This window comes from Gammaproteobacteria bacterium, assembly GCA_029881255.1.
Taxonomy (GTDB): Bacteria; Pseudomonadota; Gammaproteobacteria; order S012-40; family S012-40; genus JAOUMY01.
The window spans coordinates 230389-288059 of sequence record JAOUMY010000003.1 but is presented as its reverse complement, the minus strand read 5'-3'; the positions used below and the strand labels follow the sequence as shown (position 1 = coordinate 288059).

At 46.4% G+C, this 57671-nt stretch carries 54 protein-coding genes (2 of these 54 only partly in view); 40 read left to right on the top strand and 14 right to left on the bottom strand.

Going from position 1 to position 57671, the window contains the following annotated elements; genetic code table 11:
* A protein-coding gene (locus OEZ43_08675; protein MDH5545653.1) for a methyl-accepting chemotaxis protein crosses the window boundary here: on the bottom strand, positions 1 to 310 show its 5' end (the start). 755 nt of this gene lie to the left of the window's left edge; 310 of the gene's 1065 nt are visible here — the first part of the coding sequence; it begins with the start codon at positions 308 to 310; the stop codon falls past the left edge of the window.
* Between the two features lie 118 nt (positions 311 to 428).
* On the opposite strand from OEZ43_08675, the gene OEZ43_08670 reads away from it, so the two are divergent.
* On the top strand, positions 429 to 815 hold the full coding sequence (locus OEZ43_08670; GenBank protein MDH5545652.1) for a hypothetical protein: 387 nt from the start codon (positions 429 to 431) through the stop codon (positions 813 to 815).
* Here the strand turns inward: OEZ43_08670 and OEZ43_08665 are convergent.
* Positions 812 to 1807, bottom strand: coding sequence for a hypothetical protein (locus OEZ43_08665; GenBank protein ID MDH5545651.1), 996 nt, complete (start codon positions 1805 to 1807; stop codon positions 812 to 814). The two genes, OEZ43_08670 and OEZ43_08665, sit on opposite strands and share 4 nt — an antisense overlap.
* Positions 1808 to 2082: 275 nt before the next feature.
* Here OEZ43_08665 and OEZ43_08660 point away from each other — a divergent pair, with 275 nt between their 5' ends.
* A complete protein-coding gene (locus OEZ43_08660) occupies positions 2083 to 2634 on the top strand; it encodes a hypothetical protein (protein ID MDH5545650.1) in 552 nt (183 codons plus the stop codon).
* A gap of 36 nt (positions 2635 to 2670) precedes the next feature.
* Here the strand turns inward: OEZ43_08660 and OEZ43_08655 are convergent, their stop codons facing one another.
* Together OEZ43_08655 and OEZ43_08650 are read right to left on the bottom strand one after the other, a co-directional pair.
* Positions 2671 to 5358 (bottom strand): PAS domain-containing protein, encoded by a 2688-nt coding sequence (locus OEZ43_08655; GenBank protein ID MDH5545649.1) that lies wholly within the window; start codon positions 5356 to 5358, stop codon positions 2671 to 2673.
* A 106-nt stretch (positions 5359 to 5464) separates the two neighbouring features.
* A complete protein-coding gene (locus OEZ43_08650; GenBank protein MDH5545648.1) occupies positions 5465 to 5638 on the bottom strand; it encodes a hypothetical protein in 174 nt (57 codons plus the stop codon).
* A 226-nt stretch (positions 5639 to 5864) separates the two neighbouring features.
* On the opposite strand from OEZ43_08650, the gene OEZ43_08645 reads away from it, so the two are divergent.
* The 7 genes from OEZ43_08645 (at position 5865) to OEZ43_08615 (ending at position 10701) form a co-directional block, all read left to right on the top strand.
* Positions 5865 to 5987: a hypothetical protein gene (locus OEZ43_08645; protein MDH5545647.1), complete on the top strand. Its 123-nt coding sequence runs from the start codon at positions 5865 to 5867 to the stop codon at positions 5985 to 5987.
* 162 nt (positions 5988 to 6149) lie between these two features.
* Positions 6150 to 6683: a rhodanese-like domain-containing protein gene (locus tag OEZ43_08640; GenBank protein MDH5545646.1), complete on the top strand. Its 534-nt coding sequence runs from the start codon at positions 6150 to 6152 to the stop codon at positions 6681 to 6683.
* 116 nt (positions 6684 to 6799) lie between these two features.
* A complete protein-coding gene (locus OEZ43_08635; GenBank protein ID MDH5545645.1) occupies positions 6800 to 7228 on the top strand; it encodes a MarR family transcriptional regulator in 429 nt (142 codons plus the stop codon).
* A gap of 45 nt (positions 7229 to 7273) precedes the next feature.
* The gene (locus tag OEZ43_08630; GenBank protein MDH5545644.1) at positions 7274 to 7564 is read left to right on the top strand and encodes a rhodanese-like domain-containing protein; all 291 of its coding nucleotides are present in this window, start codon (positions 7274 to 7276) and stop codon (positions 7562 to 7564) included.
* 54 nt (positions 7565 to 7618) lie between these two features.
* Positions 7619 to 8320 carry an MBL fold metallo-hydrolase gene (locus OEZ43_08625; GenBank protein ID MDH5545643.1) on the top strand — a complete coding sequence of 234 codons (702 nt, stop codon included), beginning with the start codon at positions 7619 to 7621 and terminating at the stop codon, positions 8318 to 8320.
* A 163-nt stretch (positions 8321 to 8483) separates the two neighbouring features.
* A complete protein-coding gene (locus tag OEZ43_08620) occupies positions 8484 to 10127 on the top strand; it encodes a hypothetical protein (GenBank protein MDH5545642.1) in 1644 nt (547 codons plus the stop codon).
* Between the two features lie 181 nt (positions 10128 to 10308).
* Positions 10309 to 10701, top strand: coding sequence for a response regulator (locus OEZ43_08615; protein MDH5545641.1), 393 nt, complete (start codon positions 10309 to 10311; stop codon positions 10699 to 10701).
* A gap of 7 nt (positions 10702 to 10708) precedes the next feature.
* Here OEZ43_08615 and OEZ43_08610 read toward each other — a convergent pair whose 3' ends face one another.
* Entirely contained in the window at positions 10709 to 11026 is a 318-nt protein-coding gene (locus OEZ43_08610) for a hypothetical protein (GenBank protein MDH5545640.1), read from the bottom strand.
* Positions 11027 to 11221: 195 nt separating this feature from the next.
* On the opposite strand from OEZ43_08610, the gene OEZ43_08605 reads away from it, so the two are divergent.
* Positions 11222 to 12442, top strand: a complete 1221-nt coding sequence (locus OEZ43_08605; GenBank protein ID MDH5545639.1) for an acetoin utilization protein AcuC — start codon at positions 11222 to 11224, stop codon at positions 12440 to 12442.
* A gap of 12 nt (positions 12443 to 12454) precedes the next feature.
* Positions 12455 to 13597: an aldo/keto reductase gene (locus OEZ43_08600; GenBank protein MDH5545638.1), complete on the top strand. Its 1143-nt coding sequence runs from the start codon at positions 12455 to 12457 to the stop codon at positions 13595 to 13597.
* A 6-nt stretch (positions 13598 to 13603) separates the two neighbouring features.
* Here the strand turns inward: OEZ43_08600 and OEZ43_08595 are convergent, their stop codons facing one another.
* Positions 13604 to 14158, bottom strand: coding sequence for a TM2 domain-containing protein (locus OEZ43_08595; protein MDH5545637.1), 555 nt, complete (start codon positions 14156 to 14158; stop codon positions 13604 to 13606).
* Between the two features lie 92 nt (positions 14159 to 14250).
* Between OEZ43_08595 and OEZ43_08590 the strand changes: the two genes are divergently transcribed.
* From OEZ43_08590 to OEZ43_08575, 4 genes are all read left to right on the top strand, one after another.
* The gene (locus OEZ43_08590; GenBank protein MDH5545636.1) at positions 14251 to 15159 is read left to right on the top strand and encodes a selenium metabolism-associated LysR family transcriptional regulator; all 909 of its coding nucleotides are present in this window, start codon (positions 14251 to 14253) and stop codon (positions 15157 to 15159) included.
* Positions 15160 to 15242: 83 nt separating this feature from the next.
* The gene (locus tag OEZ43_08585) at positions 15243 to 15983 is read left to right on the top strand and encodes a GMP synthase (GenBank protein ID MDH5545635.1); all 741 of its coding nucleotides are present in this window, start codon (positions 15243 to 15245) and stop codon (positions 15981 to 15983) included.
* On the top strand, positions 15983 to 16330 hold the full coding sequence (locus OEZ43_08580; GenBank protein ID MDH5545634.1) for a Crp/Fnr family transcriptional regulator: 348 nt from the start codon (positions 15983 to 15985) through the stop codon (positions 16328 to 16330). Before OEZ43_08585 ends, OEZ43_08580 begins: the two co-directional genes overlap by 1 nt.
* A complete protein-coding gene (locus OEZ43_08575) occupies positions 16327 to 17403 on the top strand; it encodes an AI-2E family transporter (GenBank protein MDH5545633.1) in 1077 nt (358 codons plus the stop codon). Before OEZ43_08580 ends, OEZ43_08575 begins: the two co-directional genes overlap by 4 nt.
* 23 nt (positions 17404 to 17426) lie before the next feature.
* Here the strand turns inward: OEZ43_08575 and OEZ43_08570 are convergent, their stop codons facing one another.
* Together OEZ43_08570 and OEZ43_08565 are read right to left on the bottom strand one after the other, a co-directional pair.
* Complete coding sequence (locus tag OEZ43_08570; protein MDH5545632.1) at positions 17427 to 18815, bottom strand: PhoH family protein; 1389 nt, start codon at positions 18813 to 18815, stop codon at positions 17427 to 17429.
* An 11-nt stretch (positions 18816 to 18826) separates the two neighbouring features.
* Complete coding sequence (locus OEZ43_08565; GenBank protein ID MDH5545631.1) at positions 18827 to 19294, bottom strand: peroxiredoxin; 468 nt, start codon at positions 19292 to 19294, stop codon at positions 18827 to 18829.
* Between the two features lie 148 nt (positions 19295 to 19442).
* Between OEZ43_08565 and dapA the strand changes: the two genes are divergently transcribed.
* The 4 genes from dapA to OEZ43_08545 all read left to right on the top strand — a co-directional run bounded on the left by dapA (position 19443) and on the right by OEZ43_08545 (position 22906).
* Positions 19443 to 20318 carry a 4-hydroxy-tetrahydrodipicolinate synthase gene (gene dapA / locus OEZ43_08560; protein ID MDH5545630.1) on the top strand — a complete coding sequence of 292 codons (876 nt, stop codon included), beginning with the start codon at positions 19443 to 19445 and terminating at the stop codon, positions 20316 to 20318.
* Between the two features lie 18 nt (positions 20319 to 20336).
* Complete coding sequence (gene bamC, locus OEZ43_08555; protein MDH5545629.1) at positions 20337 to 21287, top strand: outer membrane protein assembly factor BamC; 951 nt, start codon at positions 20337 to 20339, stop codon at positions 21285 to 21287.
* Positions 21288 to 21292: 5 nt separating this feature from the next.
* The gene (locus OEZ43_08550) at positions 21293 to 22015 is read left to right on the top strand and encodes a phosphoribosylaminoimidazolesuccinocarboxamide synthase (protein ID MDH5545628.1); all 723 of its coding nucleotides are present in this window, start codon (positions 21293 to 21295) and stop codon (positions 22013 to 22015) included.
* 240 nt (positions 22016 to 22255) lie between these two features.
* The gene (locus OEZ43_08545; GenBank protein MDH5545627.1) at positions 22256 to 22906 is read left to right on the top strand and encodes a hypothetical protein; all 651 of its coding nucleotides are present in this window, start codon (positions 22256 to 22258) and stop codon (positions 22904 to 22906) included.
* A gap of 52 nt (positions 22907 to 22958) precedes the next feature.
* Here OEZ43_08545 and OEZ43_08540 read toward each other — a convergent pair whose 3' ends face one another.
* The 3 genes from OEZ43_08540 to OEZ43_08530 are packed head-to-tail and all read right to left on the bottom strand — an operon-like array spanning position 22959 to position 26626.
* Positions 22959 to 23966, bottom strand: a complete 1008-nt coding sequence (locus OEZ43_08540; GenBank protein MDH5545626.1) for an NAD-dependent epimerase — start codon at positions 23964 to 23966, stop codon at positions 22959 to 22961.
* A gap of 9 nt (positions 23967 to 23975) precedes the next feature.
* The gene (gene tviB, locus OEZ43_08535; GenBank protein MDH5545625.1) at positions 23976 to 25253 is read right to left on the bottom strand and encodes a Vi polysaccharide biosynthesis UDP-N-acetylglucosamine C-6 dehydrogenase TviB; all 1278 of its coding nucleotides are present in this window, start codon (positions 25251 to 25253) and stop codon (positions 23976 to 23978) included.
* 32 nt (positions 25254 to 25285) lie between these two features.
* On the bottom strand, positions 25286 to 26626 hold the full coding sequence (locus OEZ43_08530) for a UDP-glucose/GDP-mannose dehydrogenase family protein (GenBank protein MDH5545624.1): 1341 nt from the start codon (positions 26624 to 26626) through the stop codon (positions 25286 to 25288).
* 151 nt (positions 26627 to 26777) lie between these two features.
* Between OEZ43_08530 and OEZ43_08525 the strand changes: the two genes are divergently transcribed.
* The 6 genes from OEZ43_08525 to prsT (OEZ43_08500) all read left to right on the top strand — a co-directional run bounded on the left by OEZ43_08525 (position 26778) and on the right by prsT (OEZ43_08500) (position 37814).
* Positions 26778 to 27257 carry a cyclic nucleotide-binding domain-containing protein gene (locus OEZ43_08525; GenBank protein MDH5545623.1) on the top strand — a complete coding sequence of 160 codons (480 nt, stop codon included), beginning with the start codon at positions 26778 to 26780 and terminating at the stop codon, positions 27255 to 27257.
* A 217-nt stretch (positions 27258 to 27474) separates the two neighbouring features.
* The gene (locus tag OEZ43_08520) at positions 27475 to 28860 is read left to right on the top strand and encodes a TIGR03013 family PEP-CTERM/XrtA system glycosyltransferase (GenBank protein MDH5545622.1); all 1386 of its coding nucleotides are present in this window, start codon (positions 27475 to 27477) and stop codon (positions 28858 to 28860) included.
* Positions 28861 to 28875: 15 nt separating this feature from the next.
* A complete protein-coding gene (gene prsK, locus OEZ43_08515; protein ID MDH5545621.1) occupies positions 28876 to 30924 on the top strand; it encodes a PEP-CTERM system histidine kinase PrsK in 2049 nt (682 codons plus the stop codon).
* A gap of 122 nt (positions 30925 to 31046) precedes the next feature.
* The gene (prsR, locus tag OEZ43_08510) at positions 31047 to 32396 is read left to right on the top strand and encodes a PEP-CTERM-box response regulator transcription factor (GenBank protein MDH5545620.1); all 1350 of its coding nucleotides are present in this window, start codon (positions 31047 to 31049) and stop codon (positions 32394 to 32396) included.
* 40 nt (positions 32397 to 32436) lie between these two features.
* Positions 32437 to 35208, top strand: coding sequence for a PEP-CTERM system TPR-repeat protein PrsT (gene prsT, locus OEZ43_08505; GenBank protein ID MDH5545619.1), 2772 nt, complete (start codon positions 32437 to 32439; stop codon positions 35206 to 35208).
* Entirely contained in the window at positions 35208 to 37814 is a 2607-nt protein-coding gene (prsT, locus tag OEZ43_08500; protein MDH5545618.1) for a PEP-CTERM system TPR-repeat protein PrsT, read from the top strand. The genes prsT (OEZ43_08505) and prsT (OEZ43_08500) overlap by 1 nt, the downstream gene beginning before the upstream one ends.
* A gap of 11 nt (positions 37815 to 37825) precedes the next feature.
* Here prsT (OEZ43_08500) and OEZ43_08495 read toward each other — a convergent pair whose 3' ends face one another.
* The 3 genes from OEZ43_08495 to OEZ43_08485 form a co-directional block, all read right to left on the bottom strand.
* Positions 37826 to 38416 (bottom strand): peptidoglycan-binding protein, encoded by a 591-nt coding sequence (locus tag OEZ43_08495; GenBank protein ID MDH5545617.1) that lies wholly within the window; start codon positions 38414 to 38416, stop codon positions 37826 to 37828.
* 85 nt (positions 38417 to 38501) lie between these two features.
* The gene (locus OEZ43_08490; GenBank protein ID MDH5545616.1) at positions 38502 to 39347 is read right to left on the bottom strand and encodes a PEP-CTERM sorting domain-containing protein; all 846 of its coding nucleotides are present in this window, start codon (positions 39345 to 39347) and stop codon (positions 38502 to 38504) included.
* Positions 39348 to 39645: 298 nt separating this feature from the next.
* Positions 39646 to 40698 (bottom strand): hypothetical protein, encoded by a 1053-nt coding sequence (locus tag OEZ43_08485; GenBank protein MDH5545615.1) that lies wholly within the window; start codon positions 40696 to 40698, stop codon positions 39646 to 39648.
* Positions 40699 to 40832: 134 nt separating this feature from the next.
* Between OEZ43_08485 and OEZ43_08480 the strand changes: the two genes are divergently transcribed.
* The 15 genes from OEZ43_08480 to OEZ43_08410 all read left to right on the top strand — a co-directional run.
* Positions 40833 to 42056, top strand: a complete 1224-nt coding sequence (locus OEZ43_08480; GenBank protein ID MDH5545614.1) for a cyclic nucleotide-binding domain-containing protein — start codon at positions 40833 to 40835, stop codon at positions 42054 to 42056.
* A gap of 256 nt (positions 42057 to 42312) precedes the next feature.
* The gene (locus tag OEZ43_08475; protein MDH5545613.1) at positions 42313 to 43032 is read left to right on the top strand and encodes a PEP-CTERM/exosortase system-associated acyltransferase; all 720 of its coding nucleotides are present in this window, start codon (positions 42313 to 42315) and stop codon (positions 43030 to 43032) included.
* Positions 43033 to 43143: 111 nt separating this feature from the next.
* Positions 43144 to 44043, top strand: coding sequence for a ThiF family adenylyltransferase (locus tag OEZ43_08470; protein MDH5545612.1), 900 nt, complete (start codon positions 43144 to 43146; stop codon positions 44041 to 44043).
* A 205-nt stretch (positions 44044 to 44248) separates the two neighbouring features.
* A complete protein-coding gene (locus OEZ43_08465) occupies positions 44249 to 44806 on the top strand; it encodes a polysaccharide export protein (GenBank protein ID MDH5545611.1) in 558 nt (185 codons plus the stop codon).
* A gap of 102 nt (positions 44807 to 44908) precedes the next feature.
* Entirely contained in the window at positions 44909 to 46489 is a 1581-nt protein-coding gene (locus tag OEZ43_08460; protein MDH5545610.1) for a chain-length determining protein, read from the top strand.
* 1 nt (position 46490) lies between these two features.
* Positions 46491 to 47375, top strand: a complete 885-nt coding sequence (locus OEZ43_08455) for an XrtA-associated tyrosine autokinase (protein ID MDH5545609.1) — start codon at positions 46491 to 46493, stop codon at positions 47373 to 47375.
* A gap of 86 nt (positions 47376 to 47461) precedes the next feature.
* Positions 47462 to 48910: a TIGR03016 family PEP-CTERM system-associated outer membrane protein gene (locus OEZ43_08450; protein MDH5545608.1), complete on the top strand. Its 1449-nt coding sequence runs from the start codon at positions 47462 to 47464 to the stop codon at positions 48908 to 48910.
* A 12-nt stretch (positions 48911 to 48922) separates the two neighbouring features.
* Complete coding sequence (gene wecB, locus OEZ43_08445) at positions 48923 to 50044, top strand: UDP-N-acetylglucosamine 2-epimerase (non-hydrolyzing) (GenBank protein ID MDH5545607.1); 1122 nt, start codon at positions 48923 to 48925, stop codon at positions 50042 to 50044.
* A gap of 32 nt (positions 50045 to 50076) precedes the next feature.
* Positions 50077 to 50922, top strand: coding sequence for a DUF3473 domain-containing protein (locus OEZ43_08440; protein MDH5545606.1), 846 nt, complete (start codon positions 50077 to 50079; stop codon positions 50920 to 50922).
* Position 50923: 1 nt separating this feature from the next.
* The gene (locus OEZ43_08435; GenBank protein ID MDH5545605.1) at positions 50924 to 51949 is read left to right on the top strand and encodes a FemAB family PEP-CTERM system-associated protein; all 1026 of its coding nucleotides are present in this window, start codon (positions 50924 to 50926) and stop codon (positions 51947 to 51949) included.
* A 4-nt stretch (positions 51950 to 51953) separates the two neighbouring features.
* Entirely contained in the window at positions 51954 to 53183 is a 1230-nt protein-coding gene (locus tag OEZ43_08430) for a TIGR03087 family PEP-CTERM/XrtA system glycosyltransferase (protein MDH5545604.1), read from the top strand.
* A complete protein-coding gene (gene xrtA / locus OEZ43_08425; GenBank protein ID MDH5545603.1) occupies positions 53180 to 54694 on the top strand; it encodes an exosortase A in 1515 nt (504 codons plus the stop codon). The genes OEZ43_08430 and xrtA overlap by 4 nt, the downstream gene beginning before the upstream one ends.
* Position 54695: 1 nt before the next feature.
* On the top strand, positions 54696 to 55826 hold the full coding sequence (locus OEZ43_08420) for a TIGR03088 family PEP-CTERM/XrtA system glycosyltransferase (GenBank protein ID MDH5545602.1): 1131 nt from the start codon (positions 54696 to 54698) through the stop codon (positions 55824 to 55826).
* Complete coding sequence (locus OEZ43_08415; GenBank protein ID MDH5545601.1) at positions 55826 to 57238, top strand: MBL fold metallo-hydrolase; 1413 nt, start codon at positions 55826 to 55828, stop codon at positions 57236 to 57238. The genes OEZ43_08420 and OEZ43_08415 overlap by 1 nt, the downstream gene beginning before the upstream one ends.
* Before the next feature lie 14 nt (positions 57239 to 57252).
* A protein-coding gene (locus OEZ43_08410; protein ID MDH5545600.1) for a DHH family phosphoesterase crosses the window boundary here: on the top strand, positions 57253 to 57671 show its 5' portion. The gene runs 544 nt beyond the window's last position; 419 of the gene's 963 nt are visible here — the first part of the coding sequence; it begins with the start codon at positions 57253 to 57255; the stop codon falls past the right edge of the window.

Below are 57671 nucleotides of genomic sequence, written 5' to 3'. Positions count from 1 at the left end.
TGCTGTCGGCTATCGAGCCTATGATGTCGTCACTCTCAATGACGCAACGCTGGCTTATATCTCGTTGGCTTATGGAATTGGCAACGCTAGCAATACGCGCCAATTTCTTTATCAGAACTTGTTGGGTTATGGCGTAGCTGAACAGGCCAATGCTGGAACCGGCTACCAGACAGCCAACAACAAACCAGATCAGCATACCTGGCTTCCATTCCACAAAGAAATTGGCATAGAACGGAAAAACAATGCCCATAAACATGCCAAATCCAACAAATGATAGAAATAGTTGACGTAAGATACTTTTTTTCTTCATATATTCAGCGAACTATTGTTTATACTCAGCCAATTACCTTAAGAAATATCGACAGCGCCAGAAATTTCTGAAGTTCCAGCGCCTTATGGTCAACATGCAGGGAGCATAGAGGTGGTAGATGGTTTACCCAACGATTGAAAAGCGAATGGAAAAACGGATTATCATCATGTCTAACGACATGTCTATGATTTCCAGGATAAAAAATAGTATTCCCGAGGACTGGGTTGCCTCTTCTGTGACAGATCTTGAGGATCTTGGAGACTGGGGTGATCTTCTATTGTTTCGATTCCTGCTTCTGGACCTTGATGAAGTGGACGTATTTGATCCTCTCGACGTAATCCGCGACATCCGTATGCAACATCAGATTATGTTGCCGGTTTTTTGTTTCGGCGGTAGCGAGGAGTTACAAAACGAAATGCGCATGTCGCGAGCAGATCGCTTTTTTAGCCGGGATGAAATCATAGCGATCTTACCGCTTTTCATTAAGCAATATGACTGGGGTTAATACCAGTAAAGGCCAAGATGAAGATTCAACACATGTCCAGATCTGGAATGGCTAAGGAAATAATTGTTCAAGTCCGAGCCGAACGTTAGATGCATATGTCGGCTTAGCCGGCTAGCATATCCAAGACCTATCAAGGCGTTCAAGCCTAGCGTGGAGTTGTTGTTATGACTCGCATGGTATGGGTCGTATAAATCATCTGTTTGAATGTATTCCGTCAGGCCGCCGCCCGCGCGCCAGAACAGACCGCGTTTCTTCGGAAATAATGTGGTTACAAACGTAAGGTCACTAAAGTCTTCGAAGGTACTGACTTGTTTTTCATAACGGGAGATTAACATACTTCCAAAACGGACTCCCATAAGGGTATGGGGATTCAATGTCATACCGAATTCTAAAACCGGGTAAACCGAACTGGACGACGCGAGCCGGGTTATGCTGGTAGAGAGGCCGGAGGCAGGAGATTTTGCCCAGATGGGGCCCGTTTCCACGCCGACATAAAACTTACTACGTTCCCAGGGTATTTGATCTTCGCGGCTGTTTTCGGATGAGGTCGGTTTGCTGCTCTGTAAAAAAATGGTTTCGTGATAACCACCAAGAAATCCTATACCACCTCCGACCAAACCTAAACTAATGGCCGCTGGAGGAAACACAGATGCGAATGCGGAGCTCGTTAAGGTGGCCGTCAGCCCAGCAGCGCCTAGCGCGGCGTAGCCAGCGCCTCTCAACATGCCTTTTTTTCGATCTGTGTTTTCAATTGCCAGCACGTCGTCCCGGTCCAGTTCCACTTGCTCCCCGGTATTCGTGACCGCGATGACTTTTTGGGGTGTGACGTCGATGTGCTGCGCCCGAAAGTATGTTCCTGAACGTTTATACAACAAACTTTTTATCTTGATAGAGATGTTTTCTTCCGTGGTAAGTACGCGTGTGCTTGAACAGGCGCTTCCAAAAATCAGCAGCAGGCTCAGGATGCTTAGTAATAGGAGACGTGTATACATAGGGTATTCTTGTCTTTGGATCTCAGGGCAGTCGTCTTTGCAGCGATACTGCCGTAAGTTACAAATTGTGTTTGCGCATGTCAAAGAACTGCGCTTTTTGTCTATTCGCCCATATAGCGCCTTCATCTTACTATTTAAAACAATCAAAGAAAACTTGGTTGTTGAATGTCAGCCCATTGATATAAGCTAGAGGTATATTCTTGCATATAGCAAATTTGGCATAACATCGCGCAGCAAATTGCTATGCGGGAAAATAAAAAACAGAGGATCTATTGATGAAAAAACATCTTGTATTGGCGATCTGTATCGCATTGTTACCTGGTTTGGTAAGCGCTTCGGGAAGTTCAGCCCCTACACCGGAAAATCGGGCATCTGATGCGCTGGGCGTGAGTGTTGGATGGATTACCGGGAAAGGTATGATGTATCGTCGCTACATGGGCGATAACTATTTTCAGGCCGGTATGATCGCCTATTACAACAAAGACCAGGGTGATAAATACGGCGACTTGGCGTTAATGGTTGGCAGGTATATACACTATACCAATTTTTCTGAGCAGTTTTTTCCAGTTGCGTTAAAGGTTTTAATGGGCGCGGAAGTTGAGATTGGCGCAGAATATGAAGATCCTTTAACTTATTTGCAGGAAAAGAGCGACTATTTTCATATTGGAGCCGGAATCGGAATGGATATCGGCAATCCAGCGCAAAGAGGATTTGCCTTGTCTTTGGACTTGACCTACATCGCAAGTTTTCGTGATCTGCAGTTGAATGAGAAAGGCTTAGTCTTCGTGGAGCCCAGACCTGGCGTGAGCTTCTTCTATAACTTCTAAATTTTCTATTATATCGCTGCTGGTCTGACCTCTTGGTCAGGCCAGCACACTCGCTTCAGACTTCGCGAATAATTCTTCCAGTTTTTTGATAAGCTGTTCGTTTTCAATCGGTTTGTTCAAATAACAATATGCACCTACTTCTAGTGCTTTGGATTCATCAATTTCCTCGCTATAGCCTGAGCATAAAATTATTTTTTGACCTGGATTGATGGCGAGTAGTCTTTGTATAAGTTGTTTGCCCGTTAAGCGAGGCATGGTCTGGTCAGTGATAACGACATCGAAATCGCGAGTGTGGCTTTCATAATAACTCAAGGCCTCGAGACTTGAGTTGAATGTAGTCACTTGGTAACCCTTTAAATTAAGCAACTCCTGCATGAAATGGGTAATCGATAACTCATCGTCGACCAGTAGAATATGTCGGTTTTTTCCAGATGACGTCACCTTTTCGTCTTTTGAATGAACGAGACGAATTTTCTTCGTGGAATGATTTTCTTCGTAGGGCAGTAAAATCTCGAATTGGGTACCTTCGCCGTCGCTAGTAAGCCTGATGTGGCCATTATGTTTATGAACAATGCCATGCACCATGGGGAGCCCCATTCCTGTTCCCTTGCCAAGAGGTTTGGTGGTGAAAAAAGGGTCAAATATCCGCTCGCTCAAACTGCGTGGAATACCACCGCCTGTATCAGCTACTGTAAGAGATATGTAATTGCCTTCAAACGACTCATGACAAGAGTTGCAAACTCCCTGCACGTTATTAGCAATATGAGTTTCAATATTGATCGTTCCCTGTTCTTCGATAGCGTCGCGTGCATTGATGACAAGATTTGTTATACATTGATGAAGTTGAACGGGATTTCCGTTCAGCAACTTTCCTTCGTCGTGAGTACGAACCCGTATATCGATGCTACTGGGTATGGTTGCTCTTATCATTCTTGTGAGTTCTTTTAATATAGGATCAATAGACAGGAGCTCGCGTTCCAGAGTATCTGTGCGTGAAAACGTAAGTAATTGGCTGACTAGATCTCTGGCGCGATAAGCGGCATGATATATTTCATCGAGATAGCTTCTCATGGGTGGTTTTATATTGTTGCCTTCATCCTGCATTAGGCCGATGTACCCTATTATGATTGTAAGAATATTATTGAAGTCGTGTGCAATACCCCCGGTAAGCTGACCAACGGCTTCCATTTTTTGGGCTTGTTGTAATTGGTGTTGTACTTGTTCATATTCGCGCTTGGCGCGAAGCTCGTCTCCCAGATATCTTGCAATACCCGTTGCGCCAACGACGTTGCCGTCTGCATCATGAAAAATTCGACTTCTAAAATGAAACGGCAGTTTTTCATTGTCAGTATTGACAATGTTGAAACGATCGTCGCTTTCACCAGATGTGAAAACCGCGTGCAGTCGTTGTTCCGCCCAGTTTTCTTCGTCGTTTTCCAAAATGTCGATGAGATTTTTCTGCGCCAGTTCTACGGGGCCATAGCCGGTTATCTCCTGCAATTTGCGGTTCCATGAAATCAATTTTCCATCTTTGTCAATTTGATAAAGTATGTCGGGAATGGTCTCTGTCAGATTAGTAATATGTTCCAAGGTTGCCGTTAATTGACGCTTTGTTTCGTTTAGAGCCGAACGGTATCGTAAGGAAGTGATGCCAAAAGATAAGTCATCAGCTAGGTTCTCGAGCATCAAGATTTCTTTTTCTGAAAAAGCGTTTAGTTTTGACGAATATAAATTCAGCGCGCCGATCACTACGCCATCAATACGCAATGGCAGAGATGCCGACGACGAGAGTTGGAATTGCAAGGCTTTGGCTCGCCATGGGGCGAACAAAACATTTTTTGTCGACGCTTGATTAATCTGTGTCTTTCCAGAGCGAATGGCATTGCCAGTTGGGCCCTGGCCTTGTTCATTGTCGCCCCAGCCGACCTGTATCTTGTTTAGATATTGTTGAGAGTCTCCGGCATAGGCATTGATGGAAACTGAACGATCGACGTCTTCACGTTTAAAACCAACCCATGCTAATTGATAACCGCCGGCATCGACGAGATTCTTGCAAACTTGTTGTAATAATTCTTGTTCCGACTCAGCGCGCACGATAGCGCGAGTGCTGCCTCCCATAGTCTCCAGAACACGGTTGGTAGATTGTAAGGATTCTGCAATCAGTTTTCTTTGCGTAATATCTTCAGTGAGTCCGGTTATTCGTTGAAGATTGCCCTGCTTATCGCGAACGGGGTAGCAGCGCATCATTATCCATCGTACGCCGCCATCAGGTCGTAGAATACGAAATTCGGGAATTTCCAATACTTCAGCGATGCCGCTTTGGGAGTCGTTGAGTGCTTTTGACACCGACGCTTTATCATCAGGATGTATGCTTTCAAGCCAGGATTGTGGGCGAGCAATAAGGCTCTCGCGCGTTTTACCCCAAATACGTTCGTATGCGGGGCTAATATAAAGAATTTGCGTAAAGTCTGGAGACAAAACCCAGAAGGTCTCCCGTATATTTTCCGCCAGTTGTTGGAATAGCGTCGAGTCTTCGGTTTTGTGATCCTTTTTTCTGAGACGCCAGATGTAGTAGGAGAGTACGACTATAACACCGACGAGAGTCGGCAGAATTATTGATGATGCAGGAAGGTGTGTACTTACATCGGTCGTTGTGATCTGTGCCCGAACAGCTCCCGACGCTACGAGTAGTAGTAAGCCTACAGGCAAGCGAGAGTGAACCATATGCGTTCCCTCTTGAATATGATGTCTATAAAACATCACAATCTAGCATGTTTGCGAGGGAAGCATCACGCCTTTTTTATATTGAAATTCTATTCAAATGATTGCTCTATGGCGTGATAACGCCATCACTGAAGATGTCATCCCAGTCGTCGTCATCAATAGGAAAAAAGGTATGCCATATATCGATGTGTTCTGAGGGGGTTGCCTGTGATGATAAGTGATAGTCATTATCGTCCTCAAAATAGTTATTTTCCTCTACAAGATAAAGCTGTGTTTTCATGATGGCTACTCTCGCTGCTGTGACTGTTTTGTTTGTCCTGACTATTCATTTAACGGCAAAAGTCCGGCGTACGGCTGTGAGAAACATCACAGTGAAATAAAAAGTTATAAACGGCATAGCCGAAATGGGTTATTGACCACGTCGCCAGATTTTTCTCAAATGGAGGCGCTGCTGTTTCGTTACTGAAACAAGGATATAAAGAATCAAAAAACATCATGGAGGTTTTATGAGTGGACTAACCGTATTACTGATTGGGCTGTTATCAGTAATTGTTGTCTGGTTTGTCAAGGTCTGGCGTGAGGAACGCCGCGCAGCAATAGTTCGGCAAGCGGACTCGTTCAATCGATGACCGGAAAATATCAATGTAGATAAGTCTGGCGCTTATTTTTGTCTAGTGGGCTTACAGGGGTTGAAACAAAGCCTTCATGTGAACCACGTACTTGAAATTCATTACCCTGATGTATATATTAGCGTTTCATTAATTAGTTATATTCTAAATATGAGGCCAACTATGACGAGGGTAATACTCGACGTGCGTGAGCGCGACGAATATGAGCAGGAGCATGTAAAACATTCGATTAATGTGCCGCTTTCGGTTTTCACAACCGTCGCACCTGGCATACTTAATCAATTGAAAGATAAAGAAATTGTGCTTATGTGCCGTAGCGGTGCCAGAGCTGCTCAGGCATTGGCGCAGGCGCAAGGGCTTGGATATAACGATGCACATTCCTATTCGGTCTTCCCCGGGGGCATCGTGGCTTGGAAGGAGCAAGGCATGGAAGTGCAGGCCGCTGCCAAGGCGCCGTTGCCACTCATGCGCCAAATGCAAATCATTGTAGGTTGCCTGCTTGTAGTTTTTGCGGCCCTTGGTGCATTTGTGAATCAATGGTTTTCTGTTGCCACTATCGTATTTGGCGGTGGCTTGCTGATGGCTGGTTTGACTGGGAATTGCGCTGTCGCATCATTGTTGGCAAAGGCGCCGTGGAATCGCACAGATCCGTCTTTGAGGAAAGCATATTGCCAGGCTGCGGGTAATTGCGAGTGACTATAAGATTTATAACACAATTGTGTAGCAATAAGATTCACCTGTTTTTCCGAGGTTGACTTCCGAGTAAAGTGCATATACATTAATGCATATACACGAAGCGCGAGAGCTAGCTCATGTCCACTTTGACGCCTGATTCTGAACAACTGAAGTGTATGAATCTTCAAATGCTTCGAGCCAGCCATGTGGTGTTAAAGACGTATGACGATGCCTATCGGCCATTCGGTATTCGGGCAACTCAGTTACCGGTACTGAATCTGATAGCACAGCAAGGCAAATGTACCATTCGGGACATTGCTGATGAGACAGAGAGTGAACGTAGCGTACTGAGTCGTAAGCTACAGGTCATGGAAAAAAACGGATGGATAGGACGTGAAAGTATCGCGGGTACTCGGGAGCAGGCCTATATTCTGACGGACACAGGCCGACAATTGTTAGACAAGGTGAAGCCAGTGAGACTGGAAGTTCAGCAACAGTTGTTAGGTCGTCTTGATGAAAATGAACGCCATCTCCTGATCGGGTTGTGCGATAAGCTCAAAGCATAGACCACAATATTTTTGTTTTTACTTTTAGCGAATTGGAGGCAGAAAATGATGCGGATTATTTCAGGTTCAGAAGCTCGTCGCCTGGTTCAGGAGCACGGTGCGCAGATCGTAGATGTACGCAATCCTCAGGAATATGGCATGGGCGCGGTCCCAGGCGCGGTAAATATTCCAGTGAATATGATTCCCCACCTGGCAAACAAACTTGATATCACTAAGCCAGTGGTTGTGTATTGTTTGAGTGGTGGTCGTAGCGCCCAGGCGCAGATGATACTCAACAGCATGGGCTTTAGCAGTGTTCACAACGTAGGTTCGTTACAAAACTACATGCAAGGGTAAAATTTTTTGCCCTTTTATATTAGTAATAGATAATATTCTAACTAAGGAGGCTGTATGAAGATCCGTCAACTGTTTGATCAAGATACCTGGACTTACACCTATCTGATATGGGATGAGACCACAAAGGAAGCCGCGATTATCGACTCTGTGAAAGAACGCGTGGGGCGCGACGCGAAGTATATCAAAGACCTGGGTCTTACCTTGAAGTACGCGCTTGAAACGCATGTGCACGCCGATCACGTGACCGGCGCGGGTGAGTTGCGCAAGCAGCTGGGATGTAAAGTTGGAGTGCATGCCGAAGGTGGCGCGAAGTGCGCGGATATACAAATAGTCGATGATCAGGTGTTTTCTTTGGGTGATCAGAAAGTTGTCGCAATGCACACCCCTGGCCACACCAATGGTGATATCAGTTACTTAATAGATGGTGCCGTCTTTTCTGGAGACGCGCTTTTGATCCGTGCTTGCGGCCGTACAGATTTTCAACAAGGTAATTCCTCGACTTTGTATGAGTCTATACACGCAAAGTTATTTAACCTGCCGGATGAGACCGCGGTTTACCCGGGCCACGACTATGAAGGTTTTACTCAGTCCACAATAGGCGAAGAAAAGGCACTAAACCCTAGATTGGGTAATCACAAGCCAAAAGCCGATTTTATGCACATCATGGACACCATGAACCTGCCCAAGCCTAAGCGCATTGATGTCGCGGTACCGGGAAATCTGGTGTGTGGATTAAATGACGCAAATGCTGCGTAATTTGTAACAATTGTAAATAGTTAGAACGGAAGGCTTAGCCTTCCGTTTTTTTTTGTGCCCGAATTCCCATTTTTTGAGACCCCTTGGTATTAGTGAGTCAAGTTCCTCCCCTGATAAGACGATAGGAAAAAGCCGAGAGTAATAGATAATTTCAGGAGAGAAAATGATGAAATCCAAATTTTTGATGGCAGGCGTGTTGGCCTTATCAACAACAGCCTGTTTACACGAAACCGGAGTACTTGATGAGCTGCTGGCTGGGAATGACGTTTCCTCTGGTAGCGACATCGTCGCCGTAGACGGCAGCAAGTTCACTGAAGCGACAACTGTTGTTGAAGTTGATTCCACTACAGCTATGACTAACGTGCGCTACAACCTGGTGAACAAATTGGCTCCAGCAGTTGGTCATCTGATCGGTGGTACAGATACTGTACTAACGGCTCTGGATGATGGCTCGAACCAAAGCGGCGACCAAACAATGGCAAAAATGCTTAAGGGCGCTTCTTCAATGATGGGCAAACTTAGTGGTCGCGTAACTGGTGATGACCCAATAGGGATGTTTTTTGACGAAATCGTTTCTCATCTGGAGAAAGAGAGCCATGTAGGCAATGTCATCACTTGGAAAGTGAAAACAGCTTCCATCAGCGTAATCTGCGTTCGTGATGAATACAATCCGACTACAGATATGTACGATACTGTTCCAGACAAACCTTGTGAGGCCTTGGCAACTAACGCACGTTTAGTACACACCCTGGCAGCTGATAACGCGGGTGTGTTCGTGCTTACATATAAAGACCTAAAGCCCATCGGATTCGGATATAGTCCGGACGAATGGTATCTCCAGGGTGAGCTTTCTGGTTTCAAGAGTATGGTCACCGATGTTGAGACGACCGCAGGTCTCACCGTAGAGCAAAGCATGAGACTGCCTGCCAATATGCACGGTGTGGTTCGTCTTGGTCTTAAAGACAATGCGGATGGTACTTATGGCGCAGGATTCGGTGTTATCGAAGACGTAATTGTGACAGACGCGACGACTGGAACTGATGTTCATATCGCAAAAGCGCCTTTGGTTAAAGTATTGCTCGATACCAATAACAGCACCATCAAAACAACATTGGGTGTAGCGGCTGTCAATTTCATGGGTACTGACCACTATATGGATGGCCACTATGACGATACAAGCGTGTGGCATGAAACTGAAATTGAGTCCACATTCAAGCTGGTTTTGGCTAAGTTGACGGGCGAAGTCGTTATCAATAGTACCCTAGGTAGCGAATCTATCAAGGTGACAGGTCTGAGTGTTGGTCCTACGGGCATAGCGGTAGACAGTACCTGGAAACAGACTTTTGTTGCTGATCCTACTAATGTTTCCAACAGTAGCGATTCCATCAAAATTAGTGCAGCTGATATCACGGGTCTTGCCCAAATCGGTACCAAAACCATTACTACCGATGTTGCTCTGGATGTGAAGGTAGATTTTGCGAACTCTGGTACCGATCACAATGGTCCATGGGATAACGCAGGTTCATTCCACGTGACTGCGGCGGCTGGTACAGCGGTTAGCATGGATAATAGCTATGATGAGTTGATAACAGAAACTGATGGTAGTACTTGGAATAAGCACCATGAGATCTTCGAAATCAAGGCTGCTGGTCCGCTAAATATCACCGCAGTTGAAATTGGTGCGGCAGCTGATGGCACAGACATAACTCACGAAGTGTCACTGGCAGCGCCTAACTGCTATGACATGGACGGTACAGATGGTCCAGTACAAGTTGACTGTGCTAATCCAGCAGTACTAGTTCCATAGTCAATATTTGGTTTGTAACGTGAAGGCCGACACTCTGTGTCGGCCTTTTTTATTTTCTTCTTGTGGTTCTACCGTTACACTTTGCGCTTGAAGAAATGAATGTTAATGTGCTCAAAGTCATCGGCACGGTGCGTGCTGGGAATAATATTTGGTTGTTTGTAAGGGCTCAGGATTTGACAGAATGACGGAATCCATCAAAAAAAAGAGTGTTATCTATATTGAGGACAATCTTGCCAACCTGAAACTGGTCGAGCAGATTCTGGCTAAACTCGATAATGTGGAATTTCATTCCGCGCCAAACGGTGTTTTGGGAATTAATCTCGCTCAAACCTATAAACCCAGCCTGTTGATTGTGGATATCAACCTTCCGGGTATGAGCGGTTTGGAAATTGTAAAAGCGATTAAAGAGTCGCCTGAATTGCGTCATATCCCATGCGTGGCCTTGAGCGCGAACGTGATGCCGACGGATATGGAAAAGGGGCGCGAAGCGGGATTCGATGACTACCTGACTAAGCCTGTGGACGTCATAAGACTATTGGAGGTCGTGCAGCGTTACACGACCATGAGCGAATAGGAATCCGCTAAACCCGCCAATGCTCTTCCAAGGTATCGAGTCTCAATGTGTATTCCAGTTTTTCGTTATCTTTTTGGATCTGAACGATTCCCGTCCGGCTTCCCTCGCTGCCAAAGCTGAAACGATAGTCAAATTTTCCCGGAAGCTGAAATTTTTGCTGTTCGTTCTTGCCGTCCACAAAAAAACTCACTTGCGCCTCACCACTCCCGTCTAACATCACCGTGAGCCGAAATTCCTGATTGATCAATCGGCGATAGATCTGAGGATCTCTATTGACGTTGTATTCAAGGTTGTTGAGTCGAATACTGCGTACCAGCTTAGACATGATGATCTCCTGGAAGTGGTTTGTATCTGTTTCGGAATAGTAGCAGAAAAATAAAGAGGGGAATCTCGATAGGCGATTTGAATTTACGTTTCTTAATTGTTGCTATTAAGGCTGATGACATGGATTATCTTGAATTCGCCAAGTCGATTAGAATGAGATTGTTTTCAGTTGGGTAGGGGAAACCGGGAGAAAGTAATGGCATTTCTTTTGGAAAAGAAACCGCAAAAAAACCTCAGTCATGGATCTAAAGGAGCAATGTCGGTGGCAAGCCGGCGTGCCGTGTTTATCGCCGCAGAGCGCTACCGTAAGCATAGTTATGGGGCAAATCACCCTCTGGGTATTCCACGAGTCTCCTTGACCTATGACTTGATTAAGGCGCTTAACGCGATTGGCTCAGATGAGTTTGTACCATCGCGTATGGCTAGCGAAGATGAGTTATTGATGTTCCACACGGCGCCTTATCTTCAGGCAATGCGACTAAGTGAAGAGCAGGGGAGGGTGAGTCGAGAATACCGCCAACGGTTTAATATCGGGACTGCGGAGAATCCCTGGTTTCCGGGATTTTATACCACGCCGGCTACGGCCACTGGTGGTAGCATTCAGGCGGCAGAATATGCGCTTCGAGGAATACCGGCTTTCAGTCCTGCTGGAGGTATGCATCACGCCTTGCCTGACAAAGCCTGCGGCTTCTGTTTTTTTAATGACCCAGCGTTGGCGATTTTAAGGCTGCGCGGGGAGGGCTTGCGTGTGTTGTACCTCGATATCGACGCACATCATGGTGATGGTGTCGAATATGCGTTTTGGAATGATGATTCAGTGCTGACGTTTTCGATTCATATGGATACGGGTAAGGCCTATCCGTTTAGCGGTGGTCATTGGGATCAATGGGGAGAGAACGGCTTGGCGCTCAATGTTCCTCTTCCCGAAAAGACCAATGATAGTGAATACCGCTATGTGTTTACTCAGCTTTGGCAGCCAATGTTACAAAGTTTTAAACCGCAGGCGATAGTGTTGCAGGCCGGAACAGATATTCTGATGCCAGACCCATTAGGAAAATTTTCCATATCGACACAGTTATTTCTCGAGGTGCTTGAGCAGGTTTTGAAAACGGCGCCGCTAGCCGAGTCCGGCGGGCCGCGCTTAGCAGTGCTTGGCGGTGGAGGTTATCATCCTCTTGCTTTGGCGCGTTGCTGGGCAGGTGTGTGGGCGGTGCTGAGCGGACGAGAGTTGAGTGATGAGCTACCCTCGCAAGCAGGAGATTTACTGCGCGCGGTCGAATGGGATCTGGATGAGGATGAAGACTATTTTTCGACATTTTTCCAGCGGCGATTTGATGCTGCGCAGGAAGGCGAAATTCGATCTGAGATTCGGGAGTTAATACAGCGGATAGGGGAACACCATCCACTATTTCGATAGCGAGGCGGGACATTGTTGATTGAAGGTTTTGCCACAGCACAGGGCACGAAACACTATGCGGAGTTGTGTGCAGGGTTTACTGCCGTAGGACATTTTAGTGAATTTCTCAAAACACGCATGCGACTCAGTAGTCTCGGCATCGGTACTTTTCCTGGTCTTGCGGATGGGCAGGTAGATCGCGCGATTGCCGATATCGTGGCGAGAGCCGTGGGTGGCGGAATCAATGTGATTGATACCGCTACACACTATCGCTATGGACGATCGTTAAAGGCTGTCGGTTTAGGCTTGCAGAAAGCGTTCGATCAAGGCGTCGCGCGAGAGGCGGTATATATTGTTTCAAAGGGAGGCTTTCTGTGTTTTCCCGATGGACCGCCTGCTGATTTTAACAATTGGTTTGAATCAGAGATTGTTGCACAAGGGCTAGGAAGTTTGGAAGATCTTGCGGCGAGTTGCCACTTACTGACACCGGCCCATATTCGTCATCAGCTGGATCAATCACGCACACAGATAGGCGTAAATACGCTGGATGCGTTTTTGATAGATCAGCCGGAAATACATATCGCCGAAATTGGAAAAGAAAATTTAAATCGAAAACTTTTACCGGTTTTTGTCGAATTGGAAAAGGCTGTAGCGGAAGGTGTTTTGCGTGGTTACGGAATTTCAACTTTTAATGGATTTCGTGTAGCCACTGACGATGTGATGTTTCAGTCGTTGACCTCACTCCTGGGTCTGGCGGAAAAAGCCGCAAAACAAGTACTCGGTGGAAACGGGCAACACCATTTTCAGCTTATACAAATGCCATTTAATCAGGTGATGACGGAAGGCTTTACGCGTTTTAGTCAGGCCACTGGTCAGGATAATATTGCATCGACCGTACAGGCGGCCTATCAGCTCAATCTGTATGTAATGTCGAGTCACAGTCTGATGAAGGGCAAACTCGCGCAGCAGAGTCTGGACATCGTGACTAAGATGACCTCCGACCTGGAAAATCCCGCGCAACGAGCGATGCAGTTCAATCGTTCAACGCCAGGTATCGGTACGGCTTTAGTCGGTATGAGTCAGGAGCGTCACCTTGACGATATGTTAAAGGTAGCGGCAACAGTGCCACTTGAGCGTAAGACCTATTTGCAGATGTATCAACGCACAGAGGAATAGGAAACGCTATTTTTCTGTCCTCGCCTGTTTTTGGCGCGCCAATTCACGTAATAGTGCCTCTTGCTCGGCAAAGGAGGGTGTATAAGATTTGCCGCGTTTATCCTGTCCTACGCGCTTGTCCGCAGGGATTTCCGAATTTTTAATATCCGTATAGTCACGTAGATAATCATCGTGATCGGGGCTGTATTTTCCTCGAAAATTTGCGTCAGGCATGGTGTCCTTGTCTTGTTGTAAGTAGATAGCGCTACGCAGTTCTTTGTTAATCTGAATTATGCGTCGGTCTATCCAAACAAGATCGACAACAGCCAGCACGCCCATGCTCAACAGTGGCAGCCAGGCGAAAGTAGTCTCGGTGAGGTATAGAATAAGACTGATAGCACTGAGAGAGCTGTATATTGCTGCGAATAGCGCGCTTTGAAGATAAATTCGGTGCGCGCCGAGTGGAAATAAGAACCAGAGAAGATAGGCGAAAAGAGGGCGTTTGCGCGCGCGTATGAAGCGCTTGTTAACGCTCTGTACCCCTTTACCGTGGAGATCGATTTCTTCCCAGGCGCTGCTCATGTTATCCCAACAGAATTGAGTGAAAGTATTTCAATTCTAGAGTATTAGCTGATATTATCCATCCCTAAAAGCGAATTTATATTGAAGGTGAGATGGCTGATCGAAGATTACAAGTATTCCACACCGTAGCCAAGCTGCTGAGTTTTACCAAGGCTGCGGAAACCCTACATATGACCCAACCGGCGGTCACCTTTCAGGTACGCCAGCTCGAAGAATATTTTAATACCCGCCTGTTTGATCGTACCCATAACCGCATAAGTCTCACCGAAGCCGGAAAGCGGGTGTATGAGCATGCGGGCAAGATTTTCGAACAATATGCGGCAATGGAAAATGCGGTTAGAGAATTGACCGGCGAGGTCAGCGGCGTCCTGATTATCGGCGCCAGTACCACCATCGCGGAATACATGCTGCCTTCTCTGCTGGGTGATTTTAAACACAAATATCCTGATGTAAACGTGCGACTCAAAGTCTCCAACACCGAGGGTATTGTGTCGATGGTTGAGAATAATGTCATCGATCTGGGTGTGGTTGAGGCGCCAGTACAGAACAAGAATCTCGCGGTTGAGTTGTGTAAGAAAGACCAGCTTGTGGTGATCGTTCCGCCTAAGCACCCACTTGCAGGTGAGTCGAGAATTACGCCGGCGCAATTGCTTGAACATCCCTATATATGTCGTGAAGAAGGTTCAGGCACGCGCGAGGTGATTTTGGAATATCTCCATGGGATAGGTATCAATCCTAATGAGCTTGATGTGATTATGGAACTCGGTAGTCCTGAAGCCATTAAAGGCGCGGTTGAGGCAAATATCGGTATGACCGTATTGTCACGCGCCACATTGAGTAAGGAGCTCTCCTTGGGTACTCTGGTTGCGATCAAACTGGATCCGCCGATAGAGAGACCATTTTCTTTTGTTCACCAGAAACAGAAATTCCGTCAACGCGCCATGGACGAGTTGCTCGAGTTTGCACGTCAGTATTGCAAGGACCATCCTGGGCTCGAATAGGTGTACCCGTTTTAGCTGGCTGAAGCAGTGTGTGGGACTAAATCCTGCAAGTGCTGTTTCCGTCGCTAATCACATATGCACATATGAAAAACTACGCCATTATCCAGCATAACTATAGTGAGTTTTTAGGTTTGATCGAATCGCAATTAGAAAAACGCGATATCGGTTTCAACTATTTTCGTCCGTTTGTCGGTCAGGATTTGCCGGGATCAGCGCTGCAGTTTGATGCAATGTTTCTATTGGGTGGCCATATACCTAGCCAGGACAGGGAAAACATGCCTTGGCTTGAATCTGAGAAGAATCTCATCGGCATTTTCGAAAAATCCAAACGACCTGTGGTGGGCATCGGTATGGGTGGTTTGTTGGTGGCCGAATTTTATGGCGCAACACCTGTTTCAGAGCCATTGCACAACGCGTATTGGACTACAGCGCATATCACCTCAGCGGGCAAACAGGATTTACTCGCGCAATCCGTAGACGGAAAAAAGGTCTTAGTGATGTTTAATGGCGACGCATCATTACCTGAAGGATTAGAGCCGCTGTTAGTGGATGACTATGGACACTGGATCGCGATAAGGCCAAACGAGTTGGTATATGGTTTGCTTTTCCGTCCTGAGTTAAAACCGGGGATGATTGAAGATATGATCATGGAAGCGGGTCGATCGACACCGGATCACATCGGCGACATCTTGCAGCAGGCGCGCGACGAATGGGAGACATCTCAAAGAACAACCGATGCGGTAATCGTCGCTCTGGTGAAAGCGCTGGACTTGATGACAGAACGTAAGAAACCTCCCGTATTTCGAATCAATGTTGAATCCTAGTGAATAAAACCGAAAAACAATTGCTCGAAATCTTTCGTCAGCTGGATGGGCAGGGCCGTAATTCCTTGCTCGACTTTGGGTTGTTCCTGCAAGGCAGGCACGCGGCAACATCTTTGCCAGTATCGGAGCCGAATGTAATTTCAGCGAAAGAAGGCGAGACGGTGGTAGGGGCGCTTAAGCGTTTGTCACAGTCCTATCCTATGCTGGATAAATCGAAAATGTTGAATGAAACATCGGTGTTAGTCACCCAGCATGTGATGCAGGGACGCGGTAGGACAGAAGTCATTGAGGAACTCGAACTTGTATTTAAGAAGCACTATCAGCGATTAAAGGAAGGCCAGTCATGATTGATATGCTCAAGACCTGGTACTACCGGCATTTTTCGAACCCGCAGGCCGTCATACTTGCGCTGATACTCGTCTCCATGTTCGCGATTGTGATCTATATGGGAGAAATTCTATTACCCTTGTTGATCGCTATCGTGATTGCCTATCTATTGGAGGCCCTCGTTTGGCAGCTTACACGGCGCAAAATTAAACGTAAGTTTGCCATGCCCATCGTATTCGCGCTGTTTCTCGTCTGTTTAGTCGTAGGCATTGTTGGATTGGTACCGCTGTTAGTTGAGCAGATCGTACAATTTATCGAAGAGTTGCCTAAGATGATATCGAGCACGCAAAAGGCGCTGTTACAGTTGCCCGAGCAGTTTCCGCATTTGATATCTGAGGAACAGGTTCGCGACATCATGAAAAGTATCGCCGCCGAAGTTGCGAAGGTAAGCCAGGCAGTTCTGTCGTATTCCCTGGCATCCTTGCGTGGCGTGATTACGTGGATGGTGTATTTGATTCTGATCGTGTTGCTGGTGTTCTTTTTTCTCAAAGATAAGTATCAAATCGTATTGTGGTCGACTCGCTATTTGCCACGGGATCGTGGTCTGGTTACCCAGGTGTGGCGGGAAATGGACGAACAAATCGGTAACTATATTCGAGGAAAAATAGTCGAAATTATCATCGTTGGTTTTGTTACCTATCTGGTTTTTGCGTTGATGGGTATGAACTACTCGGTGCTGCTCGGCTTGCTTGTCGGCTTGTCTGTGTTGGTGCCGTTTGTGGGCGCAACGGTGGTAACGATTCCGGTTGCCTTAGTGGCGTTTTTTCAATGGGGCTGGACGCCAGAGTTTTTCTATCTGATTATTGCCTACGGCATAGTCCAGGCACTGGACGGAAATGTGTTAGTACCGCTCTTATTTTCTGAAGCGGTGAATCTACACCCGGTTGCGATTATCGTCGCGATAATTTTCTTTGGCGGCGTCTGGGGTTTTTGGGGTATTTTCTTTGCGATACCTTTGGCCACACTGGTCAAAGCGGTACTCAATGCCTGGCCCAAGAATCAGGACGAGAACAAAGAGTCCGCAGCGACCTAAGTGTTCGTTTGAATAATGCCTACCTACAGTACCGCTGATGCGTAATCTGCGAGGCGCGAGCGTTCGCCGCGTTGCAGGGTAATGTGCGCACTGTGCTCCCAGTTCTTGAAGCGATCGACCACATAGGTTAAGCCTGACGTGGTTTCGGTAAGATATGGCGTATCGATCTGCGCAACATTGCCGAGACAAACGATTTTGGTGCCGGGACCGGCGCGAGTAATCAGCGTTTTCATTTGTTTCGACGTCAGGTTTTGCGCCTCGTCGATAATCACGTAGCGGTTCAGGAACGTTCGTCCACGCATAAAGTTCAATGAACGAATCTTGATGCGTTTTTGAAGCAGATCGCTGGTGGCGGCGCGTTCCCATTCCCCGGCGTCAGGTGGCGAGGTCAAGACTTCGAGATTGTCCATGAGTGCGCCCATCCACGGCGTCATTTTTTCCTCTTCCGTACCAGGTAAAAAACCAATGTCCTCACCAACCGGGACGGTTACGCGGGTCATGATGATTTCCTGGTAACGTTTCATATCCAGGGTCTGTACCAGACCGGCTGCCAAGGTCAGCAATGTTTTACCGGTACCCGCTTGCCCAAGCAATGAAACAAAATCGATAGACGGGTCCATTAATACGTTCAGCGCAAAATTCTGTTCACGATTGCGTGCATGGATTCCCCAGACATTGTGAGTGGTGCTGGCAAAGTCGGTAAGCGTTTGAAGCTTGGCCGTGGTGTCTTGCGTTTCACGTACAATGGCTTGGAATTCTTCATCCTCAGAATAAATAAACTGGTTCGGATACCACTGCTGGATGTCTTTGCCAGAAACGCGATAAAAACTGCTGTGACTTTCCTTCCATGATTCGATATTGTCGCCGTGAGTATCCCAGAAATCTTTTTCGAGTTTGCAGGCGCCACTATACAGAATATTGATGTCATCAATGACCTGGTCGGTGCTGTAGTCTTCGGCTCGGACCCCTAGTGCAGCGGCCTTGATTCGAAGATTGATATCCTTGGTGACCAGTATGATGTGTTTTTCACTGTGCTGGTCCTGCAGCGCGATCGATATCCCCAATATGTTGTTGTCCGGGACATTGCCAGGGATACCTTGAGGGAGCTCATAGGTTAATTCGCGAGTCTGCAGAAACAGTCGACCGCTTTTGTAATCTGTGTTCTTGGGTTCGGGTAGTTTGAGGCCATTTTCGATCTCTTCGCGGGAAGAAAAGCCAATGACCTCTTCGAGAAATCGGCTGGCCTGGCGTGCATTGCGCGCGACCTCCGAATGCCCACGCTTATTTTTGTCCAGCTCTTCGAGGACAACCATGGGAAGAAAGATATCGTGTTCCTGGAAACGAAACAGACAGCTGGGATCATGCATCAATACGTTGGTGTCGAGTACGAATAACTTGTTTTCTTCATTCATTCTGGTGACTCCTATAAAGACTTAACTGCAGCCAATACCTCATCAACGTGACCAGGTACCTTCACCTTGCGCCATTCATGCCGTAAAACGCCTTTCTCGTCGATCAGAAAGGTGCTGCGTTCTATGCCCATCACCTTTTTGCCGTACATGTTTTTTTCCTTGATGACATCAAAAAGCCGACACAGGGTTTCTTCTTTGTCGGATAATAATTCAAACGGGAATTCCTGTTTGGATTTAAAATTTTCGTGTGACTTTATACTGTCTCGGGAAACGCCAAGTATTACTGCACCGGCACGCTTGAATTTTGAGTGGTTGTCGCGAAAGTTTTGACCTTCAGTTGTGCAACCAGGAGTGCTGTCTTTGGGGTAAAAATAGATGACAACTTTTTTACCCTTGAGCTGACTAAGTTTTATGGTTTGTTCGCCGGTGGCGGGAAGTTCGAAGTTCGGTACCTTTTTGTTGAGTTCGACTGTGCTCATCCTGACTCCTTGAACGATTGGCGACTGGTTGGGTCATATTCACAAGTTCAAGGGCATGATATCACGCCCTGCAAATTTAAGGCTTGTCCCTTGCTATTAACCCATGGGCTAAGTACCATTCGCATTTCATTTTTACGTGGAGATCGGCATGTTTCGAGGCAGTATCGTCGCTCTGGTTACTCCAATGGCGGAAAACGGGGAGTTGGATTTTGCCGCTCTGGACGCGTTGGTGGACTGGCATGTCGAGTCGGGCACTGATGCTATTGTCGCTGTTGGCACTACTGGTGAATCAGCGACCCTGGACGAAGAAGAACACTGCGAGGTTATCCGTCGTGTTGTACAACGCGCTGCCGGGAAAATTCCAGTCATCGCTGGTACGGGCGCAAATTCCACAACAGAAGCTATTGATCTGACCCGTTGCGCCAAGGAAGCTGGCGCCGACGCCTGTCTGCTTGTTACTCCATACTACAATAAGCCAACCCAGCAAGGGCTCTATGAACACTATAAGGCGATTGCCGAAGCTGTTGATATTCCACAGATTCTTTACAATGTTCCTGGGCGTACTGCCGTCGATATGAAGCCCGAGACGGTAGCCCGTCTGGCTAAAATTACCAATATTATCGGTATTAAAGAAGCCTCTGGCAGTCTTGAGCGTGTTGAAGCTTTGATCAGTGCTTGTGGACCGTCATTTCTCGTACTCAGTGGAGACGACGATTTGTCCCTAGATGTCATGGCCGCTGGCGGTCATGGCGTGATCTCCGTTACGGCGAATGTCGCGCCGGCGCGCATGCATCAAATGTGTGAGGCAGTCTTGTCTGGCGATATCACGTCTGCCAGGGAAATCAATCAGGGGTTGATGGGACTGCACAAGAAGTTGTTTCTGGAATCCAATCCTATACCCGTAAAGTGGGCATTGTGCGAAATGGGTCGAATACCACCTGGAATTCGGCTACCAATGACAGTCTTGTCAGAGCAACACAGAGAGGCCGTGCGTGAAGCGATGCGGCAAGCAGGAGCGCTCTAGGTCGTGAGCAATCATCTGATGACGAAATTGGCTTTGTTCGCGCTTGCGACCATTCTTACGGCATGCGCGACGCAGGATACGGGATTTTATAAACGTAGTCCCAGCATACCCATACTTGAAATTCCACCTGATTTAACTCAGCCTGGTTATGAAGAAGGATTCAAGATTCCGCAAATTGGTAAGTTGCTGGAGGAAAAACTGACCTTGTCGCATGGCGGTAAGGTTGAATTGCATCGTGACGGCCGGCTTCGCTGGATCGAAATAGGCAGCAAAAGCGATATTGTGTGGGAACATGTGCGCGATTTCTTTATACACAACGGTATCCCCCTGGACTGGCAGAATACCCGTTTGGGTATCATGGAAACCGACTGGATAAAATTACCTGGCAGTGATTTTTTCAGAGACAGGTATCGTGTAAGGATCGAACCAGATGGTCCAGAAAAAACGCTGATTTTTGTCGCGCATAGGGGTAGTCAACTGAATTTTGCTGCGGGCTCGATGCATCAGGTGTGGGGCACGCGGTTTTCTGACGAAGAGCTCGAAATTGAGGTTATGGGTTTGATGCTGGATTATTTCAGCGTTGAGCCGCGCCTCAAGCAACAGATGATCAATCAGGCCAAGCGTGAGAGCCCGGATTCTGTGCTCAAACTGGACAACCAGCCACCTGCGCTGGAGATTCATACCGGTTTTGGTCGCGCCTGGCAGTTAGTCGCGTCAGCAGTAGATCGCATGGGGCATTTGCAGGCAGATCGTAACAAGGACGCAGGCAAGTTGGTGGTGCGCTTGAGTGAAGAAGCCGATATCTCTATCGCCGGGGCGTTATTTAACAAACGGGAAAATGTCACTGTGCGTTTCAAAGAGCTGAGTGAGCAAAAGACGCTGGTCTGGTTAGAAGATGGTGAAGGCCGTCCTGATCTGACCGAGGAAGCCAAGAATATGTTGATACGCCTGAAAGACAATCTGAGATAAATCCTATGAAAGTCACTAAAGGTAAAGAGCTGTATAAAGGTAAAGCGAAATCCGTCTACGAAAGTGATGACCCCGATGCGCTAATACTCGAATACCGCAATGATACTTCCGCATTTGATGGTGAAAAAATCGCGCAGCTCGATCGTAAAGGAATGGTCAACAACCACTTCAATGCGTTCATCATGGATAAGCTTGCCAAGGCCGGTATCCCAACACACCAGATTCAATTGCTATCAGACCAGGAGTCGCTGGTAAAACGTTTGGAAATGATTCCAGTCGAGTGCGTGGTACGCAATACTGCTGCTGGAAGTCTGGTTCGTCGACTGGGTGTGAAAGAGGGTATAGATCTTGATCCACCGGTTTTTGAGTTTTTCCTCAAGAATGATGCACTCCATGACCCAATGATTAACGACTATCACATCTTTGCATTTGGTTGGGCCACTGAGGCCGAAGTAGCAGAGATGAAACGCCTGACTTTTGAAGTGAATACCGTGCTGAAAAAACTGTTCGCGGATGCTGGACTGATGCTGGTGGATTACAAGCTGGAATTCGGTCGATTCAAAGGCAAGTTGATGCTAGGTGACGAATTTTCTCCAGATGGGTGTCGGCTATGGGATGCCAATACACGGGAGAAAATGGACAAGGATCGTTTTCGTCAGGGACTCGGCGGCGTGGTAGAGGCCTATGAGGCTGTCGCCCAGCGACTTGGGGTTGTACTCCCAAGCTAACTTTACCAGCCTCGGCGGGCAGAAAACTCCCTACTGGTTCTTTTTGTATTCTATTTCAGACACTTTATCTGATCTCCTCAATGTGTGACGAACCCGTCAAATTCCAATATTGACGCCTGTAAGGGTGTGAAATCTTTCACAAAACCACTGTAAAGAGGGTAATTGTAATATTCTGTTATCCGATGAAGAGTTCAGTGTCGACAACAATTCGATCTGAAAGGGTGTAAGGTGAAACTAAAAATGGGTAATAAGTGGAATGTCCAGAAACAAGGTGGTTTTACGTTAGTAAATCTGGCTGGCCTGGTGGTGAGTTCTGGCATTGCGTTTGGCGTGGCTGTGCAAGGCGTAGACTACGTTGGGAACCTGGAGAAAGAAAATTTTTATAAGGATTTAACCCAACTGGAAAGCCATCTCTGGGCGCACAGGGAAATCCGTCATGTATGGCCCGGTGACTGCGATGGTAACGGTGTTATCAGTTATCATCCGGATCGTGTCAGCAACCCTGAAAGTGTACGCATTATTGCCAATAGCCAATTGCCTGCGAGTTGTCGAAACAGCGCCGAAGAATCTATAACTGCGACGTTCGATGCCTTGCGCCAGATGGGTATTGTGGATGCGGAAACAACAAATTTTAAATTGAGCCAGCATCGTCAAAATGGGCATTTCCAGGTGGGACATGGCGTGCCAAATGGAAAGCCAGCGAATGTTGTCGTGGCATACAATGTATCAGTAGACGTCGCTCGCTGGGTGGATGAAACTGTTGATGGTCAGGTTGATGGTGGCCAAGGCCGTGTACGTCGTTGGGACGAAAAAGATGCCGGTTCCGATTGGGACCAGACCTATGATGGATTGGTTACCTTAGCCTATTACTTCGAACGCAAAATCAAATAAGTTGAACAATGTACGCGCGAAGGCAGATTTTCCGCTGCCTTCGCGCCTAAGCTCACACCTTATAGAATTCTCTATACCATTTTACAAAGCGTGAAATTCCTTCCTCGATAGACATGTCAGGTTTAAACCCTACATCTTTGGTGAGTGCTTCCACATTGGCATAGGTTGCGGGAACATCACCTGCCTGCAGTGGCAGGAAATTTTTCTTGGCTTCTTTTCCTAAACATTTCTCAAGGGTTTCGATGAAGTACATCAATTCCACCGGCTGATTATTGCCAATATTGTAGACGCGGTAGGGCGCATTACTGGTTGCCGTGTCGGGATTGTCACTATTCCAGTCCGGATTGGGAGTGGCGATCTTGTCCAGTGTGCGAATAACGCCTTCGACGATGTCATCAATATAGGTAAAGTCGCGGCGGTGTTTACCGTGATTGAAAACATCTATGGGGCGTCCTTCGAGTATGGCCTTGGTAAACAGGAATAGCGACATGTCTGGACGACCCCAGGGGCCATATACCGTGAAAAAGCGTAGGCCGGTTGTTGGCAATCGATACAGATGACTGTAAGTATGGGCCATGAGTTCGTTGCTTTTTTTGCTCGCGGCGTAAAGACTGACGGGGTGATCAACATTGTCGTGTACAGAGAAAGGCATATTGGTGTTTGAGCCATATACCGAACTACTGGATGCGTACACCAGGTGCTCGACGTCGTTGTGTCGACAGCCTTCGAGTAAATTGACGAATCCAACGATATTGGAGTCGACGTAGGCGTGAGGATTCTCCAGGGAATAACGTACTCCAGCTTGCGCTGCAAGGTTTACTACCCGATTGGGTTTGTGTTTTTTAAACACTTCCTCGATAGCGGCGCGATCTTCGATACTGACGCGGCAATCGGTAAAACCAGGGTGATCAGCAATGCGTGCCAGGCGCGCCTTTTTGAGATTGACGTCGTAGTAATCGTTGAGATTATCCACTCCAATCACTTCGTCACCACGATCGAGTAATCTGCGCGCGAGCTCGTTGCCGATGAATCCAGCGGTACCAGTAATTAAAACTTTCATTATTTAGCCTTATAAACGTGCGTCTACCTTGTCTTTCGGTAGTATGGATTTAACATCAAACAGTATCGCATTGTTCTTACCGAGTGCGCGGATGGCTTCCGCACCCATCGCAAGAAACTGTTGATGAGCGACTGCAAGTACAACAGCGTCGTACGCACCGGTTTCGAGTTTCTGTATCGGCGTGATGTTGTATTCGTGCTGTGCTTCTTCAGCACTGACCCAGGGATCATAGACGTCGACTTGCGCATGGTATTCCCCAAACGCCTTGATAATGTCAACGACACGGGTATTACGCAGATCAGGGCAGTTTTCTTTAAAGGTCAGACCCATAATCAGTATTTTGCTGCCAGCCACAGGCAATTGCTTGCGGATCATCATCTTTACGACGGTATCGGTAATATATTGCCCCATGCCATCGTTGATGCGACGACCGGACAATATGACCTCAGGGTGATAGCCGATAGCCGTTGCCTTGTGTGTCAGATAATAAGGGTCGACGCCGATGCAGTGTCCGCCGACCAGGCCTGGACGGAATGGCAGGAAGTTCCACTTGGTGCCGGCGGCTTCCAGCACTTCCAGGGTATCGATACCCATTTTGTTAAATATGAGCGCCAGCTCATTAATGAGTGCGATATTGACATCACGCTGAGTGTTTTCGATGACTTTTGCAGCTTCCGCAACGCGGATACTGCTGGCCTTGTGAGTGCCAGCAGTAATGATGCTGCGATACAGTTTGTCGACATAGTCGGCAATTTCCGGTGTAGAGCCGGATGTCACTTTTAGAATATTGGTAACGCGGTGCTCTTTGTCACCGGGATTGATGCGTTCCGGGCTATAGCCTGCGTAAAAGTCGGTATTGTATTTCAGGCCTGACTGGGCTTCGATGATAGGGATGCACACTTCTTCGGTTGCGCCTGGGTATACCGTCGATTCATAAATAACGATATCGCCTTTTTTGATGATTTTTCCCAGCATCTCAGACGCCTTTTCCAGCGGCGTTAAGTCGGGACTTTTAAATTCATCAATTGGTGTTGGTACCGTGACAACGAAGACATTGCAGTTGGCAATGTCGCTGACCTGGTCTGTATACTGAAGCTTGGTGGCCTGTTTGAGTAATTCAGGTTCTACTTCAAGTGTGTTGTCACGGCCATTTTTTAGTTCGGCAACTCGGGCCTTGTTGATATCGAAGCCCACGGTTTGCATTTTCTTGCCGAACTCAACCGCTAGCGGCAAGCCGACGTAGCCGAGTCCGACGATGGCCAGTTTGGTGCTGTCTAATGTCATCATATTTCGTCCTTTGTCTGTGTTCTATTCTGCTTTTATTTATTTTTAATACTTGCGCCACGTCCTATGCCGTAATAGGTTATATCTATGTTTTCGAGCTGTTTAGGATCGTAGATGTTACGGCCATCGAAAATCACCGGGTTCTTAAGCGCTTTTCTGATACGCTGAAAATCCGGGCTTCTGAAAGGTTTCCACTCTGTGATTACCACGAGCGCGTCGGCACCCTCTAATGATTCATACATGGTATCGCAAAGTTTCAGCTCTACTCTATCACCATATATGCGTTGTGTTTCTTCCATTGCCTCGGGGTCATGGGCTTGCACTCGAGCACCTGCCTTCCACAATGCTTCCATCAGGGACCGGCTTGGTGCTTCGCGCATATCGTCAGTGTTCGGTTTGAAAGAAAGTCCCCAAAGTGCGATAGTCTTTCCTTCCAGTTCACCCTTGAAGTGTTTGCTAATCATGGTGAACAATTTATCTTTCTGACGCTTGTTCACAGACTCTACGGAAACCAGTAGTTCCGCATTATAGCCTACGCCCGCAGCGGTTCTTTCCAGCGCCTGAACATCTTTGGGGAAACATGATCCGCCATAGCCGGCGCCTGGATAGATAAAATGGTAGCCGATACGTGGATCAGATCCGATGCCAAGTCGTACGTGTTCTATATCGGCACCGAGCAACTCGGCCAGGTTGGACAATTCGTTCATGAAGCTGATCTTGGTCGCCAACATGGCATTGGCTGCATATTTGGTCAGTTCCGCAGAACGGATATCCATCAGGATGACGCGTTCGTGATTGCGATTGAAAGGTGCGTACAGCGCGCGCAACAGTTCACCGGTACGGGGATTATCCGTACCCACTACGATTCGGTCGGGTTTCATGAAGTCATCAATCGCTGCGCCCTCTTTGAGGAATTCGGGATTGGATACCACATCGAATTCCAGATCTGCACCGCGTTTTTGCAAGACGGCCAACATCTCCGCTTTGACTTTGTCCGCCGTACCGACAGGGACTGTCGATTTGTCGATGACCACGCGATAGTCTTGCATGTTTTCGGCGATACTGCGTGCGACAGCGACCACATATTGTAAATCGGCAGAGCCGTCTTCATCTGGCGGAGTGCCCACTGCAATAAACTGGAATAATCCGTGGTCAACAGCCATTTTTACATCGGCGGTGAAACGTAATCTACCCGCCTCGGCATTACGTATAACCATGGTTTCGAGACCTGGCTCAAAGATAGGGATATCGCCTTTTTGCAGGCGCGCTATTTTTTCTTCGTCAACATCGATACATATCACATCATTACCAACTTCGGCGAGACAGGCCCCTGTGACAAGACCGACATATCCACTACCAAATATTGTTACGTTCATGAGAGCCTATATTCTCTTCAGTGACAGAATTTGTGCGGAATTTTAACAAACTTGGGCGGGATAAACATGCGGAAAGTCACTGAGTTGGGCTCAATTTTTTGTCGCAGCGACACGATATAGTACAAAAGCGTTACATTTTGAGGCTAATTACATGAACCTGGATGAATTGATCGCCGAAATAATATCTAACCCTGATTTTCCTGAGGGTGTAAATTGGCGTCGTGACCATGTGCCGACGGGTACGGAAATTATACGTCAGGGGACTGAGAGTCGATCGCTGTATTGGCTTGAAAAAGGCGCAGTGAGAGTTGTGGGACGGGTGGAGTTAGAAGGACAGCGACAGCTCAATCCGGGTGTATGCGACCTGAATGCGGGTGAAATTTTCGGCGAGTTGGTGCTATTTGATGACGAGCCTCGGTCAACCTCTGTCATGGCGATCAGCGATGCCGATCTCGTAGTGATTGATGGAGATCGCTTAATGGAATTTCTCGAGCAGTATCCGCAGCTGGGTTTTAGATTTATCAAGGCCTTGACGGCGCGCATGGTGTCGCGTCTACGCAAAACCAACGATAAGATATTCTCGCTATTCGCCTGGGGTATCAAGGCACATAATATGGATCAACACTTATAGATGACCGCAAATTCCCTTAGTTAGACTCTGTCCGGCGATATGGACAAATTGTGTAATTTTCTTCACTTCCTTTTTTTTCAAGATAAGTTGTAATTGGCCTTTACAAATAGTACGTTGAAAGCTTATTAACCCATTTGGGTTATGGAATTCTTCGGCTTGGGCTGGCAGACTCCCCGGGCCCATCCAGTAAAGGAAACGGTAGCGGCATTTCTCTCAAATGATTCGAATTTTCAAGCACTACATCCCCAAATCTCTCATCTGGCTCAGTCTATCTGAAGTCATTGGCGCTGCCTTGGCTGTTTACTTAGGCTTATTGTTTCGTTTTGGAACGATTAGCAATATCGAAGATGTCGCCGTCATTTGGCCTAGGGCGTTGGTATTTGCACTCGTCGTATTCTCATGCTTTACCGCGATGGGTTTGTACCAGCGACACATGCGCGATGGTCTGCGAGGTATGTTTTTTCGCCTGCTTGCGGCACTGGCCAGCGCCTTCGCTCTGATGGGCTTGTTATTCTATATTTTTCCTGAGTTGTTTCTCGGGCGTGGTGCGTTTGCCTGGTCGGCGGCTGTCACTGTAGTGCTGGTAGTGGTGAGCCGTTTGTTGTTCATCAAGCTGGTTCATCGCGAAAGTTGGCAAAAACGCATTTTGATTCTTGGTGCAGGCAGTAAGGCGAGCATTATAGAGAAAAGATTAAAGCGCAAAACCGATCGAAGAGGTTTTCACATTGTCGGTTATGTTTCGTTGCCGGAAGAGAGCCAGCAGATCCCTGATAGTCTGATTGTTAAGCCGGAAACGGCACTTGTCGATTATTGCAAGGAGCATGATATTGATGAGCTGGTTGTTGCAATAACAGATAGAAGAAAACATTTCCCGGTAGATGAATTGTTGGATTGCAAGTTGTCCGGTATCGAAGTAGTCGAGTTGCAAACTTTTTTTGAGCGTCAGGCTGGCAGGGTTTTGCTCGAAATTCTTAATCCGAGCTGGATGATTTTTTCTGACGGTTTTACCCATGGATTCATGCGAGACTTTGTTAAGCGCGTTTTTGACCTTGTAGCCAGCGTAGCGCTACTTATACCCGTACTTCCGATCATGCTGATAACGGCCGTCTTGGTAAAGCTGGAAGATAGGGGGCCGGTTTTTTATAAACAGGTGCGAGTGGGCAGAAATTGGCGCCTCTTTCAGGTATATAAATTTCGTTCAATGCGGGTTGACGCGGAGAAGCATGGCGCCCAGTTTGCGCAGAAAAATGACGATCGAGTGACTCGAATTGGTAGATTTATTCGTAAGACACGTATCGATGAATTGCCGCAACTATTCAATGTGTTAAGTGGTGATATGAGTTTCGTTGGACCTCGTCCGGAGCGACCGCAATTTGTTGAAGAATTTTCTCGTTCGATTCCGCATTATTCAGAAAGACATCGTGTCAAACCCGGAGTTACTGGCTGGGCGCAAATATGTTATCCCTATGGTTCGACAGAAAAAGACACCGTCGAGAAACTGCAATTTGATCTGTATTATGTAAAAAATTACAGCATTTTTCTCGATCTGACGGTGTTGTTTCAGACCGCAGAGGTAATCCTATGGGGCAAAGGTGCCCGCTAGTCAGGGGCGAACACAATGTTTAGCATAGGCGTGATCAGTTATGGTCTCGCTGGCCTGAGCTTTCTGACTATTTTTGTTCTGCTATTGACGATGTGGAGGCAGCGCACCGCCAGTATCGAACTTGCGGTGGCCATGCTGGCGGGGCTTTTATGGGCAATCGCCAGCGCGCATTCCGCATATCATTCGTTTGCATCGAATATCTGGGCGGTGAGCCTGGAGATTATCAGGAATCTTTTGTGGTCCTACCTGTTATTGAAGTTGATAAGAACCCTATCCCAGAGTCGTGGTACGTGGTACGCCGTACTTGAACGAATTTCCTATGTGATTCCGCTGTTGTTGCTGGCGCTACTGTTGTTTGTGGCGAGCGGCAATACGAATATGGGTTCTTGGCTTGGTTTCGAAGTTCGGATTATCGGTCATTTAGTTCTTGCTCTGTTAGGTCTGATCCTGGTTGAGCAGGTTTTTCGCAGTAGTCGTGAGCAACGTTGGGCATTCAAGTTTCTCTGTATCGGATTTGGCGCAGTTTACATACATGATTTTTATCTCTATAGCGAAGCCCTGTTGTTTCAACGTGTAGACATTGACAACTGGAGTTCGAGGGGGGTGGTGTCTGTATTTGCCATGGTTCTGTTGGGTTTGGGTATTCGGCGATTCCCCGATGCCACGCTAAGCATCACCGTGTCACGTCAGGTTATATTCTATTCTTCAGCGGTGTTGGCGGCGGGCGTGTATTTACTTATCGTCGCGGGTGGCGGGTATTACCTAAGAGAATATGGTGGTGACTGGGGTACGATCATCCGCAATGCCTTCGTGTTTGGCGCGTTAATGGTGCTGTTGGCTGTGGTGTCTTCCGGCGGGATGCGGGGACGACTAAGAGTTTTTATCGACAAACATTTCCTTAATTACCGATATGACTATCGTGAGGAGTGGTTGCGTCTGATCCGACAGCTCTCGTCAGAGCACAAGGTAGAGCGTCTGGAAGAAAAAGCGATTGTTGCACTGGCCGATATGGTCGACAGTCCTGGCGGCGTGTTGTGGATAAATCAGAAAAATCGGGGCTATGAAGCTGTTGCTCACATGAGTATGTCGGATCTAAACGGCATGTCGGAAGCGGCGGATGCATCTTTGCCAAGATTCCTCGAGCAATGGCAGTGGGTCATCAATCTACACGAGTATCGGGATGGCTCAGTACTATATGCTGACCTGCAATTGCCTCAATGGCTGAAGGATCAGGATAGCGCCTGGCTGGTAGTGCCACTAATGTTGCAAACCCAATTATACGGATTCATTATTCTCGCTAACCCAAGAGCACCTAGACAGTTTAACTGGGAAGATATTGATTTACTCAAAACCGCTGGTCGGCAGGTGGCGATTCATCTCGCGCAGGCGCGTTCCGCCCTGGCCCTGGCGGAATCGCGGCAGTTTGAAGCATTTAATCGTCTTTCTGCCTATGTTATGCACGATTTAAAGAATTTAATGTCGCAGTTGGGTCTGGTGGTGAAAAACGCGGAGAAGCATAAACATAATCCTGCTTTCGTTGATGACGCGATTAACACCGTTGAGAATGCCGTCGCGCGCATGAATCGCTTGTTGGCTCAACTGAAGACTGGCACCCTGTCTTCGGAAAAGGCTGAGCGAGTTCCGTTAAGCGAGATATTGTCTACCGTAGTAAAAGACAAGGCGACATCACGCCCCGTGCCCGAACTTAACGGAGGCGTTGAGGAATTATTTGTCATCGCGGATAAAGACAGGTTGGTATCGAATATTGGTCACCTCGTACAGAATGCCCAGGATGCAACCCCACCCAATGGAAAAATAACGGTTTCAATAGCCAGAGAAAGTGGAAATGCAGTGATTTGTGTAACAGACACTGGAAGCGGAATGGATGAAAATTTTATTCGTAACCGGCTATTCAAACCGTTTGACAGCACGAAAGGGCTGACGGGGATGGGGATAGGCGCCCATGAAGTTCGTCAATTTATTGAGGATATGGGGGGGAGCGTAAGCGTTCGCAGTACCCTGGGTGAGGGTACAACCTTTAGGTTAGAGCTTCCATTGGCATAAGACGGTAAAATTACTGGCAAAAACATGTTATTGTGTTTGGTCCACGAGTGGCATTAAGTCGTGATGCCTTCCCAGATAGAATAGTTCATGTCAGACGTAGAATTTATGCAAGGAGTCCAGATTTGAGCAAACGCGGTACGCTGCTCATCGTAGAAGACGACCCGGGGATTCAGAGCCAGCTCCGGTGGTGTTTTGACGACTATGACACCGTAATTGCCGGTGATCGTGAGGAGGCAATTAGCGCTTTGCGACGCCATATGCCCCAGGTAGTCACTCTGGATATGGGGCTCCCGCCTGATCCGGGCGGGACGAGTGAAGGACTTGCTACTCTCGAACAAATTCTTTCCTTATTGCCAGATACCAAGGTCATAGTCGTAACCGGAAACGATGACCGCGATAGCGCCGTGCGTGCTATTGGAATAGGTGCCTATGATTTCTATTTGAAACCCATCGAAGCAGAAGTTCTTGGCCTCATTGTTAATCGCGCTTTTCGCGTGCGTGAATTGGAGCTGGAAAATAAGCGACTTATAGAGTCAGGCCATTCTCCACTGGATGGTTTGATTGCCAATAGCCCGCAAATGTTGAAGATTGTACGCACAATTGAGCGAGTGTCGCCTACTGATGTAACAACCTTATTGCTCGGCGAGAGCGGGACAGGGAAAGAAGTGCTCGCCCGAGCCGTGCATGACTTGAGTCCCCGTAGATCGCAACGCTTCGTCGCCATTAATTGCGCAGCTATCCCGGAAAATTTACTCGAAAGTGAATTGTTCGGGTATGAAAAAGGGGCTTTTACCGGCGCGGCCAAACAAACGCCCGGAAAAATCGAATACGCCCATGAGGGCACCTTGTTTCTTGATGAGATAGGTGACTTGCCCATGCCGTTACAGGCGAAATTACTGCGCTTTTTGCAGGAACGGGTGATCGAGCGTGTCGGTGGGCGCCAGGAAATTCCTGTGAACGTGCGGGTGGTATGTGCAACCCATCGCAACATTGCAGACATGATTAAGTCAGGTGAGTTTAGAGAAGATCTCTATTATCGTCTGAGTGAAATAACGGTCACAATACCTCCCATGCGTGAGAGGGAGGGTGATGTAGTGTTACTGGCGCGGGCATTTCTTGATCGTTTCGCAAAAGAACACAATCGTAAAATAAAAGGGTTTGCAAAAGATGCGTTGGTGGCATTGGAAAACTATTCATGGCCAGGGAATGTGCGGGAACTGGAGAACAAACTCAAACGAGCAGTCATCATGGCTGACGGCAGCCAAATTCATGCTGAAGAATTGGAGCTTGATGAAGTTGGACAAGCGACTATGCCGTTTAATTTACGTGAAGTTCGCGAGGACGCAGAACGAAAGGCCGTTTTGCGTGCATTGAGTCACGTCAACAATAATATCGCCCAGGCGGCGGAACTGTTGGGCGTCAGTAGACCAACGCTTTATGATTTGATAAAGAAATTGGGCATCGAAGTGTAGACCGCTCGTTCGAGCGATAGCCAAGAGTGTGTAGTCAAATATGACATTATTTAGAAATATATTGCTAGTTTTTGTCTGGAGTTTTTTAGGAATTTCTTATGCGGCAACGGCGGCAACAGACGTAAGCCAATTTATCAGTGACGCAGAACAGAAATTCGAAGCGAAAGAATATCGCGCAGCGATTATCCATTTGAAAAACGCGCTACAGAAAAATCCGGATAGTCATAAAGCAAGATTGTTACTGGGTAAAGTCTATTTGGAAGTCGGCGATACGCCATCGGCAGAAAAAGAACTGCGCCGCGCTCGCAGTTTGGGTGCCGCAGACGTTGACTGGCTCGATCCCCTTGCGGAAACCTATCTGTCTCAAGGACGTGCCAATGATCTCCTGGATGAAATAAAGGACGATCAGCAATTACCCGCAGATGTGCGAGGCCGTGTTCTTTATCGTCGTGGTGATGCGCACATGGTGTTAGGTCAGTTCGATAAGGCGGAAAAACAATATAAGACGGCACTTGAAGTAGATCCGACAACCGCCGGAGCGCTTGTTGGTATGGCGCGAATCGCACTGAGCAATCGAGAAGTGGCGAGTGCGAAATCCTATATTGAAAAAGCGATTAATGCAGACAAGACGTTTGTTCCCGCTTTGTCGCTAAAGGCAGAGTTAGCGCGTCTGGATAAGGATTTGGAATCGGCAGAGAAGTCATACAAAGAAGCTTTGAAGTACAAGCCCGAAAATATGAACGTTAAGCTCGGGCTCATTTCAATATACATCGCAAAGAATAAACCAACCGAGGCAAGAGCCTTGATTGATGATGTGCTTAAGCGCATGCCCTCTCATCCAATGGCAAATTATTTTAGCGCATTTGTCTTCTTTGCGGAAAAAAAGCTTGATGAAGCGCAAGCCGCTTTGGAAAAAGTTATCGCCAATGTTCGCGATCACATGCCCAGCATATTGTTAATGGGTAATATCCAATTCCAGAAAGGTAACCTCGAGCAGGCGTCTGATTACTTATCCCGGTTCAATAAAGCGAACCCTGGTCATCTCCAGGGAGCTAGAATGTATGCCGGGGTGTTGATGAAACAGGGGCGTTTTGATGACGCAATTAAAGTTTTGTCGCGTTGGGAAAAAGATGAGTCTGCGGATGCCAATACACTGACCTTGCTCGGGTCAGCATATCTGCGCTCTGGCAACTCTATCCGTGGTACTCAATTGCTGGAAGCCGCGGTAGAACTTGATCCGGATCAGGCTGGTATTCGCACTCAGCTCGGTTTGGGTTATCTGGTCAGCGGCGATCTCGATCAAGCAGTCTCAACGTTAGAAATGGCGTCAGGTCTGGACAAAGATGTGGTGCAGGCGGACGTGATGCTAATCACTGCACACATAAAGAATAAGAAATACGACGAGGCATTAAAAGCAGCAAATGCCATGTTGAAAAAGAGGCCAAAAGATCCTGTCACATACAATTTTCGTGGCGTTGCTTCTATGGGAAAAAAGGATTTCAAGGCATCAAAAAGTGATTTTGAAAAGGCGTTGAAACTGGATAATACGTTTTCGCCAGCTCGCCTGAATTTGGCCCGAATTGCACTTACCGAAAACAAACCCACAGAAGCAAAAACTATATACGAAGAAACCATCAGGCATGACAAAACTAATGAGCAAGCCTTATTGGGGTTAGCCAGAATCGCCGCTATTGAACGGGATAGTAAAGGTGTTGAGCGATGGTTGTCGGAGGCACAAAAAGCCAACCCTGAAAGTGTTCGTGCGGTTACCACGATGGCAAGATTCTATATTACGCAGAATGAACCCCTTAATGCACTAGAGGTGCTAAGAGCGCCATTGGAAAAAATGCCGAGCAATCCAATGTTGATTGAAACCCAGGCGATGGCATATTTGGCGAACAAGGAATTTACGAGTGCAATTGATCGGTATCGTTTTCTCAAAGATAAGTTTCCGAGTTCTGCGAATGTCATTCTTGGGCTAGCGAGATCTTTGATTGCCAGTAAACAGGAAAGTGCAGCAATAAAGGCGCTGGAAGAGTCCGGGAAGTTATTTGGTGACAATTTAGCTATTAATCTTCTTCTGGGCGAATTGTATTTGAAACAAGGTGCTTTCGACAAAGCACTAGGAGTAGCCAGATCCCTTCAAAAAATGGATGAAACAAACGCCGCAGGCTGGGTGTTGTCCGGTGATATAGCAATGAAGAAAAAACAGTTTAAAAATGCAATTACTCCATATCGCGAAGCGTTAATAAAGTCAGCTCACCATGCAATTGTTCAGAAACTCTCACTAGCACATAAAGAGTCAGGCGATGCACAAACCGCTATAAAGGTGTTGCAGGATTGGCAAAAGAAAAACGAACCCAATGTGGCCGTATTGATGGCTCTAGGAACTGAATACCAATCTGCTGGGCGGGATGACGACGCTATAAAGACTTATCAGGAAGTTGTAAAAATGCAATCTGATAATGTTGCCGCGTTAAATAATCTGGCCTGGATCTATGCAGAGAAAGCGGACAAACGTGGAATCGAATTTGGTAAAAAGGCATTTGATCTGGCGCCCAAGAATCCAGCTGTAATGGATACATATGGTTGGTCTCTTATAAAAGCAGGAGACGTGAACAGTGGTGTCAATATCGTGAAGGAAGCGAGCGTTATTGCGCCTCATATTTTAGAAATCAAGTACCACCTGGCATATGGTTTGGCTAAACAGGGAAATAAAAGACAGGCGAAAGCCGAAGTCGATCGCTTGCTCGCAAACAGTGATTTTACTATGCGGGAAGAAGCGAAGGCATTGCTTAGGGAGTTGAATTAATGGTCAGTTCTTTCGGGAATATTACTAAGCTAATTGTTTTAACTTTTCTAGTGGGAACGCTTTTCAGTTGCGCTGAGAAGGTGTTGACAGAACAAGAATATATTGAAAGTGCAAAGGTCTCTACGGATAAGGGCGATTATCGTGAGGCCACTATCTTTCTCAAGAATGCATTGGCTCACTATCCGAATAGCGCCGAGGCGAGATATTTGTTAGGTGATATATATACGCGAATTGGCATGGGTGGAGGAGCAGAGAAAGAGCTACGAAGGGCCGCAGAACTAGGGGTTAGTCCTGAAGCGATTGTCTCAAGACTTGGTGACGCAATGTTGATGCAGGGGCGCGCACATGAGGCACTAGCCTATATGGAGCTTAGTGATAGGGACTCCGAGTTGTTACGAGGAGGCAAATTGGTTGCACGGGGCGACGCATATTTCCAACTAAAGGATATTAAACAGGCTGAAGCTGCGTACAAGAGCGCTGCGAATATTTCGGCCGTTAAAACGAGGGCAAATCTAGGATTAGCTAGAGTGTCGCTAATAAACAAAAGAAACGAAGAGGCGATAGAAATCGTTGAAGAATCGATCCGAGAGAATGCCAACGATGTTTTAGCCTGGCTTACTAGGGCGGATGTCTATCGAAGCGTAAAAGATTCTGCTCAAGTAATAGCTTCATACGAGAAAGCGGCTTCTTTATCGACTAGCCTACAGGACTATTACTACTTTGTTGCGGTAAAGGGGCAGATTGAACAATACCTTGAAGAAAACAGTACTGAAAAGAGTGAAAATCTATTAAATAGTTTAAGAGATACATTCCACAAACGTAGCTTTCCGGATCGGTCTGATTTAAATCAAATTCGCAGCGTGTTAGCGTTTCAGAAAAAGGAGTATTCCAAGTCAAAAGATTTGGCGGAAAAAGTTGTAAAAGCAGACTCCGGCCATCAAGGCGCTATTTTGATTCTGGGGGCTATCAATACAATAGAAGGGAATTTTGAGCAAGCAGAAGACCACTTGCAACGGTTTTTGTCTTTGGTACCTGGTAATCAGATTGCGAGAGAGATGCTTGCATTTACTCAATTATCCAGAAACGAGGCTAATGCTGCTGTGGAGACGTTGAAGCCACTGGAAAAAAGAAAAGAGCTTACACCCAAAACATTGGCGCTTATCGCTTCTGCCTCTTTAAGTGCGGGAGACGCTGAACGTGGAGTTGCCTACTTTAGAAAGGCACTTCAACAGGTTCCCGAAGATAAAAAGATACGCGGTGGTCTCGCCCAAAGTTTAGTGGGAATGGGCGAGTATGATCAAGCGATTGCGGAATTTACCAGAATGAGTGACGGAGCGGATGATATTTCTGCAAATCTCGCAATAGTACAAACCCATATTAAAGCAAAAAACTATGTGAATGCGATCAACGAATTAAAGCGCCTTGAAGCGCTGGATAAAAATAGTCCACTTTTGGTTAGCATGCAGGGTACGGTGCATTTATTGTCGGGTAATGAGGGTGCTGCTCGAGATGCTTTCTTGCGTGCCTTTGAATTAACGCCTGGTTATCCGCCAGCAGGGCGGAATCTAGCTGCGCTCGAGGTAAAAAAGGGCGATTTTGGGCAAGCCGAAGTGTATTTTGAAGCAGTTTTGAAAGAGAATCCGGATCATGTAACAACACTGTATGATTTTGCGCAGTTTCAAATGAGACAGCGAAAATTTGATGGTGCAGCCGAAATGATCAAAAAGGCTCAAAAGAAAGACAGTGATGAAATTAGCGGAGCGGTACTGCTCGCCAGGATTTATCTACAACAGCAAAAGGCTTCTCAGGCTCTGGCCGAGCTTAGAAATATAAAGCGACAGGTGGGTAAAAACTCAGCTGTTTTGGCCGAAATGGGTAACGCTCAGATGATGCTTGGAGAGTACACGAACGCCTTGGAGTCTTATAGAAGTCTTGCTCGTTTAGAAGAAGAGTCCGCACTAGCGCATTATTTGGTGTATACAGCATATTTTGCACTAAATAATAAGGCTGAGGCAGTAAAGGCTCTGGATCGTTCTTTAGATAGAGGCCCGAACTTTGTTCCTGCTGTGATTGCAAAAGTCAATATCTATTTTGCTGAAAAAAATTACCGGATGGCATCTCAGTGGATTGATAAACTGCAGAAAGCTGGAACCACCAATCATGTCGCTGAAAGATTATTGCGAGCCCAATTGGCGATGTTTGAAAATAAGCCAAAGATAGCGGTTGAGATCTATGAAGAGCTTGCAAAGCAAAATATTGATGCTGATGTTGTGCAGAAGCTGGCACAAGCATATTGGTCTATGGGTAAAAAGACAGAAGCAATGAATGTCCTTGACGACGCAAAGCGTAAGAATCCGGAAGATGCTCAGTTGCAATATGTACTTGCGACGGCTTATGACGCGATGGGGGAAAAAAATAGAGCTATAGGCGCTTATAAGAAGGCCGTTGAATTAAATGGAGAGCATGTTCTTGCGCTAAATAATTTGGCGTGGCTGCTTAAAGATACAGATAGCAAACTAGCTCTGTCCTATGCTGAAAAAGCAACTGAGCTCGCACCCAATAACAAGGCCATATTGGATACACTTGAAACGATTAAGGCCAAGTAACCTGGTAATTGTTATTGTGAAAAGAGTTTGAGTAATGTGCCCTGATCCGGAAGGCCACTTTGATTTTGATTGATGTTCTTCTGAAATTGTTTTAATGATTTCTGAAGGTCTGAGGTGTATTCCCCATTCACAGGTCCAGTATATAATCCTTTGTTCTTGAGCGCCTGTTTTATTCGTTCGATGACCTCTTCCTGGAATATGTAGTTTCGTTTTCCGTCGATATCAACAAACTTCCCCCCTTTAGCAATACGTTGTCTACTCATATCGGCGCTTATTCGGGCCAGTACCTGATGAAGGTTTTGCTCTGTATTTTGAGTGCAGACAGACTCGATAATCTTCAGTAATAACTGGGTCGATTGCCAGGGCGCGAGATCAAACGTTTGGTCAAGGTGTTGGTTAGAAGCCGTAATATACCCCTCCACCCAGCCGCCATAGACTAAATAGAGATCTTTTTTATTCTTTGCCGCACTTACAAATTTTCCACAGCTAGAAATGCCTGCACCTTTAACCGCATATGAGCCGTCGGAGTCTGCGGCAAAAGCGCTGGATATGAGTGAAAGACAGCAAAGCACAATAGTCAGGCGAATCTTGGATGGCGACATAGAAAACTTTCCTTTGTAAATATTTTCTCAATAAAAAAAGGGCTGTACATAGTGTACAGCCCTTCTAGTTTCGGTGTATCTCGGACTAGGCAGCAATTTTACGGCGACGAACCGCAGTAGCGCCAAGACCGATCAGACCAGCGCCAAACAACGCAAGCATGCCAGGCTCAGGAATGGAGTCGGCATAGATGTCGTTTGATCCGAACAGGTTATTCCCTTCAGGACATGTAGGTGAGCATGTACGTGGCTGATAGGATGATGTGAATCTGAAATCAGAGCCACCAACCTGGGAATCAGTGTCGAAGTTAGCGTTGGCTAGACCGCCAGTAACATCGAAGTTACCGAATCCATTTCCGCCTTCAGTTCCGGTACCCAAAGTTCCCGTAGTGATAGTTGAAAACAATGTACCGCTGATGCTGTTTGCACCATAAGTAGCAGTTTGAGTATTGCCTGCAAGGCTCAACCATAGGTTGTTTGCGCCACCTTCGTCACCAGCAGAAGCGGAGCTAACATTGTTGAAGTCAGGGGTGAAATCAACGTAAAAATTAACCCAGCCACCAGTAAAGGAAATATGGTCACCGGCGTCAACACTACCGTCACCATCAACGTCGATCCACTGGTTCAGGTATAGGCCACCGAATTGATAGGTAAGCTCACAACCAGGACAGAAAGTAGTAGTATCACCATTGATGTTTGTAATTTTACCGTAACCTTTAAGTTCATTAGATCCAGTAAAATCATAAACATTGGCAACGCCAGTACTCATAGCGCCAGTAGGGATGGCAACAGATTCATACATAGTGTCAGTGGCAAAGTAGTCATCCAGGCTGGCCGGATCCCAAACAACACCACCAACGTTAACTGGAGAAGCAGATACAGAGCCAGCTACGAGAGCTGTTCCGATCGCTAACACAGTAGCTAGTTTTTTCATTTTGAACTCCCAATTGTTAATCAAATTGTTCGATTGGTTTGCAATCTATCTCTTAGTTTGCAGGAACTGAGCCAAGTGCGTGGCGGTAAGCTAACTCAATGTAATTAAAGGGAAATAATATGGAGTGAAGTATGTTCTCAGAGATAATCATCTATCACCAGTAGATCTTGTAAATAATTTCGACTCTTCAGATAGCGTGTACCCAATATAAGTTTGAAATATCGACGCGTAATTTTTCCAAACGGATGTAATGCATTGAAATAAAAGAATAATATCTGATGTTAATTTTGCCGACAGCCTAGAAGTCGGAAAGACCCCGTCTCAAAGAGGTATGACCAGGCTTGGGTGTCGATGAAAGACCAGCCCGCAACAGAATCAAAATACTCATATTGGGGTTAAGTGCAGCAAGTTTTTCTTTTATCTTCGAAGACTTGTTTTCGGAAACAGGTATTTCTTTAGCCAGGTAAATTACGCTCGGAGCGGCAAACGGCTGAATTGAAAGGCCTTTTTTATTCGCGAGTAACCAGAATCGCTGCATTGTACGTGCACCACAAATTATTGCCTGGCGCGAGTCACCACTAGTGCAGATGGCAACAAGTTCGGGGCTTAACAGATTTGGCAAATATGCCGAGCGGAATCCAAATCCTTTTGCGGCGCCAATCAAATTAAGCATTCTCATCAGGCTCCAACGCCTGCAGGCGCTGAATACCGGGCGTGCAAACCATTCCACATTCAGCGAAGCAGGGGCCAAACCCTCTTTCGTACTGTTTTTCCACCCGATGTCAAAGCGTATGGACGAAAACAGCTCACTGTGAAGTTCTTTGGTAGAGAATCTCAACGATTCCGCCTGCCACATAGCCTGGCGGGCAGTCTTTTTTTCCTGTCGATTTAACCAAATGATATCCGTGCCTGGAATGTCCTCGCACAATGAAGCGAGACTCTCTTTGGTCTCGGCAGGGATCTCTTTCCAGGGAAAGCTTCGGTCGGTATGTCGATCTCTTATGAACTGTAGTCGATCTCTAGCGGCCTGGAGGTCGATGTCGGCTTGATCGTCCTTGTGAAATTCGATTTGCGCGGTGTAAAAAGGTGCTTCGATTACCCCTCGAGGGAATAACGTGATCTTGTCCTTATACCCTAAAATAAATGAGGTTTGAGAGATGTTTTCTATAAGCGCTCCAATCGACATATCGCTCAGTAAAAATGACTTGTCTGACGGCCCGCCACTCCGCGTTTCGTCGATATGTATCTCTAAAATTTCTCCATTCCAGTGAAATTTCCACGGCTGGGAATTATCGGCTGAGGGTGCAGAGATGGCGTGTTCGAGAATTAAATCCTTTATTTCGTCTTGCATCAATATGGGTGGCTCCACTATTCATCGTTAATTCCATAGCCTGGAAACTTTCATGTAAATGTTACAGGAAAACCTGTCGATACTATCGAAGTAAGACGTCCTAATTATCGCGAGTATCACTCAGGTTATAACTTATGGCAACGATACTAAAAGTTGCTCGTTCAGAGAAGGAGCTGGATGACGTATTCTGGCTCCGTCACGAAGTATATGTCGTTGAAGATGGCAAGTTTGGCGGTAGTCCCTTACCAACACAACGCATTGTTGATCGCTATGATGCGTTGCCAAGTACAACCAACATCATCGCCTATGATTCTAACGAACCGGTAGGCACTATTCGCATTACCCGGGATTCTGAAGTTGGCCTGCCCCCTGACTCGATTTTTCCGTTTTTAGAATTGCGCCAAATAAAACACAAGGAATGGAGGCTTGAAACAGGGAGTGATTCCATTTTCGCAAGCGCAGGAATGCTGGCGATACGATCAAACTGGCGCCGTCGACGAGATGTTTTGCAGGCTTTGTTGAAAATGGCCACCGGGGTATGCGCAGGCTGGGGCGTGACCCATGTGATCGCAACCTCTAACCATGAAACCACAAAAGTGTATGAGCATCTAGGCTTCGCAGCGCTTGCTGAAAAGGTATGGGTTGAAGAATACACTAATCATATAGTCCCGATGTTTACGAAATTTTCTGATGTTTATCAATGGGCGTTTGGACAGCTCTTAGATAGCAATCTTGACACGTTCTGGCTAGACAATTTCGCGCAACACTTCGAAAGGATGCTTTTTGCACCGGGTGAAACGCTTTTTTCTGAAGGGGATCTAGGGGGGGAGGCCTATATTCTGGACAGCGGTTGGGTGGCTATTGCACGAAAAGATGATGATGGACGAGAGTTAACGTTGGCAACGCTTGCTCGAGGCGCATTGTTCGGAGAGCTTTCGTTAATTGACGACAGTAGTAGATCGGCTAGTGCAGTTGCCAATACACATGTAGAGGTAATCAGGATTGATAAAAAAGTATTTCAGAAAATTATTAATTTTGATTCGCCTTTAGTGGAGAAACTTTTTGCCGTGTTTGCTGACCGAATCAGGCGAACTGACGATCTGGCAATGGTAATGGCCTTCGCGCCACAGACCGGCAGAGTTGAATATGCCTTAAATGATTTGCTAAAGAAGTCTTTGCCCGACACGAAGGTTCCAGGTGCGAAGGTTGTACGTATTGGGCCAAAAGATCTGGCGAAGTCTGCAGGAGTGAGGGAATACGAAGTTCGACGGGTGCTTGAAATCAAGAAATTTGCCGGTAATCTTGATTACGGCGAGAAGTTGATTAGGTTTTTAGTACAAAAAAACAAGGCTTCCTAGGTGTCTTGTCTGCTAAAGCCGACAGTTTTTATTGGCGTCACTAATCGCCGTAATAAATTGCTAATCTTGATCATTTTTCTCACTAATTTAGCCTAACACGATCAAAACATAGTGTCTTCTTCAAATACATTGTCCATCGCATTTCGTTTTAAGAGTCCTTGTTTGTTGATGGACTAGTCCTTGCATTTTCAAAAAATGGGGTTTGGGGCCTAATAAGGATAATTCCTGTACGTTTTACCAGTATGAAATAAGGGCTATGTTATTCGACGATCAATATGAAGTATTTCTATGCGACACCGCTGCATCAAAAAGATTAAATTATTCGATTCGTTATAAAGTCTACTGTTTAGAAACAGGATATGAGCGATGTGAAAAATTTAACGAGGAGTTGGAATGGGATAGGTATGACTACAGATCCGCCCATTTTGTCGTAAGGTGTAAGAAGACTGAAAGTTGGGTTGCTGCAATGCGGCTCGTGCTTGATGCGCCGACGAGAATGCCAATTTGGGCCCATAGTGAGGTTGAGTCTCCGGAGTATTATGGCGGTCTGGACCAGTGTGCTGAAATATCTCGTGCATGTATTCTGAGCTCCCATCGCCGAAGTCAACTTAGATCGGAAGGCGTTGATTCTAACAACACGAACATAGTTAAAGTGGTGCCTCGCAGAAGAGAGCCGGAGATTTTGTTTGGATTGCTACGAGCGATGTATCAATACAGCGTTGATGTTGGTGTAAAACACTGGTTCGCCATGCAGTCGTTGCCTTTGGCTCGCGTGGCTAGGTCGTTGGGATTTAATTTAACTGAGATTGGGCCGGAAGTAGACTTCAGGGGAATCCGTAAACCTTATTATTGTAAGGTGGACGATTTCGTGAAGGATTTGGAAACAGGTAGATCGCAACACAGTCGGTTATTTAATCAGTCGTGGTATCAGAGCTTTTTGAGCAGGGAAAGAGTGCTGGATTTGGCAAACTTATGATTCCTTGTAGGGAAGATTCATATGTTGTCGATATGGTAAGAGTTCAAATTACATTCCGTATAGCCGATACTAAAATTAGTCTATAAACACTAATTCAAATAGGTGGCACGGATGTCTCAACATAGCCGATTTAGTATTTCGGAAGCATTTGGCCGGAATCTTGGTCTCATATCGAAAGAAGAACAGCAACGATTGTTTGGTTCTTTGGCCTCAATAGTTGGTTGTGGCGGGGTAGGTGGTTATCACGCGCTTACTCTTGCGCGTCTGGGTATTGGTCGATTTCGATTGACTGATCCTGATGAATTCTCTGTGGCAAACTTCAATCGCCAAATCGGCGCTACCATAGAAAGCGTAGACAAGAACAAAGCAGAAATTACAGCGGCTCAAATCAAGTCAATTAACCCCGACGCTCAAGTTGAAATATACCCTGGAGGATTGAGCAAAGACAATGTAGAGGCTTTTGTAAAGGGCGCTGACATTGCGATTGATGGAGTGGACTTTTTCTCGATTGGCGTGAGGCGATTGTTTTTTGCCGAAGCCAGAAGGCAGCAAGTGACGAGTCTGACTGCAGCGCCTTTGGGCTTTTCCGGATCTTTATTGGTGTTTTCTCACGGCTCCATGTCGTTTGATGAATACTTTTCTCTTAGTGATGGTCAATCATACGCGGACCAAATAATAAATTTCTTGATAGGTTTGGCCCCGTCAGCCTTACACTTACCATATATGGACTTTTCTTCGGTGGACCCGGCATCCGGGCGTGGCCCATCTTCGGTGATTGGTGTGCAGCAGGCCGCGAGTTTGTTATCAGCACAAGCCTTAAAAGTATTGCTGGGTAGAGGTGGGATGCGGTACGCGCCTCACTATATTCAATTTGATGCCTATAGACAAAAGTTAGCAACAGGCTATCTCCGCAGCGGGAACAGGAATTGGAAACAACGGCTCAAACGCCAGTTGGTAGTGAAAAAGTTTTCCGCTATTGGCTTGCTAGACCAGTTAAAACAAATGGGTTGACAGGTCTCTTATCCTCAGTTTTGTGTTAATATCCTCGCTCTTCTCAAGGCTACCACCTGGGTCGAATGTTTGTAGTACAACCCTTGTGAATTAACTAACATCAATCACAGTGTCAGATAGCATAAAATCGCCGCAATAATCGCGCGATGTAACAAAAGGTATGATCGTGAAATACTTGAATTTCCTGGTTGTATGGGCGTTGGCTATGCCAGTTTGGGCGGCAGAGCAACCGTCCACAATAACCCCGAACACTAAAAGTCCTCTCTATGTAGTTGGCCCTGGTGACAATATCAACATTTTCGTCTGGCGAAATCCGGACCTGTCAATCACTGTTCCCATTCGACCTGATGGCAGGGTGTCGATCCCCCTGGTGGAGGACCTTCAGGTGAGTGGCAAAACACCAACACAATTGGCCAGAGAAATAGAAAAGGCATTGGGGGCTTATGTCAAAGACCCTTTAGTAACTGTCATTGTGACAGGATTTGTTGGCCCATATTTTCAGCAGGTTAGAGTCGTTGGCGAGGCCGCAAAACCTCAGGCATTACCCTATAGAGAGCACATGACAGCCCTTGATGTGATGATTGCTGTCGGTGGTTTAACCGAATTTGCTGCGGGCAATCGCGCCAAGATTGTGCGTGTTGTTGACGGTAAGCAAAAGGAAATTCGCGTTTATTTGGATGATCTGATCAAGGATGGCGAAATAGAGCAAAATGTGAACATTTTGCCCGGAGATATACTCATTATTCCAGAATCCTGGTTTTAAAGGATAGTCTAAGAAGCAAGGGCTAAGATTCTCCAGGTTTGATGAAAGGGCTAAGCCTTTTGCTCTATTCCAAATAGTGGAAATTTAAGATAAAAAGCCAATATGCACGAGATATTTGAACAAGTCATGCACTATGCCCGGGCGATATGGCGTTATCGCTGGTATGTGCATTTGATTGCCTGGCCTATCGCTATTGCAGGGTGGTTGTTTGTAGCCAGTCTTCCTGATCAATTCGAGTCTTCAGCACGAGTCTATGTTGATACCAAGTCTGTATTGCGACCATTATTGCGTGGATTGGCAGTTCAATCTGACGTAGAAGACGAAGTCCAGATTATGACCCGTACACTGTTAAGTCGGCCCAACCTTGAAAAAATTGCCCGCATGACGGACATGGACCTCAAGGTGAAAGATGAAGCAGATATGGAGTTATTGATTGAGCGTCTAAAGAAAACCATAAAATTCCAAGGCGGCCGAGATAATATTTACAGTATTTCCTATGTTGATGACGAGCCTCATTTGGCGAAAAACGTTGTTCAGTCATTATTGACATTATTTGTGGAATCCTCATTAGGAGATTCGAGAAAAGACAGTTCCTCTGCACAGCGTTTTCTTGAGGAGCAGATTAAAGAATATGAAAAGCGTCTGTTTGACGCAGAAGAGCGAGTAAAAGAATTCAAACAGAAGAACGTAGCCTTTCTGCCCGGTCGGGGAGGGGACTATTTTACGCAGATGCAATCCAAGAGCGCTGAATTGTCCCGTAGCCGTGCGGAGCTGGAAGAAATTTCGCGCCGTAGAGATGAGTTCAAGCGCCAGATGGCGGGCGAGGAACCTACCTTTGGCATCGCGCCCTCAACGAACATATTCTCTGGTGGCTTGAGTCATCCCTTAGATGCTCGAATTTCTGATATGGAAAAGCGACGCGATGATTTGTTGTTAAAGTATACCGATAAGCATCCAGATGTTGTAGCGCTGGAAGAAACGGTGAAACGTTTGAAATCCCAGCGAGATAAAGAACTGGAAGAGGCCAAGGCTGATTTACCTGAAGGCACAAAAATTGCCCCACTTGCTCAAAATCCCGTTTATCAACAATTAAAAATTTCTTTTGCTCAGGCTGAAGCCGAAGTGGTGACATTAGCTGCGCGAGTCGAACGTCTACAGAAAGAGGTCGTTCAGCTTGAAAAGGCTGTGGATACGACTCCACAGATTGAAGCCGAAATGCAGCGCCTGAACAGAGACTACGACATAACAAAGCGCAATTATGATCAGCTTCTTGCTCGACGTGAATCCGCAAAACTGGCGCAATCAGCAGACCAATCTGCTGATGATGTGCAATTCAAGGTGCTCGATCCACCGAAGACTCCTCTTGAAGCGGCTGGTCCCAATCGCTTGTTATTTAATATCGTGGTATTAACAGGCGGATTGGCTGGTGGTCTTATTTTTGCGTTTTTCTTGTCCCAAGTTAAACCTACGTTTGATTCGTCGCGTAGATTAACCTTGGCTACTGGTTTGCCTGTGTTCGGTGTGGTAAGCAAGGTCAGAACGGAAAAAGAAATTCGAACTCGCCTTGTTGAGGTAAGTTCTTTTGTGCTCATGGCAGCCTTGTTGGTTGTTGCACTTGGTATCGTCGTACTTATGCAAGCAAAGTTGCGCGGCTTATTCGCTGCTTCAGGATTGGGGATTTGATATGAACACCATTGAAAAAGCTCTCCAAAAAAATCGTCAGAATAAGGTGCAAGGAGCTCAAACAGGCGAGAGCGAGAGTAACAGTATTGTTTCTCGTCAGTCAGCCGTCGCGACAGGGAAACGGCAGACGAAAAAAGAAGTTCAAATTGATCTTGAGCGGCTTGAAGCAGCGGGAATGCTGACAACCAAGAACGGTCGTAGTCGTATAGCGGAAGAGATGCGGGCAATCAAGCGCCCACTTTTGCGCAATGCGTTTAGTAATTCAGGTAAAGTAAATGACCGCGGTAATCTGATAATGGTAACCAGCGCGGTACCTGGCGAAGGCAAATCGTTTAACTCTATAAACCTCGCTATGAGTATATCGATGGAGTTAGATCGCAAGGTTCTTTTAATTGACGCAGATGTTGCCAAACCCTCAGCCATGAAATATCTTGGGCTGGATACCGATGTTGGTTTGGTCGACTATCTGCTCGACGACGACCTCGAATTGTCCGATGTTTTGCTCAATACGAATGTTGAAAACCTCCGATTGCTTCCCGCTGGCCGTTTGCATTCTCATGCAACTGAGGTGCTTGCCAGCGAATCAATGTATAACCTGACTATGGAATTATCAGAGCGTTATCCCGATCGAGTTGTGATATTTGATTCGCCACCATTGCTTGCGACCAGTGAGGCCAGGGTTCTTGCTGGATTGATGGGGCAAATTCTCGTAGTGGTTGAATCGGTAAAAACCGCTGAACCGGTTATCAAGGAAGCGCTCTCCTATCTAAATACCGATCAACAAACCGTAGGCCTGGTGCTTAACAAGTTTCGCGGCAAATCGTCAGGGAACTACTATGGTTCATACTATGGCTATGGTGCTTATGGAGCAAAGGACAAGGAATAGTCTGTGCCCATGTTAAAAAAAAAACACTTCTGAAACACGTCGTCGGTTTTCTCATCTTTACCTTTGTGATACTTGAGGCTGGTTTCGTGCATGCAAACGAGTTAACACTTGCTCCAAGCCTGAATGTTTCTCAAACCGCTGCTCATTTAATATTTAGTTCCAGACGTGAACGTAACTTAATTACCGAATTCTCTCCTGGCGTCGATTTAGAATTAAAGACGCCAAGAACCCAGACCGATGTGGAATATTCTTATGTTCAGCGCATGTTGCTACGAAACTATGAACAGTTTGATGAAGAGCATCAGTATAGGATTGCTTCAAATCTTGAATTAATCGAGAAACGTGCGAACATAAAGTTACTAGGGAATCAGGAGCGACGGTATTACAGTCCACTGAATACGATAACCTTAAAAAATGAATTAACGTTTAATGAATTATATTCTGACTACGAAGCTTATGCAGCATCGATTGACTGGAAACAGCCTGTCGCACATCTGCTAGTTGGCGAATTACAAGGAAGAGTCGCGCAAAACAAGTATAATTCTATCCGAGCCACTGATAACGAAAGTCACCAAATAGAAGCAGTGTTGCGTAGTGGTGATTTATTCCAGCGAATGTTTTGGCGCTTTGATGCTAAACAGGATCGTATTCGTTACACAAATTCTGCAAGGCCGTATACACGAACCGCTCAAGCTGCCATGGGTGTGCGTTTAATTCGCCGCTTGAGTTTGAGTGCGAAAGGCGGCTACGAGCAAAATCCCCAAATGGCGAGTTCAAACAAGTTTGCGACCAGCGGATATTTTGCGGAAGCAATGCTATCTGCACTATTGGGTCGTGACATGAAATTGGATGCATTGTACGGTCGGCGGTCGTATGGCGAAACGTATCGAGTCAGTGGTAGTTGGGAAATCGGTTCTAGGACTGAGGCCCTCGCATCTATCGGAAAAAGCGTAATCGGAAAAACTTGGACGACATTTCTTAAACACGAATTCCGAAAGTCAAGTATCGAGCTGATACATTCGGAAGACCTGACTTCAAGGACATATATTGATACGCAGAGCGTTTTTGAGAATGTGGGCGACGAACTAACCGCTTCAGTCTTTACTGGAGAGGTTGCGAATATTAAGCGCCGAGTATTGCAAACAATTGAAGACGGCGTTTTTGTGAAAAAACTTTCGACTGCGAAATACTCTATTCGAGGAAAGCGAAATCTAGGTGTGTTGCAACTCCATAAAGAGCATCGCGTGTTTCAGGAACAGAACTTCTTTGAGGAATCGTATGGTGTTAACTTTTCGTGGACGTTGAAGGTTTTCTCTGCAGGAAGTATCGCTACGTCGGCACTATTCGAACACGGCGGATATGGTCGAGTTAGTAAAGATGACAATATCTACGAAGGAAGTGCAAGTTACACTCATAGGCTCTCAAAAAGAGTTAAGGCAAAACTTGAGTACTATTATCTGAAGCGGGATTCATCTAATGAGATTGCAAATCAACGCCATCACCTGGTAACCGCTTCTATACAGTTAAAATATTAGACCGGAGTAATAATGAGTAAGGAAAAAATCGTTTTATGTGTCGTAGGGGCACGTCCTAATTTCATGAAGATTGCCCCAATTATGCGGGCATTTAAGGCGCAGGGTAAGGCAAAGGCTGTACTTGTGCATACGGGGCAGCACTATGATAAAGCGATGAAACATCAGTTTTTTGACCAACTAGGTATTCCGGAGCCGGATATTGATCTGGAGGTCGGGTCTGGTTCACACGCGGTGCAAACCGCGGAGGTTATGAAGCGATTTGAGCCTGTGATTGATGAGCAGAAACCGTCTGCCATATTAGTTGTTGGAGACGTGAACTCGACCATTGCGTGCGCGCTGGTTGCTTCCAAGAAAAATATTCCGGTTATACATGTTGAATCAGGTCTACGTAGCTACGATAGGCAAATGCCGGAAGAGGTTAACAGAGTTCTTACGGACCAGATTTCTGATTGGCTGTATACGACGGAAAAATCGGCAGAAGATAATCTGGCACGAGAGGGTATTGATCGCGCGCGGGTCATATTTGCTGGCAATGTCATGATTGATACACTGATGTACAATTTAGGCAATTCAGTATCATCCAAAACGACACTCACTGCTTTTGAAAAAGGAAGAAAATTCCTCGAGCAGAATGGACAATATGCCGTAGTCACTATGCATAGACCCTCTAATGTCGATAATCAGGAAATCTTGACGCGTTTACTGAGCACTTTGACTACGGTTAGCAAAGATATTCCCATCGTTTTTCCTGTTCATCCCCGAACACAAAAACAGATTGAATCCTTCGGTTTGGAAGAATTCTTTGAAAATGACAATGTTTTGAAGATGACACCACTTGGTTACCTTGAATTGCTCGGTTTGGTATCGGATGCCAAGGTTGTGCTAACCGATTCCGGCGGTATTCAGGAGGAAACGACTGCTTTGGGTGTACCGTGCATCACGCTAAGAGAGAACACTGAGCGTCCGATCACCGTAACTGAAGGTACGAATACTGTTGTCGGAACAGATCCAGACAAAATACTCACTGCCTTTGCTGACGTGATGAAAAATGGCGGTAAGGCCGGCAGAAAGCCGGACTTGTGGGATGGTAAAGCGGCAGAGCGTATTGTTGAACATATCAATTCCTGGATTTAAAACATCCTCGTTACACATAATTTGAGTTAAGTATGAACGACAATAAAATTACGAACGCTATGACCTGTGATGTCGAGGACTATTTCCAGGTTTCCGCATTTGAACCATTTGTGTCGAGGAATGACTGGGATAAATGGGAACTGCGTGTAGAACGAAATACCAACAAGGTCATGGATATCTTTGCCTCAGCGGATATAAATGCTACTTTTTTTACACTTGGCTGGGTGGCTGAGCGATTTCCCGCTTTGATTAGGCGCATGATTGCGGAGGGCCATGAAGTGGCGAGTCATGGATATTCTCATGTGCGCGCTACGACACAAACCCCTGATCAATTTCGCGAGGACGTAGTCAAGACCAAAGCTATACTGGAAGATTTGTCAGGCGAGCGAGTTACAGGTTATCGCGCCGCTAGTTACTCCATTAGTACGAGCAATTTGTGGGCGCTGGATATCCTGGCGGAGACGGGGCATGAATACAGTTCAAGCATCTACCCTGTTAAACATGATCTGTATGGTATTCCCGATGCGCCAAGGTTTATGTACAAACCTATCGAGTCTAGTTCATTCAGAGAAGTACCTGTGACCACGTTCGATTGGTTAGGAAAACGTTGGCCCGCAGGTGGCGGCGGTTTTTTCAGAGCCTACCCCTATGCTTTTTCACGTTATGCATTGCGTAGTATTAATGAAAAGGAAGGTAAATCAGGCATGTTTTATTTCCATCCATGGGAAATAGATCCCGGTCAACCACGACCTCAGCAATTGAGTTCGAAGGCGCGCTTTAGGCATTATTTGAACTTGGGGAAAATGGAGGCAAGGTTGAATCACTTGCTGCAGGACTTTCGCTGGGATCGCATGGATAAGGTTTTTAAGAAGGATTAGCATGCTAGTAAAGGAACTCGATTCAAAAAACGCAGCAGCGTGGAATAAATTCGTTTTTGAACATCCAGAGGCGACGTTTTTTCACCGTGCTGAGTGGAAGGAAGTTATCCAGCGTACATATGGCCATCCAATGTATTTTCTCTATGCTGAAGAGCAGGGCGAAATCAAAGGTGTGCTGCCCTTGGGGCAAGTGAAGAGCCGTGTTTTTGGGAACGCGCTGATATCATTACCGTTTTATGTGCACGGTGGAATACTTTCCAGCTCAACAGAAGCTTTCGACGCCTTGACCCAGAAATCCATAGCGCTGGCGAAACAGCTGAATGTTGATTACATGGAATTCAGGACCATCCGCCAGCAACATTCTGATTGGGCAGTAAAGTCTGATCTGTACGCGCGTTTCCGAAAGGAAATTGATCCTGATGTCGAAACGAATATGACGAATATTCCACGCAAACAGCGTGCTGTTGTGCGTAAAGGTATTTCTGCGGGGTTAAATAGCGAATGGGATACGGACATCGATCGTTTTTACGAATCCTATGCCTATAGTCTACACGGGCTTGGTACTCCGGCTTTCCCGCGTAAGCTATTTCATATTTTGAAAGAAGTATTCAAAGACGACTGCGATGTACTGTCTATATTCAAAGATGGCCAACTGGTATCCAGTGTCATGAATTTTTACTTTCGCGGTGAAGTATTGCCATATTATGCCGGTGCCAGTGACCTCGCCCGACAATATAAAGCGCATGATTTCATGTACTGGGAATTGATGCGTCGTTCCTGTGAACGCGGATTGAAGTGGTTTGACTACGGACGTAGCAAGGTTGGTACGGGGCCATACAGTTTCAAGAAGAACTGGGGTTTCGAGCCAGAGCCGCTTGAATATGAGTATTTTCTGGTGAACGCGGCTGAGGTTCCCAATGTAAGTCCGACCAACCCAAAGTATGCGGTGTTTATCAATACCTGGAAAAAGCTGCCTTTTTGGGCAACAAAAGTGATTGGGCCAAAGATCAATCGCTACCTGGGATAGTCGAATGGAAAAGTTACTTTATCTTGTTCATCGAATTCCCTTTCCGCCTAACAAGGGAGACAAGATCCGGTCCTTCCATTGGCTGAAAGGCTTGGCGCGACAATATGAGATTTATCTCGGATGTTTCGTCGATGAACCGGAAGACATGCAATACATCGAACAATTAAAACCGTATTGTGCTGATGTCTATATTGAACAAATGAATACGCGTCTTGCAAAATTGAAATCGGCAAAAGGTCTATTGTCCAATTCACCTTTGACGCTTTCATATTACTATTCGAAGAAAATGCAACATTGGGTAGAACAAGTGGTTCATGTCAATGCTGTTGAGAAGTGTTTGATATTTTCCTCATCGATGGCGCAATACGTCGAAGGCGATCATTTATTGGACATGACTCGAGTGATCGATTTTGTCGATATGGACTCAGATAAGTGGCTGCAATATGCCACAAATAAATCCTGGCCCATGAGCTATGTATACGCAAGAGAAGGTCGCTTGCTTGGCAAATATGAGCAGAAGGTATCAAAAGAATTTGATTGCTCGCTCTTTGTTTCTTCAGCCGAAGCCGAATCATTCTCTGGCAAGCTTAATGACACTAGTGTAGATATTGGGTTTGTGAATAATGGTGTGGATGCCGATTATTTCTCGCCACAACATGAATTGAAAAGTCCGTATGCGGAGGGTGTGAGACCCATAGTCTTCACTGGGGCGATGGATTACTGGGCAAATGTGGATGCTGTTGTGTGGTTTGTAAAAGAGGTACTGCCATCAATTAAAGCCAGCGACCAGAAATTCGAGTTTTTTATCGTCGGATCGAAGCCAACTGTCGAGGTACAGTCTCTAGACAGTCCCGGAATAGTAACCGTAACAGGGCGGGTTGCTGATGTGCGACCTTATATCGCATATGCAGAATTTTCTGTCGCGCCTATGCGCATTGCACGTGGCATACAAAACAAAGTGCTTGAAGCCATGGCAATGGCAAAACCGGTAATTACGTCGTCACTCGGTTTTGAAGGCATTAAGGCTCGAGTTGATGAAGAACTCTTTGTTGCTGATACCGTGGAACAGTTTTTGGCCGTGTTAGAGGTTCTGGGTCGAGATCGAAATACCGGAAGTTCAATTGGCCAGGCTGCTCGGCGTCGAGTGATGGCAGACTATAGTTGGTCATCAAATATTCAGAAACTGGATAGCATTTTGTCGGGACATAAGGCTCAGCAGGAGATGAAAATATGAATAACACAACTGCCTTGAATTGGATGCAGATAAGTGTACTAGCTCTCGCCAGCGTCATTTTTCTTCTTGTGCTCTACTATCCGACGACCGCCTCGATGGTGGATATCTGGATACGCTCGGAAACATTTGCGCATGGATTCTTGATATTTCCGATTGCTTTCTGGCTGATTTGGCAAAGACGTGATGACGTAATATCTAAATCACCCAATCCGATATTGTGGCCCCAGTTTATTCTCTTTCTACTCAGTTTGTTGTGGTTGCTGGCCTATCTTGTTGATGTACTAGTCATTCAACAATTAGCCCTGGTTTCGATGATTCCGTTTCTGGTGCTTTCACTATTGGGTTGGCAGGCGACGCGAGAAATATCGTTTGCACTATTCTTTCTATTGTTTGCTGTGCCCATGGGAGAAGGCTTGGTTCCCTCGATGATAGAGTTTACTGCTGATTTTACCGTGGCTATGGTGAAATTTGTGGGTATTCCAATATTTCGTGAGGGAACTTATTTTGAATTACCCACGGGAAATTGGTCGGTTGTTGAAGCCTGTAGCGGCGTGAGATATCTAATAGCATCGATAACATTGGGTTTTCTATATGCCTACCTAACCTATCGAACACTTTGGAAACGCGTGTTATTTGTTTTGGTTTCTATTCTTGTTCCAGTAATCGCTAATGGCCTGCGGGCATTCATGATAGTCATGATAGGTCATTATAGCGATATGCAGTTAGCCACCGGTGTAGATCATTTGATATATGGCTGGCTGTTTTTCGGTGTAGTAATTGCGATTATGTTTTATATCGGTTCGTTTTGGCGCGAGGACTTGGATCAGAAAAAAGCAGCGGAACACAAGCAACATTCTCTTGATACGATAAAAGTACCGAGGAAACAGGTTTTGTATGCATTGGTTCTAGCAGTAGTGTCTGTTGGGATTGCACCTTTGTTCGCATATTCCGAATCTCAGGTTTCTAAAGGCACGCTGTCGATCTCCCTAAAGTCACCGGTACCAGTGGGCTGGCATGCCGCTGGGGGCCAGAGTGAATGGAGGCCGACTTATCTTGGTGTTGATGCGGAGATTGATCAAGTATATCAACAGGAAGAAAAATCCTTATTTCTCTATGTAGGCTACTATGTACAACAGAGGCAAGGCGCCGAATTAATCACCTCAACAAACCTTCTTGTGCCGGCAGAGGAAAAAAATTGGCGCGTGGTAGATAAGGGGAGAGTTACATTCGGCAACAACGAAGTCAGAGTTTCAGAAGTGAAATCACCGACCGTCAGATTAATAGTAGCGCATTATTTCATCGTTGACGGCGAGATTACGATTAATGACTATATTGCAAAATTGCGCGAAGCCAAGACCCGCATAGTTGGCGGTGACAAGACGGCGAGCATTGTTACGATTGCAATGCCTATGAGTGAGCATTTCGAGGACTCTTACAATGCGTTACAGATGGAGTTGGAAAGTATACATGGCGCAGTTATGACAAGTTTGAAATCCGCTAACCTGAAATAATATGCAGGGACGACCACTCATTGTTCACGTGTTGTACCGACTGGCGATTGGCGGGCTGGAGAACGGTTTGATCAACCTGATAAATCGCATGCCAGAAGATTGCTATAGGCATGTAATTATCTGCGCGTCTGATTACACTGATTTTCGCAAACGTATTCAGCGAGATGACGTCGAAGTATATGCCTTACACAAGCGACCTGGAAACGATATCCGCGCCCAGTACCGTTTCTGGAAACTTATGCGCAAACTAAAACCGCAAATTGTGCACACACGTAACCTTGGCACAATTGAGTACACATTGCCCGCAGCATTTGCAGGTGTAAAATATCGAATTCATGGCGAACACGGGCGCGACATGAGTGACATCGACGGTAGCAATAGTAAATATCGTATATTGCGACGTGCCTATAATCCTCTGATTGCCCGTTTTATTGCACTATCAAAAGATCTCGACAGTTGGCTAAAAGAGCAGGTGAGAATCTCGCCTCGCAAAATTGTTCAAATTTACAATGGCGTGGATATGCAGCGCTTTTCTCAATCAGAGAAAAGTCGCCAGGAGATTCGTAAGGAACTTGGAATTGGCAAAAGCGAAATTTTAGTCGGTTCGGTTGGCAGGCTGCAGGCGGAAAAAGATCAGGCGACTTTGCTTCGGGCTTATGCACTACTTGAAAAAAATGAAAACACCAGACTTGTTCTGATTGGTGATGGTCCAGATCGTCAGAAGCTTGAAGCGCTTGCAATACAACTAGCGATATCGAACCGTGTTATTTTCGCGGGCGCAAGAAATGATGTACCGGCGATGCTAAATGCGCTCGACCTATTCGTGTTGCCATCTTTAGGTGAGGGAATCTCCAACACCATACTCGAAGCCATGGCGAGTGGACTCCCCATCGTAGCGACTTCAGTGGGAGGAAATCCGGAGTTGATCGACGATGGAAATACCGGGCTGCTGGTGCCGTCAAACAATCCGTCGGCTATGACGGCTGCTATTGACTCCTATCTAAAAGATAAGGCTCTACTAAAACAGCATGGCAAGGCCGGCAGAGCGAGAGTGGAACGCTTGTTTAGTATGGACGCGATGATAGCGAACTATATGAAAGTTTATGACGAGTTATGCGGGCGAGGTAGCTAGTGTTTGAGATACGCCATCATGGAGCGGTAAACGGTGTAACAGGGTCATGTCATGAACTAGTCCTCGACGCGAACAATTCTTTGCTTATCGATTGCGGGCTGTTTCAAGGCGCCGAGACCTCGGGTGCGGGTGCTAGTTTTGAGCATTTGCAGATTGAATTCCCAATCGAAAAAATTCGCGCATTACTCGTGACTCATTGCCATATCGACCACGTTGGTCGTATACCTTATTTATTCGCTGCGGGATTTAACGGACCGATATTCTGCAGCAAACCGAGCGCATATTTATTACCTAAAGTTCTGGAAGATGCGATTAAGGTCGGCTTTACTCGCAACCAGGCTCTAGTCCAAAAGACTGTCAATGCTCTGTCTAGCAAAATTATAGGCGTCGATTATAACGTCCTGGTTGATTTGACCGATCTAATTGAGGGTGGTGAAAATAGCGCACAAGTCAGTTTTTCACCTGCTGGTCATATCCTTGGGTCGGCATATATTAGTATCGACACAGAAATCAAGGGTGACTCAAGACGCCTTGTTTTTTCTGGGGACCTTGGGGCGCCAGATACTCCCTTGTTACCTGATCCGACGTCGCCAGCAAGTGCCGATATATTGGTGATAGAAAGTACCTATGGCGATAGTATTCATCCCGATCGACGTGCGCGAACTCAGCAGCTAAAGTCTGTTGTCGAACGCTGTTTGCTCAATAGCGGTGTCATTTTGGTGCCCGCCTTCAGTATCGGAAGAACACAGGAATTGCTATACGAGCTTGAGCAAATTATTCATCAACACGGGGACAAGAAAGCCGCTGATGGTTTGTTATGGCAGGATATAGAAATTATCGTAGACTCGCCCCTAGCGGCGCAATTTACCGAATCCTATCGTGAGCTAAAAGAATACTGGGATACTGAGGCGAAGCAACGTGTGGAGCAGGGTCGTCATCCACTCGCGTTTGAGCAACTATACTGTGTGGACACACACCAAGAGCACATGCAAACAGTAGAATATCTTTCCAGGAAACATAAACCGGCGATAGTCATTGCGGCGAGCGGCATGTGCGCAGGTGGGCGTATCGTCAACTATCTCAAGGCTCTCATCGGTGATGAACGTACCGATATTGTGTTTGTAGGCTATCAGGCGGCAGGGACACCGGGGCGCGATATACAACGTTACGCGCCTGCCAATGGTTATGTGATGCTGGATGATCAACGCTACGATATCAAGGCAGCAGTACACACCCTGTCGGGTTATTCGGCACACGCGGATCAACAAAATTTGATAGATTTTGTAATGGGTATGCAGAATCGCCCCCAAGAAATACGTATTGTCCACGGCGACACGCAAGCGAAGAAAACACTTCAGTCTAAGTTACAAGATTTGTTGCCAGACAGTCGTGTAGTTGTCCCGACGGAATAGATATGGTGAATTCAGTGAATAATTATTTTGTGTTCAATGGTGATGCTGACGGGATTTGTGCCTTACAACAGCTTCAACTCGAAACGCCACAAATAGAAGCGCGCTTGATAACTGGTGTTAAAAGGGACATCAGTCTGTTAAAACGTGTAAATGCAAACGCAGGCGATAGTATTACAGTGCTGGATATCTCCCTGGACAAGAATCGCGACGATGCGAATCGTTTGCTTGATGTCGGTTGTAAGCTGCGTTATTTCGATCATCACTACGCAGGTGAAATTCCTGAGCACGAGAATTTTTCGGCATTTATCGATACCGCCAAAGATACCTGTACCAGTCTGATAGTCGATAAATATCTTGAAGGCCGACATCGTCTATGGGCGATTACCGGTGCCTTTGGCGACAATTTCGCGGAATCGGCAACCGTATTGGCAAA

Coding starts and splice junctions, on each gene's coding strand:
- OEZ43_08460 (MDH5545610.1), top strand. CDS start 44,909: ATGCACGAGATATTTGAACAAGTCATGCACTATGCCCGGGCGATATGG.
- OEZ43_08455 (MDH5545609.1), top strand. CDS start 46,491: ATGAACACCATTGAAAAAGCTCTCCAAAAAAATCGTCAGAATAAGGTG.
- OEZ43_08470 (MDH5545612.1), top strand. CDS start 43,144: ATGTCTCAACATAGCCGATTTAGTATTTCGGAAGCATTTGGCCGGAAT.
- OEZ43_08480 (MDH5545614.1), top strand. CDS start 40,833: ATGGCAACGATACTAAAAGTTGCTCGTTCAGAGAAGGAGCTGGATGAC.
- OEZ43_08490 (MDH5545616.1), bottom strand. CDS start 39,347: ATGAAAAAACTAGCTACTGTGTTAGCGATCGGAACAGCTCTCGTAGCT.
- OEZ43_08650 (MDH5545648.1), bottom strand. CDS start 5,638: ATGAAAACACAGCTTTATCTTGTAGAGGAAAATAACTATTTTGAGGAC.
- OEZ43_08615 (MDH5545641.1), top strand. CDS start 10,309: ATGACGGAATCCATCAAAAAAAAGAGTGTTATCTATATTGAGGACAAT.
- OEZ43_08660 (MDH5545650.1), top strand. CDS start 2,083: ATGAAAAAACATCTTGTATTGGCGATCTGTATCGCATTGTTACCTGGT.
- OEZ43_08530 (MDH5545624.1), bottom strand. CDS start 26,626: ATGAACGTAACAATATTTGGTAGTGGATATGTCGGTCTTGTCACAGGG.
- OEZ43_08545 (MDH5545627.1), top strand. CDS start 22,256: ATGGGTAATAAGTGGAATGTCCAGAAACAAGGTGGTTTTACGTTAGTA.
- OEZ43_08655 (MDH5545649.1), bottom strand. CDS start 5,358: ATGGTTCACTCTCGCTTGCCTGTAGGCTTACTACTACTCGTAGCGTCG.
- prsK (MDH5545621.1), top strand. CDS start 28,876: ATGTTTAGCATAGGCGTGATCAGTTATGGTCTCGCTGGCCTGAGCTTT.
- OEZ43_08420 (MDH5545602.1), top strand. CDS start 54,696: ATGCAGGGACGACCACTCATTGTTCACGTGTTGTACCGACTGGCGATT.
- OEZ43_08590 (MDH5545636.1), top strand. CDS start 14,251: ATGGCTGATCGAAGATTACAAGTATTCCACACCGTAGCCAAGCTGCTG.
- OEZ43_08605 (MDH5545639.1), top strand. CDS start 11,222: ATGGCATTTCTTTTGGAAAAGAAACCGCAAAAAAACCTCAGTCATGGA.
- tviB (MDH5545625.1), bottom strand. CDS start 25,253: ATGATGACATTAGACAGCACCAAACTGGCCATCGTCGGACTCGGCTAC.
- wecB (MDH5545607.1), top strand. CDS start 48,923: ATGAGTAAGGAAAAAATCGTTTTATGTGTCGTAGGGGCACGTCCTAAT.
- OEZ43_08475 (MDH5545613.1), top strand. CDS start 42,313: ATGTTATTCGACGATCAATATGAAGTATTTCTATGCGACACCGCTGCA.
- OEZ43_08435 (MDH5545605.1), top strand. CDS start 50,924: ATGCTAGTAAAGGAACTCGATTCAAAAAACGCAGCAGCGTGGAATAAA.
- OEZ43_08640 (MDH5545646.1), top strand. CDS start 6,150: ATGACGAGGGTAATACTCGACGTGCGTGAGCGCGACGAATATGAGCAG.
- bamC (MDH5545629.1), top strand. CDS start 20,337: ATGACGAAATTGGCTTTGTTCGCGCTTGCGACCATTCTTACGGCATGC.
- OEZ43_08620 (MDH5545642.1), top strand. CDS start 8,484: ATGATGAAATCCAAATTTTTGATGGCAGGCGTGTTGGCCTTATCAACA.
- OEZ43_08625 (MDH5545643.1), top strand. CDS start 7,619: ATGAAGATCCGTCAACTGTTTGATCAAGATACCTGGACTTACACCTAT.
- OEZ43_08465 (MDH5545611.1), top strand. CDS start 44,249: ATGCCAGTTTGGGCGGCAGAGCAACCGTCCACAATAACCCCGAACACT.
- OEZ43_08585 (MDH5545635.1), top strand. CDS start 15,243: ATGAAAAACTACGCCATTATCCAGCATAACTATAGTGAGTTTTTAGGT.
- OEZ43_08550 (MDH5545628.1), top strand. CDS start 21,293: ATGAAAGTCACTAAAGGTAAAGAGCTGTATAAAGGTAAAGCGAAATCC.
- OEZ43_08645 (MDH5545647.1), top strand. CDS start 5,865: ATGAGTGGACTAACCGTATTACTGATTGGGCTGTTATCAGTAATTGTT.
- OEZ43_08430 (MDH5545604.1), top strand. CDS start 51,954: ATGGAAAAGTTACTTTATCTTGTTCATCGAATTCCCTTTCCGCCTAAC.
- OEZ43_08520 (MDH5545622.1), top strand. CDS start 27,475: ATGATTCGAATTTTCAAGCACTACATCCCCAAATCTCTCATCTGGCTC.
- OEZ43_08630 (MDH5545644.1), top strand. CDS start 7,274: ATGATGCGGATTATTTCAGGTTCAGAAGCTCGTCGCCTGGTTCAGGAG.
- OEZ43_08635 (MDH5545645.1), top strand. CDS start 6,800: ATGTCCACTTTGACGCCTGATTCTGAACAACTGAAGTGTATGAATCTT.
- OEZ43_08570 (MDH5545632.1), bottom strand. CDS start 18,815: ATGAATGAAGAAAACAAGTTATTCGTACTCGACACCAACGTATTGATG.
- OEZ43_08610 (MDH5545640.1), bottom strand. CDS start 11,026: ATGTCTAAGCTGGTACGCAGTATTCGACTCAACAACCTTGAATACAAC.
- OEZ43_08525 (MDH5545623.1), top strand. CDS start 26,778: ATGAACCTGGATGAATTGATCGCCGAAATAATATCTAACCCTGATTTT.
- OEZ43_08495 (MDH5545617.1), bottom strand. CDS start 38,416: ATGTCGCCATCCAAGATTCGCCTGACTATTGTGCTTTGCTGTCTTTCA.
- xrtA (MDH5545603.1), top strand. CDS start 53,180: ATGAATAACACAACTGCCTTGAATTGGATGCAGATAAGTGTACTAGCT.
- dapA (MDH5545630.1), top strand. CDS start 19,443: ATGTTTCGAGGCAGTATCGTCGCTCTGGTTACTCCAATGGCGGAAAAC.
- OEZ43_08575 (MDH5545633.1), top strand. CDS start 16,327: ATGATTGATATGCTCAAGACCTGGTACTACCGGCATTTTTCGAACCCG.
- OEZ43_08665 (MDH5545651.1), bottom strand. CDS start 1,807: ATGTATACACGTCTCCTATTACTAAGCATCCTGAGCCTGCTGCTGATT.
- prsT (MDH5545618.1), top strand. CDS start 35,208: ATGGTCAGTTCTTTCGGGAATATTACTAAGCTAATTGTTTTAACTTTT.
- OEZ43_08540 (MDH5545626.1), bottom strand. CDS start 23,966: ATGAAAGTTTTAATTACTGGTACCGCTGGATTCATCGGCAACGAGCTC.
- OEZ43_08670 (MDH5545652.1), top strand. CDS start 429: ATGGTTTACCCAACGATTGAAAAGCGAATGGAAAAACGGATTATCATC.
- OEZ43_08485 (MDH5545615.1), bottom strand. CDS start 40,698: ATGCAAGACGAAATAAAGGATTTAATTCTCGAACACGCCATCTCTGCA.
- prsT (MDH5545619.1), top strand. CDS start 32,437: ATGACATTATTTAGAAATATATTGCTAGTTTTTGTCTGGAGTTTTTTA.
- OEZ43_08595 (MDH5545637.1), bottom strand. CDS start 14,158: ATGAGCAGCGCCTGGGAAGAAATCGATCTCCACGGTAAAGGGGTACAG.
- OEZ43_08440 (MDH5545606.1), top strand. CDS start 50,077: ATGAACGACAATAAAATTACGAACGCTATGACCTGTGATGTCGAGGAC.
- OEZ43_08565 (MDH5545631.1), bottom strand. CDS start 19,294: ATGAGCACAGTCGAACTCAACAAAAAGGTACCGAACTTCGAACTTCCC.